The sequence below is a fragment of the Neobacillus sp. KR4-4 genome (genome assembly GCF_042136325.1).
Taxonomy (GTDB): domain Bacteria; phylum Bacillota; class Bacilli; order Bacillales; family Cytobacillaceae; genus Neobacillus.
Genome location: NZ_JBHHJU010000031.1, coordinates 1 through 57671 on the forward strand (window position 1 = coordinate 1; position 57671 = coordinate 57671).

The 57671-nt window shown below is 38.0% G+C and carries 57 protein-coding genes, 1 rRNA gene and 1 pseudogene; 5 read left to right on the top strand and 54 right to left on the bottom strand.

Features of this window, described 5'->3' with window-relative positions; genetic code table 11:
* The 12 genes from ACE198_RS23470 to ACE198_RS23525 all read right to left on the bottom strand — a co-directional run.
* Positions 1-130: ribosomal RNA gene (locus ACE198_RS23470) — 16S ribosomal RNA — on the bottom strand; the annotation flags it as partial.
* Positions 131-580: 450 nt separating this feature from the next.
* Positions 581-1153 (bottom strand): kinase, encoded by a 573-nt coding sequence (locus tag ACE198_RS23475; protein WP_251463143.1) that lies wholly within the window; start codon positions 1151-1153, stop codon positions 581-583.
* An 18-nt stretch (positions 1154-1171) separates the two neighbouring features.
* A complete protein-coding gene (locus tag ACE198_RS23480) occupies positions 1172-2098 on the bottom strand; it encodes an NAD-dependent epimerase/dehydratase family protein (RefSeq protein WP_375377243.1) in 927 nt (308 codons plus the stop codon).
* Positions 2099-2205: 107 nt separating this feature from the next.
* Entirely contained in the window at positions 2206-3276 is a 1071-nt protein-coding gene (locus tag ACE198_RS23485) for a phosphotransferase (RefSeq protein WP_375377244.1), read from the bottom strand.
* Between the two features lie 28 nt (positions 3277-3304).
* Complete coding sequence (locus ACE198_RS23490) at positions 3305-4486, bottom strand: carboxylate--amine ligase (RefSeq protein WP_251463146.1); 1182 nt, start codon at positions 4484-4486, stop codon at positions 3305-3307.
* A gap of 15 nt (positions 4487-4501) precedes the next feature.
* On the bottom strand, positions 4502-5794 hold the full coding sequence (locus ACE198_RS23495) for a glycosyltransferase family 4 protein (protein ID WP_251463147.1): 1293 nt from the start codon (positions 5792-5794) through the stop codon (positions 4502-4504).
* Positions 5791-6447, bottom strand: a complete 657-nt coding sequence (locus tag ACE198_RS23500) for a PIG-L deacetylase family protein (RefSeq protein WP_251463148.1) — start codon at positions 6445-6447, stop codon at positions 5791-5793. Before ACE198_RS23500 ends, ACE198_RS23495 begins: the two co-directional genes overlap by 4 nt.
* Before the next feature lie 225 nt (positions 6448-6672).
* Entirely contained in the window at positions 6673-6840 is a 168-nt protein-coding gene (locus tag ACE198_RS23505) for a hypothetical protein (protein WP_180230099.1), read from the bottom strand.
* A gap of 257 nt (positions 6841-7097) precedes the next feature.
* Complete coding sequence (locus ACE198_RS23510; RefSeq protein WP_251463149.1) at positions 7098-7220, bottom strand: GapA-binding peptide SR1P; 123 nt, start codon at positions 7218-7220, stop codon at positions 7098-7100.
* 479 nt (positions 7221-7699) lie between these two features.
* Positions 7700-8155, bottom strand: coding sequence for an N-acetyltransferase (locus tag ACE198_RS23515; protein ID WP_098573775.1), 456 nt, complete (start codon positions 8153-8155; stop codon positions 7700-7702).
* A gap of 201 nt (positions 8156-8356) precedes the next feature.
* On the bottom strand, positions 8357-9313 hold the full coding sequence (locus tag ACE198_RS23520; RefSeq protein ID WP_375377245.1) for an N-acetylmuramoyl-L-alanine amidase family protein: 957 nt from the start codon (positions 9311-9313) through the stop codon (positions 8357-8359).
* Between the two features lie 244 nt (positions 9314-9557).
* Positions 9558-10649: a CotH kinase family protein gene (locus tag ACE198_RS23525; RefSeq protein WP_375377246.1), complete on the bottom strand. Its 1092-nt coding sequence runs from the start codon at positions 10647-10649 to the stop codon at positions 9558-9560.
* A gap of 206 nt (positions 10650-10855) precedes the next feature.
* Between ACE198_RS23525 and ACE198_RS23530 the strand changes: the two genes are divergently transcribed.
* Positions 10856-11302: a CotG/ExsB N-terminal domain-containing protein gene (locus ACE198_RS23530; protein WP_375377247.1), complete on the top strand. Its 447-nt coding sequence runs from the start codon at positions 10856-10858 to the stop codon at positions 11300-11302.
* Between the two features lie 72 nt (positions 11303-11374).
* Here the strand turns inward: ACE198_RS23530 and ACE198_RS23535 are convergent, their stop codons facing one another.
* Positions 11375-12097, bottom strand: a complete 723-nt coding sequence (locus ACE198_RS23535) for a DsbA family oxidoreductase (RefSeq protein ID WP_098573781.1) — start codon at positions 12095-12097, stop codon at positions 11375-11377.
* A gap of 317 nt (positions 12098-12414) precedes the next feature.
* On the opposite strand from ACE198_RS23535, the gene ACE198_RS23540 reads away from it, so the two are divergent.
* The gene (locus tag ACE198_RS23540; RefSeq protein WP_098573783.1) at positions 12415-13143 is read left to right on the top strand and encodes a hypothetical protein; all 729 of its coding nucleotides are present in this window, start codon (positions 12415-12417) and stop codon (positions 13141-13143) included.
* Positions 13144-13285: 142 nt separating this feature from the next.
* On the opposite strand, the gene ACE198_RS23545 is transcribed toward ACE198_RS23540, so the two are convergent.
* The 28 genes and pseudogenes from ACE198_RS23545 to ACE198_RS23680 all read right to left on the bottom strand — a co-directional run bounded on the left by ACE198_RS23545 (position 13286) and on the right by ACE198_RS23680 (position 45532).
* Positions 13286-13507, bottom strand: a complete 222-nt coding sequence (locus tag ACE198_RS23545) for a hypothetical protein (RefSeq protein WP_098573785.1) — start codon at positions 13505-13507, stop codon at positions 13286-13288.
* 86 nt (positions 13508-13593) lie between these two features.
* Positions 13594-14316, bottom strand: a complete 723-nt coding sequence (locus ACE198_RS23550; RefSeq protein WP_098573786.1) for a CBS domain-containing protein — start codon at positions 14314-14316, stop codon at positions 13594-13596.
* Positions 14317-14395: 79 nt separating this feature from the next.
* Positions 14396-14764 carry a TIM barrel protein gene (locus ACE198_RS23555; protein ID WP_375377281.1) on the bottom strand — a complete coding sequence of 123 codons (369 nt, stop codon included), beginning with the start codon at positions 14762-14764 and terminating at the stop codon, positions 14396-14398.
* Positions 14765-14901: 137 nt separating this feature from the next.
* A pseudogene (locus ACE198_RS23560) lies at positions 14902-15222 on the bottom strand (TIM barrel protein); the annotation flags it as partial.
* 69 nt (positions 15223-15291) lie between these two features.
* Positions 15292-16752, bottom strand: coding sequence for a D-alanyl-D-alanine carboxypeptidase/D-alanyl-D-alanine endopeptidase (gene dacB / locus ACE198_RS23565; protein WP_375377248.1), 1461 nt, complete (start codon positions 16750-16752; stop codon positions 15292-15294).
* A gap of 256 nt (positions 16753-17008) precedes the next feature.
* Positions 17009-18283 carry a LysM peptidoglycan-binding domain-containing protein gene (locus ACE198_RS23570; protein WP_251463155.1) on the bottom strand — a complete coding sequence of 425 codons (1275 nt, stop codon included), beginning with the start codon at positions 18281-18283 and terminating at the stop codon, positions 17009-17011.
* Positions 18284-18380: 97 nt separating this feature from the next.
* Positions 18381-20975, bottom strand: coding sequence for a polynucleotide kinase-phosphatase (locus tag ACE198_RS23575; protein ID WP_375377249.1), 2595 nt, complete (start codon positions 20973-20975; stop codon positions 18381-18383).
* The gene (locus ACE198_RS23580) at positions 20975-22321 is read right to left on the bottom strand and encodes a 3' terminal RNA ribose 2'-O-methyltransferase Hen1 (protein ID WP_375377250.1); all 1347 of its coding nucleotides are present in this window, start codon (positions 22319-22321) and stop codon (positions 20975-20977) included. The genes ACE198_RS23575 and ACE198_RS23580 overlap by 1 nt, the downstream gene beginning before the upstream one ends.
* 115 nt (positions 22322-22436) lie before the next feature.
* Positions 22437-25013 (bottom strand): DEAD/DEAH box helicase, encoded by a 2577-nt coding sequence (locus ACE198_RS23585; protein ID WP_375377251.1) that lies wholly within the window; start codon positions 25011-25013, stop codon positions 22437-22439.
* 78 nt (positions 25014-25091) lie between these two features.
* On the bottom strand, positions 25092-25283 hold the full coding sequence (locus ACE198_RS23590) for a YbxH family protein (protein WP_098573799.1): 192 nt from the start codon (positions 25281-25283) through the stop codon (positions 25092-25094).
* Positions 25284-25420: 137 nt separating this feature from the next.
* Positions 25421-28090 carry a pyruvate, phosphate dikinase gene (gene ppdK, locus ACE198_RS23595; RefSeq protein ID WP_375377252.1) on the bottom strand — a complete coding sequence of 890 codons (2670 nt, stop codon included), beginning with the start codon at positions 28088-28090 and terminating at the stop codon, positions 25421-25423.
* Between the two features lies 1 nt (position 28091).
* On the bottom strand, positions 28092-28907 hold the full coding sequence (locus ACE198_RS23600; protein ID WP_375377253.1) for a pyruvate, water dikinase regulatory protein: 816 nt from the start codon (positions 28905-28907) through the stop codon (positions 28092-28094).
* Positions 28908-28929: 22 nt separating this feature from the next.
* A complete protein-coding gene (ccpN, locus tag ACE198_RS23605) occupies positions 28930-29565 on the bottom strand; it encodes a transcriptional regulator CcpN (RefSeq protein ID WP_375377254.1) in 636 nt (211 codons plus the stop codon).
* A 187-nt stretch (positions 29566-29752) separates the two neighbouring features.
* Complete coding sequence (locus ACE198_RS23610; protein ID WP_375377255.1) at positions 29753-30562, bottom strand: Fpg/Nei family DNA glycosylase; 810 nt, start codon at positions 30560-30562, stop codon at positions 29753-29755.
* A 136-nt stretch (positions 30563-30698) separates the two neighbouring features.
* Positions 30699-30833 (bottom strand): FbpB family small basic protein, encoded by a 135-nt coding sequence (locus ACE198_RS23615; protein WP_375377256.1) that lies wholly within the window; start codon positions 30831-30833, stop codon positions 30699-30701.
* 226 nt (positions 30834-31059) lie between these two features.
* Positions 31060-31863 (bottom strand): ATP-dependent sacrificial sulfur transferase LarE, encoded by an 804-nt coding sequence (larE, locus tag ACE198_RS23620; RefSeq protein ID WP_375377257.1) that lies wholly within the window; start codon positions 31861-31863, stop codon positions 31060-31062.
* A gap of 91 nt (positions 31864-31954) precedes the next feature.
* Positions 31955-33421 carry an alpha-ketoglutaric semialdehyde dehydrogenase GucD gene (gucD, locus tag ACE198_RS23625; RefSeq protein WP_375377258.1) on the bottom strand — a complete coding sequence of 489 codons (1467 nt, stop codon included), beginning with the start codon at positions 33419-33421 and terminating at the stop codon, positions 31955-31957.
* A gap of 27 nt (positions 33422-33448) precedes the next feature.
* Positions 33449-34597, bottom strand: a complete 1149-nt coding sequence (locus tag ACE198_RS23630; RefSeq protein WP_375377282.1) for a UxaA family hydrolase — start codon at positions 34595-34597, stop codon at positions 33449-33451.
* Positions 34598-34613: 16 nt separating this feature from the next.
* Positions 34614-34916 carry a UxaA family hydrolase gene (locus ACE198_RS23635; protein WP_098573820.1) on the bottom strand — a complete coding sequence of 101 codons (303 nt, stop codon included), beginning with the start codon at positions 34914-34916 and terminating at the stop codon, positions 34614-34616.
* 75 nt (positions 34917-34991) lie between these two features.
* Positions 34992-35894, bottom strand: coding sequence for a fumarylacetoacetate hydrolase family protein (locus ACE198_RS23640; RefSeq protein ID WP_375377259.1), 903 nt, complete (start codon positions 35892-35894; stop codon positions 34992-34994).
* A 96-nt stretch (positions 35895-35990) separates the two neighbouring features.
* The gene (locus tag ACE198_RS23645; RefSeq protein WP_375377260.1) at positions 35991-36938 is read right to left on the bottom strand and encodes a U32 family peptidase; all 948 of its coding nucleotides are present in this window, start codon (positions 36936-36938) and stop codon (positions 35991-35993) included.
* 29 nt (positions 36939-36967) lie between these two features.
* A complete protein-coding gene (locus ACE198_RS23650; RefSeq protein ID WP_375377261.1) occupies positions 36968-39166 on the bottom strand; it encodes a dihydroxy-acid dehydratase domain-containing protein in 2199 nt (732 codons plus the stop codon).
* A gap of 36 nt (positions 39167-39202) precedes the next feature.
* On the bottom strand, positions 39203-40477 hold the full coding sequence (locus ACE198_RS23655) for a nickel pincer cofactor-dependent isomerase, group 22 (RefSeq protein ID WP_375377262.1): 1275 nt from the start codon (positions 40475-40477) through the stop codon (positions 39203-39205).
* A 28-nt stretch (positions 40478-40505) separates the two neighbouring features.
* On the bottom strand, positions 40506-41558 hold the full coding sequence (locus tag ACE198_RS23660; RefSeq protein ID WP_251463172.1) for a TRAP transporter substrate-binding protein: 1053 nt from the start codon (positions 41556-41558) through the stop codon (positions 40506-40508).
* A 14-nt stretch (positions 41559-41572) separates the two neighbouring features.
* A complete protein-coding gene (locus tag ACE198_RS23665; protein ID WP_375377263.1) occupies positions 41573-42604 on the bottom strand; it encodes a C-terminal binding protein in 1032 nt (343 codons plus the stop codon).
* Between the two features lie 18 nt (positions 42605-42622).
* Positions 42623-43897, bottom strand: coding sequence for a TRAP transporter large permease subunit (locus ACE198_RS23670; protein ID WP_375377264.1), 1275 nt, complete (start codon positions 43895-43897; stop codon positions 42623-42625).
* The gene (locus tag ACE198_RS23675; protein ID WP_375377265.1) at positions 43894-44448 is read right to left on the bottom strand and encodes a TRAP transporter small permease; all 555 of its coding nucleotides are present in this window, start codon (positions 44446-44448) and stop codon (positions 43894-43896) included. Before ACE198_RS23675 ends, ACE198_RS23670 begins: the two co-directional genes overlap by 4 nt.
* Before the next feature lie 52 nt (positions 44449-44500).
* Positions 44501-45532, bottom strand: coding sequence for a TRAP transporter substrate-binding protein (locus ACE198_RS23680; protein ID WP_251463176.1), 1032 nt, complete (start codon positions 45530-45532; stop codon positions 44501-44503).
* A gap of 605 nt (positions 45533-46137) precedes the next feature.
* On the opposite strand from ACE198_RS23680, the gene ACE198_RS23685 reads away from it, so the two are divergent.
* Entirely contained in the window at positions 46138-46818 is a 681-nt protein-coding gene (locus tag ACE198_RS23685; protein WP_375377266.1) for a GntR family transcriptional regulator, read from the top strand.
* A 175-nt stretch (positions 46819-46993) separates the two neighbouring features.
* Here the strand turns inward: ACE198_RS23685 and ACE198_RS23690 are convergent, their stop codons facing one another.
* The 3 genes from ACE198_RS23690 to ACE198_RS23700 all read right to left on the bottom strand — a co-directional run bounded on the left by ACE198_RS23690 (position 46994) and on the right by ACE198_RS23700 (position 48442).
* The gene (locus tag ACE198_RS23690) at positions 46994-47386 is read right to left on the bottom strand and encodes a DUF2178 domain-containing protein (protein ID WP_251463177.1); all 393 of its coding nucleotides are present in this window, start codon (positions 47384-47386) and stop codon (positions 46994-46996) included.
* The gene (locus ACE198_RS23695) at positions 47379-47591 is read right to left on the bottom strand and encodes a helix-turn-helix transcriptional regulator (protein WP_251463178.1); all 213 of its coding nucleotides are present in this window, start codon (positions 47589-47591) and stop codon (positions 47379-47381) included. Before ACE198_RS23695 ends, ACE198_RS23690 begins: the two co-directional genes overlap by 8 nt.
* Positions 47592-48043: 452 nt before the next feature.
* Positions 48044-48442, bottom strand: coding sequence for a hypothetical protein (locus ACE198_RS23700; RefSeq protein WP_375377267.1), 399 nt, complete (start codon positions 48440-48442; stop codon positions 48044-48046).
* Between the two features lie 84 nt (positions 48443-48526).
* Here ACE198_RS23700 and ACE198_RS23705 point away from each other — a divergent pair, with 84 nt between their 5' ends.
* Together ACE198_RS23705 and ACE198_RS23710 are read left to right on the top strand one after the other, a co-directional pair.
* Entirely contained in the window at positions 48527-48664 is a 138-nt protein-coding gene (locus ACE198_RS23705) for a hypothetical protein (protein WP_375377268.1), read from the top strand.
* 41 nt (positions 48665-48705) lie between these two features.
* The gene (locus tag ACE198_RS23710) at positions 48706-48954 is read left to right on the top strand and encodes a hypothetical protein (protein ID WP_375377269.1); all 249 of its coding nucleotides are present in this window, start codon (positions 48706-48708) and stop codon (positions 48952-48954) included.
* A gap of 187 nt (positions 48955-49141) precedes the next feature.
* Here the strand turns inward: ACE198_RS23710 and ACE198_RS23715 are convergent, their stop codons facing one another.
* The 10 genes from ACE198_RS23715 to ACE198_RS23760 form a co-directional block, all read right to left on the bottom strand.
* A complete protein-coding gene (locus ACE198_RS23715; RefSeq protein ID WP_375377270.1) occupies positions 49142-50881 on the bottom strand; it encodes an ATP-dependent nuclease in 1740 nt (579 codons plus the stop codon).
* Positions 50882-51078: 197 nt separating this feature from the next.
* On the bottom strand, positions 51079-51387 hold the full coding sequence (locus tag ACE198_RS23720; RefSeq protein WP_375377271.1) for a head-tail connector protein: 309 nt from the start codon (positions 51385-51387) through the stop codon (positions 51079-51081).
* Positions 51388-51502: 115 nt separating this feature from the next.
* Positions 51503-51757, bottom strand: coding sequence for a hypothetical protein (locus ACE198_RS23725; RefSeq protein WP_375377272.1), 255 nt, complete (start codon positions 51755-51757; stop codon positions 51503-51505).
* Entirely contained in the window at positions 51754-52095 is a 342-nt protein-coding gene (locus ACE198_RS23730; RefSeq protein ID WP_375377273.1) for a phage terminase small subunit P27 family, read from the bottom strand. The genes ACE198_RS23725 and ACE198_RS23730 overlap by 4 nt, the downstream gene beginning before the upstream one ends.
* A 170-nt stretch (positions 52096-52265) precedes the next feature.
* On the bottom strand, positions 52266-52520 hold the full coding sequence (locus tag ACE198_RS23735) for a hypothetical protein (protein ID WP_375377274.1): 255 nt from the start codon (positions 52518-52520) through the stop codon (positions 52266-52268).
* Positions 52521-52694: 174 nt separating this feature from the next.
* Positions 52695-53111, bottom strand: a complete 417-nt coding sequence (locus tag ACE198_RS23740) for a phage major tail protein, TP901-1 family (protein ID WP_375377275.1) — start codon at positions 53109-53111, stop codon at positions 52695-52697.
* Positions 53112-53196: 85 nt separating this feature from the next.
* A complete protein-coding gene (locus ACE198_RS23745) occupies positions 53197-54708 on the bottom strand; it encodes a phage major capsid protein (protein WP_375377276.1) in 1512 nt (503 codons plus the stop codon).
* Entirely contained in the window at positions 54662-55909 is a 1248-nt protein-coding gene (locus ACE198_RS23750) for a phage portal protein (RefSeq protein WP_375377277.1), read from the bottom strand. The genes ACE198_RS23745 and ACE198_RS23750 overlap by 47 nt, the downstream gene beginning before the upstream one ends.
* 519 nt (positions 55910-56428) lie before the next feature.
* Complete coding sequence (locus tag ACE198_RS23755; protein WP_375377278.1) at positions 56429-57031, bottom strand: HNH endonuclease signature motif containing protein; 603 nt, start codon at positions 57029-57031, stop codon at positions 56429-56431.
* A 188-nt stretch (positions 57032-57219) separates the two neighbouring features.
* A complete protein-coding gene (locus ACE198_RS23760) occupies positions 57220-57627 on the bottom strand; it encodes a helix-turn-helix domain-containing protein (protein WP_375377279.1) in 408 nt (135 codons plus the stop codon).
* Between the last annotated feature and the right edge of the window lie 44 nt (positions 57628-57671).

The window sequence follows — 57671 nt, forward strand, 5'->3', positions numbered from 1 at the left end:
AGTCTTACAGGCAGGTTGCCCACGTGTTACTCACCCGTCCGCCGCTAGACTCCGAAGAGTCTCGCTCGACTTGCATGTATTAGGCACGCCGCCAGCGTTCGTCCTGAGCCAGGATCAAACTCTCCAATAAGATGAGACTTCCATCGTGGGGTGTTTTCCCCCGCGATGGTTAGTCGAATCGATCGGGTATTTACGGGCAGTTTATCCGTTAGGATATTACTGCTCGTTAATAAGCGAGAAATTTGATTAGCTCATTTGTTACGTTGGCTCATGTTTCACTATATAATAGTAGAAACACGATTGTTATTATTTGTTTGCACGATTTTGTTTGTTTAGTTTTCAAAGAACAAGCTCACTTCAGTAAAAAGCGACAAAAAATATTATACTATAAATCTCACAAACAAGTCAACTTCTATTTTTAAAATTAAATAGTTAATTGTTCGAAGGTGTTTACCTGCTCGAAGAGAACTTTTATATAATACCATGTTAGTTACTCAAAGTTCAATGATAAATTTTTCCAATTAACTAAAAAGGGCTGTGATTCGCAAACCACAACAGCCCTTTTGTTCCCCTTTTATTATTATTTTAAGTCTATCTTTTTCCATTCCTCATATAAAGATGGGTTTAACTCCTTCACATGTCTTAAAAACTCATCTAAATAGCCAAGTTTTTTTAATCCAGTGAATAATTTGGTCGGGACAGACCTTTCGGTAGTCATTGCCCTCTTGTGATCAATCACTTTTATTTCTCCCAGCTCATTAAAAAAAATGTGCCGAACCTCGGTGTCAAGTCTAGCAAAACCAACTTTTTTTAATTCTGTTAGCATGAATAATATCTTCATTGCGATTAGCTTGGGTAGTTGCTTCTCCTTTTTTAAGTAGGCTTTTAGATTACCTCCATTCACCAATTCCATTACAATATAATTGGATCCATATTCATAGAGACGCGGGATAACGGAACTTGATTGTCCTATTTGTAGTGCATTTAACTCCTTTTTTTGATTGTCTTCATTAACATATACTTTGACACATTTCTCAGGTGACAATTGAAAAACGGATCCATCTGCACCTTTCCCAAGCATTGGAAAGCCGTTCAAATCTTGTAACGTTATTTTGCCATTATTTTTGGCTGCTATTTTATTAAAATCATTCATCTATTATCTCCTTTAATTTCATTCGTATTTCAATTTCCCTTTATAATAGTTTAATGTTTCAATTAATCCTGTTTGCAAATCAAAGTTAGGTTTCCACGACAAAAGATTCACCGCTTCGGTATTGTCCAATTGACTATAACGAATATCCCCTTCGCGTTCAGGCATAGGGATAGGTAATAAATTACTATTAGTTAGGGAAGTGATTATATTAAATAGTTGATTAATGCTTGTTTTAGAATTAGTACCGATATTGAAAATACCATTTGTCCCCTTTTCAATGGATAATACATTGGCACGCGCGACATCTTTCACATACACAAAATCTCTTGTTTGTTCTCCGTCTCCTGATATACATGGGGCTTCACCATTGAGCACTTTCTTCAAAAAGATGGAGATGACCCCGCCTTCTCCATTAGAAGATTGGCGCGGTCCATAAACATTCGCATATCTAAGAATCGTGTAAGGAAGTTGAAAAAGTTGATGAAAGGCCTGAATGTATTGTTCTGAAGTATATTTGCTAATTCCATAAAAGGATAGAGGTTGAACGGGGAATGTTTCCTTTATACTACAGTCATCTTTTTCCCCGTATACAGCACAAGACGAAGAAAATATGAATTTTTTTACGTTAAACTTGTAGGAGCAGGCCAATAATCGAATCGTTCCAAGAATATTTTGGTTAGCATCCTCGACTGGATTTTTTACCGAGTAGGCAACATCTACTTGAGCCGCCAAGTGGATCACCACATCCGGTTTTTCTCTGGCAAAAACAGACTCTATTCGGGGCGAAGCGATGTCCATTTTAATGAATTGAACGTTGGGAGGGACAAATTCTCTTTTACCTGTACGTAAATTATCTACTACGATTGGTTCATAGCCAGATTGAATTAATAAATCGACAACATGCGAACCAATGAATCCAGCTCCCCCTGTTACGAGCACCTTCATCCAGACTCACTACTCTCTTTTATTAAGCTAAAAGATGATCGTCTAATCTTATCCATTCAACAATCTCCTTTCATATCTAAATACTTTTTTAATTCTTGAGCTGTTCACTAATATAACCCCAGTTCTTTGCCCCAAACCTCTATTTTCTCGAGATATCTCTTGAGGAGAGTGCTCTTACCTCCATCCAACACCTTTTGCAAATGACTAGAGAGCTTTTTTTCAAGCGTTCTTTGTAAATAGGCTTTTTTAAGAAGATTTAATGGATCTTCATTAAAGGTTATTCCATATTTTAACATCTCTTCACAATAAACTTGCACGCAATTTCTTCGAATCTCTTCTTCACTCTGCTGCCAATCTGAGCGAAAATCTATTAATAATTCAACTAAAACGACTAAATCATACCAGCATGGATAATGTTTCGCAGACTCCCAATCAATTAAAGTAATTTTCCAATTCTCTACATCATTGGCATTTTCACAGCAAATATTATGGACATGGAGGTCGCCATGGATGAGACATTGTCCGGATTCAGTAATTTCAGGAAAAAAAACGGGACCTTTTTTTAATATTTTTTTGATTATTTTATACCTTGGTGCTATCAATTCTGTTAAATTAGGATCTTTCATTGCCCGTTCTAGGTTTTCCTTTGCCTTTTTGATTCCTTTCGTCCTTTCCTTAACCTTTTCCTCGGAATCAAAGAAGGGAAGTGAGGAGTCAAATATGTCCGCATGCTGTAAAAATCGTTTATCATATGTTATGGCATGAAATTTTGCCACCGTGGGGATAATTTGTTCCAAATGCTTGGGGGCTAATTTTATTTGTCCACGTAACGGCTGTAAGCATTCAGTAAACATCCATGTTTCATCGCCATTAACGTTCGGTTCCAACCAATACAATTTCGGCATAAACTCTTGATAAATGTTATAGGCTTTTTGATACATATTGATTTCCAACCGATGATTTTCTTTCAGCGGCTGTTTGTATATCTTTAGTACGATGGGAATGAACTCCCGTCCATCTGTTAGAATCAACTTCCAAATACTAGTCTTTTCACGAGTATTTTTAAGGCATTCTATTTTTTCATTTACTAATTTTACTTTTTTATTCAGGACTTTTTTTAGCTTTACTTCCCAATCATATTGTTTCCAACAGCTTAAAACTTCTTCTAAACTATTCAAAAAGAATGTTCCCTCCTTCATTTATTATTTATAACTGTCTTCCCCATAAATTTCGCAAATGGGAAACAAAACTTCGAACAAATGGAAGTGGGTCATTCCAAGCAAAAAGAGCCTCAACTTTTTTACCAGATAAGCTCTTTATCCACTCAAAGAATTTCATTTCCCCTTTTTTGTGTTTTTGGCGAAAGGATAGAAAATCCCGAACAAAGTAAACCCATTTGACCCCTTCTTTCTGCTGTGTCACTGGTGTGGGATTTTGCCCGGTAAGGGATAAATAATACAAGTGAGCCAAATTAACCCCACAAGCAATTGATAAGGCTTGAGTTAAACCGATTCTTGAATTGATTTCAATAAATTTCAGTTTTCCATCTCTTGGGTCCCGTTTAAATTCGGCAATAGCTAAGCCTTTGAATTCAATATCTTTCAGAAATGTCGTAGCGAGTTGAATGACTTCTTCGTCCCTAATACTAAGGGCAAGGGCTGTTGATCCAAAATGTGGAGGAAATTGATGTAATTTTTGATTCATCCACAAGCCAACTAAATTCATTTTCTCATCAAAAAATGTTTTGACAGAATAAATGCAATCCTCATTACCAGGGATGACTTCCTGAATCATGAGTTCCCCGAATGGGCGATAAAAAAGGTACTCTTCTCTCAATTTAGAAGGCTCTTCAACAACGATTGCTTTCTTATAGAGTCTATGATCGATATTTGTGCGAAAATGGGAGGAATAAACTGGTTTTAAAATGCATGGGAAGGTAACTTGATCAATAATTTCTTCGAACTGCTCTTCGTTATTAATAGCAAATGTTTTTGGGCATGGCACATTTGATTTAAGCGCCAATTCGTATGTTAGTCTTTTATCCAATACCGCTTCTACCAGGGTGTGTTTTGGTAATAGAAACCTATAATAGTGGGAAAGGACAAATCTGTTTTTTGAAATAAACTGAACAAAGTCATCGGAACCTGCGTACAGGACTGCCTTTTGTCCTACTTTTTGTGCCAGCCTGGTAAGAAATAAAATTAATGCAGGTCCTTCACTAACTGGATTCGGACAAATTCCACTAGTGGCTAATCGAGTTTTACCAATTTCATATTTTCCTTTTGTATCAAAGGCATATACCTTTATTCCGGTTTGCGCTAAACTTCTTACAATTCCTATACCTGTTGCACTAAGATCAAGTACAACAGCAGGAACATCGTGTCGCATGTTGTTCTCCTCCTTTCATAATAATGATTGATAAACTTCTTCAATTTTCCGAACCATTTTATTAACGGTTAAATGTCGTTGTGCATATGCATAGGCATTTTGTGCTAATTCTTCCCTTAATGATTTTTTTTGTAAGAGGAGAAATAACTTGTCTGCAAGTTGCTTGTAGTTAGCAGGTTCAACGATAATTCCTGAATAGTTATCTTCAATAATCTCTGGAATCCCCCCGCAATTGGTTGTAAGGATTGCCTGATTGCTAAACATTGCTTCGATAATGGAGAGCGGCAGTGTATCACTAGTTGTTGGGAGTACAAAAATGTCTGATTCGCTTAACAACTTGGGTATGTCATTTCTGCTCCCTAAAAAAGTAATATTTTTTAATCTCAACTGTTTTACCTGCTTCTCAAGATCCTTTCTCATTTCGCCATCGCCGACAATCCTCACTTCTACATTTTTCAGTTTGTTTTTTATTAGAGCTAACGCTTCAAATAAATACTTATGTCCTTTACGAGGACGAAGCCGTGCGATACAAGTTATGACCGTTTTATTCCTGCTTTTCTTCTGAAAATTCCCTACACCAAAATCAATCCCTGTATGAACAGTAGTTATTTTATTATCAGCTGCACCTAAATTTCCTAGAATTGGACGGAAGATATCGCAAAGGACGATTACTTGATTGGCATTTTTTATGGCATGGCTATCAATCGCCCAAAAATAGTTTTGCTCAACCGAACCTTCCTCTATCAAGTTAAACTTTAATCTGTTTTGGGTCATAAATCCGTGAGGTGTAAAAAGAAGAGGTTTTTGAAAGGATTGGTTAAGCATTCCCAGTACATTAGCTGTATATCGATCTTGTGCGTGGATAATATCGTATTGAGACAGATCAAAATTTTTTAACATCATATAATAACTGGATAATTTGCTGATATTGTGTAGAATTTTTTCATTAAAACTGCCATAACGATTAAGAAAAAATTGTTTAAATTCCTCAGAAAAGTGATTGCGTAATTTCTTCATTTCCTCTGGCGAAAAAGAGTTTAATGCTATTACATCGACACTATGTCCTAAATTTTCCAAGCCAATTTTAAGGGTATTGATATATTTCTGCAAGCCGCCTATCAATGGATATTCCCAAAATGTTGTGATTAAAATTTTTAATTTTTTGTTTTGAATTTTTGTTGTATGGAAGTGCTCCCTTTTTGTTGCTAGTTCATGTTCAATAGGTTGATCGATTCCATAATATTGATCCAATGTAGAGATTAAATATGGAAAAATGGCCGGCATAAAAGGTTGGGCATTTTCGATCATTTCCATACCCTCCTAATGATTTCAAATGCTTCCCCGTATTCGACCCCAACCGTCATACCTCTGATACGTGCCAAATATCTCACACCATCATAGGAACGTGGATGTGGGAATGGTCTCATTTCTACATCATAATATTGAAGAGATTTGATTTTATCTTCTATGGTATCTGTAATATCCACAAAATAATTAGGTTTGAATTCTTTGTCATTTGTATGCTGACTCCATTCACTCGACGAAACCGTTTCAAAACAAAGAATTTCAACCGGATCTTTTCCAGGCAACGGCCGTGCTGCTGTTAACACTGCCTGAAATAATATTTGGTGGTCACGGTTGGTATCACCATAATGATGGGTGAAAATCATGTCAGGAGTATATTTGTACAGCAGGTTCTCAATCGATTTGTTAATTTCAACCAACGGGATTGTTTCCAGTAATAAATTTGGGAATTCCAGAAATAGAACCTCATCTACACCTAAGTGTTTATTTGCCTTCAGCATAAATTCTGGTATATGATGCTCCTCTTCCTTCCGCCCCTTAGCAGCAATCACAGTAATGACTTTATAGCCATGATTAATTAATTTCTTAATGGTACCTCCACTTCCAAGAATCTCATCATCTGGATGAGCGGCAATCACAAGCACATTCTTACTCATTAGAAAACCTCAACTCCTGTTAAAATAGTTTTCTTGTAATTATATGTTAATAAGAAGAAGGCGATATGGACAAATATGGTAATAAATAAAAATAGGCATTTTTAGGAATTATTGGCTATTTCCTTCTACACTCGATTTTCAATAAAAAAACATATGCATTCCGCATATGTTCTCTAGAGCAGTATAATTTTTCAATTATATTTTCTAAAAAGCAATCCCTTCTTATTAGAACCTCGTTAACCTTTTCATGATGTCTGTTTTCCGTTCCCTATCTTTAATTCTGGTTAAATCTAGCGCATACTCATGTCCTTTATTTTTCGATTTTAAGATTTCTCTTATTGCATTTTTTACACTTTCTTCATCATCTATAACCATAATCACCTTACGCAGCATTCTTCCCCACCTCTACATTTCATTTATTTTTCTATAAAAGTTTCAAAGCATGCCCTTTTCCAAAAAAGGGTATGAAAACCATCTAGCGGCATCCATAAAACACTGCACAAGATAAAGTATGCAATAATCGTTTCCGGTACAACCGAAAACGGTTCAAATAAAGTTTTTATGTTGTTGTAAATACGATTGTTCCCAGGAACAATAAAAACCGTTCTCATCATTTGAGAACGGTTTTTATTGTATTAATTTATCTTGAATTATTTAGAAGCCTTCTTTTGTTGTTTATCACAGCAAGTGCATTGTCCGTACAAAGTTGATACTTTCTCATTCTCAAATTGCTCAATTGTGTTATTGCAATTTTGGCATATGATAGTTCCCATTAGAAAAACCCCTTTGTTTGAATTTTATTAGATAGACAATTTTAACCTCTTAAAATGTAAGCGGTTTTTACTTGTTGATATTATAATAGTATATCACATTTAGATTGTCAATCGTAAATTGTATAACACAATTAAAGGAATAATCTCGATTGTTAGGAAACTATAAATTTAAGGTTCTGGTGCACAAATTTCAGATAACTTGAAAAGTATATAACCACAAAGAATAATTTACATCTGTCCCTAGTATCGGCCCCACCTACGCCAGATACCTTGACGGCCACGCATGCCATCCAACCCATTATCTATTATAATAGAAAACGCTTACATTTTCAAACTTTAATTGAATTTTCAGAAAAAATCAAATCTAGAATTTATCATTTCCTACACAACGAAGAAAATGGCACCACATAATGGCACCATTCCTATTTCTCTTGTAAACTGCCAAGTTTAATATCACTTTATTCAACCTATCTGACACCTTACCCCACATACTTAATCATTGCGACTTCATCACAACAATCCAACTTAGGACAATTCATACAATCCACCCACACTTTTTCAGGCAAAGTCTCCCTTGCTACGATCTTAAAGCCACATTTTTTGAAAAACTCTGTTTCGTATGTGAAAGACATTACACGGCTAATTCCAAGTTTCGGTGCATCACTTATAATACGATTAACTAATTTGCGACCAATACCTTTTCCAGCATAATCGGGAGAAACAACCAAAGATCGGATCTCTGCCAGGTCTTGTCCTAAAACATGTAATCCTGCAACCCCTAGTATATTATTATCCTCTTTCATAACATACAAACACTGTATATGTTGATACAGTGATAAATACGTACGAGGCAATACGGTTCCTTTTTCAGCAAAAATTTGGATTAAATCATAAATATCTTTAACATCACTTGTCACTGCATGGTAAATATCCATTCTGTATCTCCTTTTATAATATTTATTTATAAATATACAACAATATGTATTTTTATTCAATCATTTTAAGGAATATTGCCCTTCAATGATCTTAAGAAAGTGAATGCAACTGCAGCTGACTTTATCTTACAAAGAGATTGAACCGAATAGCAAAAAAAGGGTGTCAGGCACCGTTAGGTGCCTGACACCCTTTTCTAACACCTATTTATTCCTATTGGAGTAGTTTATAATCCCATCTGAAATGTTGGTGACTAAGTTGGTAAGATAGCCGGTGTCGGACAGGTTCTTGTCTTCGCTAGGATTGCTCATAAAGCCCATTTCAATTAACGTACTAGGCACTTTCGACCAATTAAAGCCTGATAGGTCACTGCGAAACGATATCCCATTTACTTTTACAGCTGGATTTTTTTTAGTTTCATCAAGTATAAGCTGGGAAGCCTTTAGACTATCTTCATAAATAGCCTTTGTATATGGATCATCATCTGAGGGAGTTAAGACAGAAAGCCCTTTAACACTCCGATTGGTTGATCCATCCGCATGAATCCGCACAAATAAGTCGGCGTGATTTTGATTAGCGATTTCGGCTCTTTCTTTGTTACTCATATTCACATCATGGCTTGTTCGGGTATAAATGACTTTTACTCCTCTTTTTTCAAGCAATTTTCCTAAAATTAGCGAGGCCTCTAACGTTAATTTGTACTCTGGCTTCCCTGTAGCAACTCCAGCCGTTCCACCCGTTACTTTAATTTTATTTTCTAACGCACCCGGTCCTACAGGCTCCTGTCCCAGGTTAGCCAAACGTTGGTGTCCAGGATCAATGACGACTAAAAAGTCCTTTTGCCCTTCCTCTTTTTCTTTTTCTTCTTTATCTGAAGTTTTGATTGTTTCTTGATTTTCTTTACTAAATTCCTGTTTTACAGGTTCTTCGTTCATTTCTGCTGCTGGGTTAACTTGACTTTCTGAAGTCAGTTCATTCGAATCAGTTGTTTCTTCCTTAGTTTTTATCGCTGCGATTTTAGCAACTTCTTGTTCCAACTTCACATTCTTCGTTGTTGGGTCATTTCCTCCCTCTTCGAGTGGTTGATTGAAGAGAAAGTACACAGGAATCACTGCTAGAAGGATTATGATTGTGATTCCTATTTTTACTGTCTTTGACATTACAACAGAAACTCCTTTCGGCTATTGATCAAAATCATATTGTCTATTCCAACTTTATTTAATGGGCCACAATCATATTATGGGGCCGAGCCATCTTTAATAACATATTATTGAGTAAAATTCCGAATAATTACAGATAGTATTATATTTCGACAAACTCTTTATGAAATCCTACATTTCTAACTTTGAACCACGATAAAAATAACCACCTAGCAAGTAGATGGCTCCTTTTCCTCTGAACATTTCAATTTAGCGCTGCTAATTTCCTGGATAAGTATTTTCTTCTTTCCTCGATATATTTCGTGATGACCGATAATTCCTGGTCGAATTTATCCATATCTTGTTTTTTATATGGGTCCTCTAAGACATAAGGACGAATCAATTGTGAGAGTTTTTCCGCCTTCGGAATCATATGTCCTACTGTAAATTGCTGCTCCATTATCTCCTTTAGGAGCTGTTGATATTGCTTTCTAAAGGTATCCACATATAATAATCGTGCAGTTAATGTATTAAAACCATCAATCGGAACATAATCAGACTCCAACGTTTTCCCATTGACATCCCGGCCCCATGTTGCATCATAGTCCCACGGAATAATCTCAAAAAGGCGTGTTTCACCATTCCTATAAAGGGCATAGTTATGAACAAACCCATCATAGTTTGATGTAAAAATAACACCAGCCACCCAACGGAGATATTTATCAATATCTACAAATTTATGAATTTCTTTTTCAAATTCACTTTTTGAAAATGTATTGATATTAAAGATAAATTCCTGTAAGTAAAAATCATCTTCTGGCGCACCAAATTTTCTTTCATAGCCTAATCGGAGGGATTTTTTTGTTTCTTTGTCCAAATCGCTCATTAGTGAGAAGTTGGCGTCCCCATCAACGGCATAAAAGATACTCCCTTTCGGTAAGTCCCTTCTTGTTAAAAAATTCTCATCCACACTCTCAATTTCCAAATAGACCCCTTCAGCTTTCCCATTCAGATTCAAAAAGATATGATGCGATTGAGGTGATAAAACACCTAGCTCCGCAAAGAAATCAAATGATAGTTTGTTTCTAATAAATGAAGGATCCTTAAATTCCGCATTCAAATGAATATGTTTGGAACCTCTGTAGGTTTTTGGTTTGTAGAAGGAAACCTGGTATGACTTTTTTGAAAAATCACGGATATGAGATCCTCGATAGGCAATATCAATGTCGAGCCGTTTCCCTTCAATTGTTAACTGGGCTGGTATTGGGTCATCAATCCAAATGTCTCTTCTTAGTTCCCGCAGGTCGATGGGTCTAATAAATAGTTTGTATTGCGGTAGTAGTGCTGTCTCGTCCATTATTATATTCCTCCCTCCTATATTCGTATGAGAATTGTAGGAAGGAGGTCCCCGGTTGGACAGCTTTTTTTTCATTGATAGGCCTTTTTCTCACTCAAATGTACCTGTACACACGTAATTTATTAGAAGAAGAGAGAGTTTCTTGGACAAATTTGTCAATCAGATATGTACTCCCTTTTCAAGCTTAAAGGAGGTGCTAAGTTACTATGAGCGATTTTTCAGCTGAAGATATTGAAAGAGCGGCAGATGAAGTAAGACGAGGCGAATTTTGGGACTTTATGTTCCGTGACCCTAGTCAAGACCGTCGCACTACACGAAGAAGGACATCTAGACGTAAAACATCCAGACAGCAAATGACATCACGGATGAACACATCTAGACGTAATACATCAAGAAACCGTAACACTTCAAGAAACCGAAATACTTCTAGAAATCGTAATACTTCTAGAAATCGTAATACTTCTAGAAATCGTAATACTTCAAGAAACCGAAATACATCACGCCGAAATACTTCCAGAAGGTGTACCTCAAGACGAAGAACTTCTAGATGCTGCAGATGGACAGGATGGCGTCGAGGTTATAGATGCAATTCTATCATCAATCGTTGTTGGAAGGATGGCAACATGTGGAATTTAAGAGTCCGCAACCGCTAATAAGGTCTTTATAAAATAAAATGGGAAAGGAAACTTGTCTTCCTTTCCCATCCTTAATTTATGAAACAATCTCTACTTTTTCTCTGGAATAACACAATTGCCATCCGCACAACTAACATCTTCCTCGGTTGAAAGATCTTGCAGAACTGGAACCGGTGACTCTTCTTCCCAAACTTTTTGCAACGCTCCGATAAAGGTTTCTGTAGGTTGGGCACCTGAAATTGCATATTTTTGATTAATGACAAAGTACGGTACCCCGCGAACACCATACTGCTGGGCAAGGGATTCATCATTGCGGACATCAACCGCAAACGCATTTTTATCATTTAAGACATTCAATACTTCTTGTCGATTTAAACCTGCTGCTTCAGCAATATCTGCAAGTGTTTCAATTTCCCCAATATGCTTCGACTCTGTAAAATAGGCACGGAGAAGTTTTTCTGAGACGAGCGCTTCTTTTCCTTGTGTTTCTGCAAATTTGGCCAAACGGTGGGCATCAAATGTATTCGTTGGCTTCATTTCATCAAAATTAAACGTCAAGCCAACAGTGGCTGCCTGCTGACCGACCCCCTGATTCGCTTGTTTCGCTTGCTCCAAACTCATCCCGTATTTATGTGCCAACACCTCATGAATACTTTGATCAATCTTTTTAGGCGAATTGGGGTCAAGCTCAAAACTTTTGAATTCTACTTCTACTTGATCCTTGTGAGGAAATTGATCCAAAGCTAATTCTAATCGGCGTTTTCCTATATAACAAAACGGACATACATAATCAGACCAAACTTCAATTTTCATTTCGGCACCTCCATTTCTTCTGATAAGTTATATAGTACCACAAGGAGAGTGAAATCCAATTCATGATGCTCACTGAAATAGTTTGGGGATTGTTAAATGGGTCACTTTAGGATATGCAAAAAATAATGCCTCAAGTAGTTGATCATCAACCGGTTAAAGGGACAATGTAGCAAGCGATAAAATCGTCGTTCCATTTTGTGAAAGAGAGTAAAAGCAGTGGTTGAAGAAGAATATACATTCAAATTATAAGAAAAGAATAAATCGTTCAAATTTGGTAATAATAACCTCGGGTTAACATAGAAAGGATGGGATGTTTGATGTCGTTAGAATGGTTTGACAGAGTATGTGGAGAACTGCAAGAACACCTGGAATCTATTTGTGAAGAATATGATCAGGTTGGTCAAATGACCGTTGAAAGAGCTGCCAAACATCCGAGGATTGAGTTTTATGTCGATACCGCAGATGTTGATACGGAAGAGTTGGAGCGTGATTATTTCTGCTCATTGTTCTTTGATCCTCAAAACGAGGAATTTTACATCGATACCTTTGATGTGGACACCGGACATACGGCGAAGGTCATCCTTTCAGATATAGAGGACATTATCGAGGAAGTTCACGCCAGTCTGCATGATTATATGAACGGCGATGACCATTATACAGATGATGGGGTCTATCTTCAGACTTCCGAGGTCTATGATGAGGATGATGGTGAGATTGAAACCGTTTATGTGGATGATGACGACGAAGAAGAGTATTACGAAGCGGAACAAGTCAACAGTGACGACATCTTTGAGGAAATTGATGTAGATTGGTCTACACCGGAGGTAACAGCCTTTAAACATGAAGATGAAGTCGAAGTCACCTATCAATTCGGATTGGTTCAAGCCACTGGTGACGGTGTCCTCAAACGTGTTAATCGAATCTGGACAACTGATGATGAATTAATTAAAGATGAATCCCATTTTATTTTTAGCAAAGAAGAAGCAACCACCATCATCGCCATGATTGCCTCGCATATGGATCAATTAAGTGAGTTTGAATTTTAAGCTAAGTTGCACGAGCATACCTGCCGGTGTGCTCGTTATTGCTCATTTCTAGTTGATTGATTGTAACCTTTTCGATCCAATCATTGAAGGGGTAACACAGCCGATAAATAAAAGCTCTCCCTTTTAAGGAGAACCTTAACTGTTATTCCATAATGATCCCTTTTTGATAATCCTGCATAAACGTCTCAACCGTTTCTTTAGCTGCCTCGTTTAATTCAAACACTTGGACAAGGATTTCATTTCGATTGTCGACAGACAAAATATTAACATCATTGAACCGATTGACTTCCATTTGCACTCTTAAATCTTCCGCTATACTGTTCGCTTGAAATTGCTCATTGATGAGAAATCGGTAATTTCGCATAAATTCACCCTTCCTTTTTGAAAGAATACCATCTACACTAGTTTTTCCGATATTAATTGAATTTATTGATTTCAAGCGAGAGAAGATTACTCTACTGTGTAATCTATTTGTATTAAATCCCATGGGGTAATCATACCCAATGGTGCCTCATCCATTTTCCCATTCTCAGTGATGATTACACCTTCGATCTTTCGCTTTTTCTTATGTGCTTTTTCAAAAATATTTTCAATCTCAAAGATATTAATCTCTTTGGAAACTATTTCTAATGGATATTCTTTCTCAAAATTCATGATTTCTGCCACTTGGATATCGGCAAAATTAACTAGACCACTCTCCAGATTTTGTGCCATCCATTTCACAATTGAACTTGAGGTAAGTAAGCCCATACATTTTTTGTTTTTATAGACGGGAAACTTCGAATAACCGTACTGCTTAATTGCGGCGGTTACTTTTAAGATACTGTCGTGATAATCAAAGAACACCACTTTCTTCGTAGCAATCGATAGTGCATAATTAGGTCGGTTAAACACATTAGCGATTTTTTCAATATGAGAAACGACCTTTGCATTAGGCTCCGCAATATAAAAGCCAATTTCCATTTTCTCGTGAACAATGGCGTTCCGAAGCCGAGCATATTGCTCTAAGTCTTTTTTATACGTTTCAATCATTTGATATTTTTTTGCGCCAACCTTCACGAGGACGACGAATCTATCATCATTTATTTGAACGATATCCCGCAACGCATCGTGTACTTGGTTAAAAGCTACTTCAAAACGTTCAGAAAGAAGCTGTCCTTGTTTTTTATTCATATTTTTTTGCTCTCCCACGGAATAACTATTTATCATTATATTTATAGTAAAATTAATACTTCAAATTTTCAAGAAATTATTACCCCCACTTTTGCTTGAGCATTTCAATTTCTTCTCTATGAGTCATACCTTCATCATCAGGAGTTTCTAGGACTAAGGGGATTCCCTTAAAAACAGGTGATGTAATTAGTTCCATTAATTGCTGGGCTTTGATTAGGCCATTCGTGTGGAAAATGTTTGCGTGCCGATCTTTCTTTGAGCCTGTTGGGTATTTCGAGTTATTTAAATGAATGGCCTTTAACTCGGCATAGTATCCTAAACTTTCCCCTTTTTCGAGCAGATCACCTGAATTTTCCCCTGTCCAAAGGCCGCTCGCAAAGGCATGGCAGGTATCGAGGCAAAAACCAATCTTTTCCGGATAATCACATAGATTTCTAATTTGGACCAGTTCCTCAAAGGTTGTTCCAAAGCTCCTTTTGTACCAGCATTATTCTCTAACAGTCCATCCCACTGACTGAGTACTCCATTTAACATCGCAAGCATTAAATGATAACTTGCTAGTGGATCAGTTTGGCTAATTTGGCTTCCATAATGGACCACGACCCCAATGGACCCACAGGCATTGGCAATTTCTAAATCATTTAAAAGGGAAGCGATTGTTAATTTCCGCTTGTCCTCAGAAGGTGTTAAACTTGTGGAATATAGTGTATGAGCAATCGATTGAAGTTGATGCTGTTTGCAAAATTGTTTACAGTTTTTCGCATCTTCTCGGTCGAAATCCTTGATGAAAAGGCTTCTCGGGTTTTTCGGAAAATATTGAAAAGCGGATGCACAGTTTGCAACCGCTTGTTTTGCTGCTCCTAAATATCCGTTTCTAATGCTAACATGACTGCCATAGATCATCATTGAGTCTCCATCCGTACTTTTTACAAATAGGGTTTGTTGAGCATGACTATTCTATTCGAATTAGGTTAATTATTGATTGGCTATTATAGTTAGCATACGATCCTCTACCTTTTTCCCTTTAGTATCTTCAAGTAAATTATTTAATAGAATCGAAAAGATTAAGGTTTGTCCACTTTTCGTTTTTATGTATCCTGATATAGAACTCACCGTAGAGATGGTTCCTGTTTTTGCCTTTACCCTTCCTCGGACAAGAGGATCTTTTAAGCGATTTCTTAAGGTCCCGCCTTCCATCTTTCCAGGTGCCCCAGCGACTGGTAATGACTGAAGATAGCTCGAAAACCACTTTTCTTTCTGCACGGCAAACAACAGTTGCGTTAGTTGGTTTGCTGGTATCAGATTGACATGCGAAACACCGGACCCATCTCGCAGCACCAATGTTTTGGGGTTAACCCCAAATTTGACTAATTCGGAATTTAATACTTCCAATCCGTTTTCCCAACTCCCTTTTCCCTTCACAACCTTGCCCATTTCCTTCATTAATATTTCCGCATGGACGTTGTTGCTCAGTTTCATAAAAGGAACCATTAGTTCAGATAATGGTATCGAATGATAGGTTGTAAACATTTTTGCGGTGTCAGGCACCATTCCTGTTTTTAGTTTTCCAGTCACTTGAATTCCGTGTTCTGTTAACGATTGTTTTAATAGGGACATGGCATATTTTGTTGGATCCCAGACACCAATCCAGTCCTGTTCCGGTTTTGCCTTGATTGGGATTGTTCCTTTGATGGTGATGGCATTTTTTGCGTGTACCCGCTCGACCGTGATATTCTTTTTACCTTCCTCTGCACCGGTGACGGCGTGATTGACGATTTTTAGATAATTGGTTTTCGGGGTCAGTTTTATGATTGGCTTGTCACCTTTTTTCGTTGCAGGTTGGACGACAACTTTGACCGATCCAGCATCAAAGTCTTGGGTTGGTGATGCTGTTAGTGCCGAAATCTGTGCCCCATAATGGGTGGTTTCATCGCTCCAGGGCAGGTCGAGTGAATAGCGGACACCATCATACCAGGTATCATCGCCGACGATATTTCCGTTTATTTTTTTGATGCCATGTTTTTTGATTTCAACAGCTATTTGATCAAAATCGGATTTCAATAATGTTGGGTCGCCCTTCCCTTTTAAATAGAGATTTCCGTTGAGAGTTTTCTTTTTCAAGGCGCCATCTGTATATATCTCCGTCGTGAACGTGTAATCTTCGCCAAGGATATGTAGGGCGGCAGCGGCAGTTAATAGCTTCATGTTCGAAGCGGGTCTTAAGCGGACATCGCCTTGATGGGAATAGATGATTTTTCCATCTTCAGCAGAACGGATACTAACCCCAGCAATAGCCCCCTTTAATGCTGGCTCGTTATTGATTAGTTGATCCATCTGTTGGACCATTTTTTCGTGACCATACATAGCATTTACTTTTATTGAAGATGGAATCATCAATATTAAAATAAGAATGTAATATTTAAATCTTTTGCTCAAGCTTTGCTTCCAGCCTTTCCTTTTTCCTAAAAGTTTGTCCGAAAAAAACAAATAATATCATCAATGCCCTTTTTAATAGGACAACCGTTAGATTTCCAGAATATGTCTAATTGCACTAAACCCTTTGAAAATGGTACAAAACACCCAATATTTTGTACAAAAGGCAGTAAAATTTCCACTAAACTATCCCAAAATTGTACAAAACCACCTTAAAATTGTACAAAAGCAAAATTCCCTCACCAATCGTAGTGTAATTTTACACCATTCTCCTCACCACATTAAAATTTTTTCTAAGATATGCCCAATTCTGAGGTGCCGGTAAGCTAATTTGCCAAAAAGTCGTGCCCGCTAATCGATAAATACCCATTAAGTTATACTTTTCTATATAACTGCGAATATCTTCAAACCAAACGATATGTTCCTTCCCACCAGGCCAATAGCGATACCATGGTGCTTTCGCTGTAGCATCAAATTCAATCGGTTCGCCAACAGCAATCGCTTGATTTTGTGCAGCATTTACAGATAGGGCACGTGTTTGATTCGTCCCAACAACCTTGTCATACCCATACAACGCCAACGCGATTTGTAACTTACGAGGATTAATCTGCGTAAGTGAGTATTGAATGACTTGCTCCAGCCACGGAATCGGGGCAATTGGATCAGGAGGTCCTCCAGGGTAACCATAATCCATTGTCATCACGGCAATTAAATCAACTACATTACCAATCCCAGCATAATCGTATGCACCGATAATTCGATTTGTCGGTATATCAGCTGTTTTCGCATGAACATTTACATGTAATATCAATTGTCCTAAACTCCTTTTTAATGCCGTAAGAAACAATATAAAGTCATTCCGTCGTGCAGGAGGAATAAATTCAAAGTCAATACTAACGCCCCCAAACCCACGTTGTTTCGTTAAATTCACAATACTTGCCACTAGATTGGCACGATATGTTGGATTTTCGAGCACCCTTCCAGCCAACTCCGCACTAAAATCAGTTCCCACCAAATTTCTAATCATCATCAATGGGACGACCTTCAATTGATTGCTTCTAGCAACTATGGCTGAATCCTCGACCATATTAAAGGCATATCCCTCCTTTGTAAAAGAATAAGCGACCACTGCCAAATAAGTAAGTTGCCCCGCAATAGAATTCAAGGTTGCCAGATTTGCAGCTACGGAGGAAGGTACTAAAAATCCAAGTGTCGTAAGATCCGATTTCATCGGAGATGGCACATTGATGATTTGACCTATTAACAATTGAGTTGGATTCAAACCGGGATTTGCGGCCAGAATGTCTGCCGGATGACTGTTAAATTGCTTAGCTATTTTCCAGATATGATCGCCGGCTTTAATTCGATACGCGTGAAGTGGAGGCAGATGATCCGGGAGATATAATGCAAGTCCTGGAGTGAGTGCATTAGATGATGGCAATCCATTCAGTGCGACAATCGTTTGGGTCGCAACACCATACTTTGTGGAAATCTTCCATAAATTTTCACCAGCAGCCACAATATGAACAGCCATGTTCTCACACTCCTTTTTTACTATCATATGGGCATGAGATGTTAAGTTATTACATAGAAAAAGCGAACTTGCAATAGACAAGTTCGCCCTTTTGTACCTATAATCGTGGATCAATTGGATCCGATTCCAACGCGAGAACCCCAAACACACATTCATGGTAACGCTCCAATGACTCCCTCCCAACAAAGCGCTTGACTGCTTCCACACCTAAGGAAAATTCCTTTAAGGCATTGCGTTGTTTCTTACCAGCATTTCGCTGCTTTAGCCGGGACAGATTCTCTGGTTGTAAGTAATCGATGCCGTAGATAATATGCAAATACTTGCGGCCTCTGACTTTAATAGCCGGTTGTACCAGCTTACCTTTATGACGGGCCACAAAGACTTTCGGTTTAACAACAAAGCCTTCATGACCCGCTTCCGTCATTTCTTCCCACCAAGCAATCGCAGCTTTCAAGGAGTCCTCATCATTCACCAGCCGATATTCCGTTTCCATAAACAAATCAGAAAGGACACTGAATTCTTTATTTTTCTCCATATGCCAGGTGTGTGGTTTATCGAAAAATGTTTCATTGCTATGGGCTAGTGTGTGAAAAGGAGCAATTTGAATGCCTGCTAACCCTTCTGTGTCCCAGCAATACTTTGGATACACATCGTTAAACACTTTTGCATTGTGAATCTTTTCATCCGTTTCCGAGAGCCAACTGGCCACATCCTTGCCGTTAACAGCGGCTTTCTCCAGTTGTTCCTTTAATTTATTGCGATCGAGCAACGCCATTTCGCCCACATGTGCATATTGATTCACGATTAGTTCTTTTGCTTTTAGATTCCAAGGCAGAATCTCAGCATCCATCAGGACAAAATCTGTGTTGTACGTTTCAAAATAACTTTTTAAATCGGCATGCAGAGTTTGTAAAATTTGTGCCTCTAGCTCTTTTTTGAAAAAGGCCCGGCCAGTCCGCGTATAAATCGAACCTAATGTTTCTCTGCCGATATACTCTTTGGCTGCTTCCTTATGTTTAAAAAGAAGCAAAATGCCGCGGCTGCCCATATGTTTTTTCTCCACAATCATCGTATCAATGCCATTTGCCTGATAGTAGTCAAACGCTTCTTGCGGGTGCTCTAAGTATCCCGCTAAATTCGAAGGTTTCGGAGTTGGGCTCATTGTCGGCGGTAAATAGACAATCTCCTCAAGCGGCAGGGTGTAATGAGAAAAGTCGTCCAAGGCGGATTTGGCCACATCCTTATGAATAGCGATCTCCCCATACTGTTCGGTTAACACCGAGAACCCATTAATTAACTTACCTAAATTAGGAGGGGCAAGCCGCATTTGTTCCCATTCCTTAATTGGGTTGTCAGGAACATTAGCATAATCCTGTTTAGCGGCCACAGAAACAAACTGTTTTTCTGGAAAACGATAGGCGGTTAGCCTCCCGCCAAATACCACTCCTTGGTCAATGTTAAGTGTGTTATTTACCAATAGTGGCTGCGGCTTTGGATCATGACCCCAAATAATTAATTCTTGTGATCTGTGATCAATGGTCCAGTCTTTTCGCCGCGGCTTGCCATTTTCATCAATCCCCTCTGAATCTCCGTACCGGCAAAAATCAGAAATGCGCTGCGATTGTTTGCCAATATACCCATCTCTTATGCCTGCATGTGTTGCGACCGCCACGTTTACACCATTTTTTTGGATAACCAAATGCGATTTCGAAGCAAGGAGAAGTTCCTTTAATTCTGCTCTTAATTGCTCAGTAGCTTCTTTACCTAATTCGCGCTCATACTCAATAAATTCAGCTTCGACTTTCTCATCACCATGTGCCAGGTTCACCTTTCGACCATCCAGCCAGCGGGCAATTTTCCAGCCATGGTTGCTATCTATCATGTAGGCAATGCCAGCATCTACATGTTTTTTGAAAAATTGCATAGTTTCCAGCGACCTTGGTCCACGGCTCATGACATCACCAAGTGAAAGGATTCTCCTTCCCTCAGGATGATGGAACAAGCCCTCCTCGTTTTCCTCATAGCCCAGCTTAGTTATCAATTCAATAAACTCTTCAAAACAGCCATGAATATCCCCAATAAAATCAATGCCATTACCCACATCGATGAATAAAGGATTCGCAAGTCGCCCTATATCCAAAGCCTCAAGTTCCGGTTCATCTAAAATATAGGTCCGGTGGAAGCCTTCCTTCTTAATAAACCTAAGCGTTCGCTTGAAGTGCTGGTATTGCTGTTTGAGCCGATTCTTCCCGCGTGGAAAATCCCGCTCCTTATCACGAGAAAGGATTTCTTTTTCCGTTAAATTAAACACAATCGCGATGACGGGGACATGATATTTCTTACCTAGACGAAGATAACGCTCACGATCCTCTTCTTTTAAGTGTGTCGCATCAATTATTGATAGTTTATTTAAACGGCACCGCTTCCCAATTAAATATTCCATCGCATCAAATGCTTCATTTGAAATCCGGTAGTATTCATCAAATAGGGCATCCGCTTCATCCTTTGGACGCTGATTCCAGTTGATAAATTCTACATCACTGACGAGCACCCGGAATTGATCAGAACTGACAACTTCCGAAGCTAGAATCTTCTTTTCATGGACGAGTCGGTTTAATAACGTGGTTTTGCCGCTATTCGAAGGTCCGACAAAAAGGACAATGCCTGCATAGGGTAAGTGGATTTTGGTCATTATTTCCCCTCCTCTCTTGAAAAAATAGCCATCTGGGTCGGTTGACCAAAATTTGGATGTTCTTCTCCAATCCCTTGAAAATGTACTTGATAAGGATAGGAACTTGCCCAAGTTTCACATTTCCCCGTAAACTCTGCCCTTGTCCATTCAAAGCGGTGATCATGATGTCTCATTGCCTCATCCATATCATAAACCTCATTATATTCTTGATTCGGTGTCGTCACGATCAATACTTCTGGTCGATAGTCTTTAAAAATCGTCTCAAAAATCCTTGGTAACCGATATTCATCAATATGTTCAATCACTTCACAAAGAATCATGACATCTTTGTTGAGAAGGCGTTCATCATAATAAAATAGCGAACCTGCTAATAACTGAGGCTCCACAAATCCACGTTTTTCTTTTGCTTGATCAAATCGGTCTAATGCCTTTAACCGAGCTCGATTCGATGGCTCGACTGAAAGAATTTCCTGCACCCCTTCAATAAATCCTAACTTAACTGATAACTTTCCTTCCCCAGCACCTAAGTCAACAATGGTTTGTTTTTTGGTCAAAGCTTCAACATATTTAATAATCGCTTCGTAGCGAAGATCATTTAAACGTATTTTCGGCGGCTCGTTTCCCTCCTCTTTTTTCGTTTCTTTTTCATAGAACTTTGACTGTGAAATCATTTTTTGGAACCGTAAAGAACGATTTAATATCAACAACTTTTGTGGGTGGTTCTCTAACCAGCCTTCACCGTATCGGTCAAACTTCTCTCGTTCTCGTTCATCAATAAAATAATGTTTATAGTTATCGATAACCGGAATCAGAATCGAAAGTTGTTTGAGTGCATTCTGAAGTGTTTGTTTCCCTAAAAGGGTGATAAACCTTGCTGAGCTTTTTTCACGGATAAAACTTTCTCCATATTCTATGTTGACTGCATAACCGATTGGTGCAAATAACGCTTCCAGCTCACGGTTGCTTAAATCCGTGGCCACCGGACCAAAAGATAATTCCATGTCAAAGGGATGTTCGACCCATGAGGCATATTCCTCCTTCGGTTTTCCATTTAAGGCAGTCCCCAATGCTTTTCGAATGGAGGTAACAAAGATACTGCTTGCTGCAAACTCGCGGTCATTTATGTAATGGGTAATATCAAATAAATCAGGAGAGTTCTTGACTAAGTCAATCGGGTCTGTTTTTACAAAAATGATGAACTGTACTTCTTCGCTAGAAAAAGTTGGATAAACCAGGCGGACGGTTAGCCCTTTTTCTCCGCGTTCATAGAGATTATTTGGATTCTTGGCTAGAAGATAAGAAACAGCTTCTGCTCTTGGGCCGCGAACTGTTACGGATAGCTGCATTTTTTCACTTCACTTCCAATTGGCAATAGTTTAGTTTCATTCTATCATATTTACATCATTTTTCTTTAAATGGAAAAATAACTCAATTTCCTAAAGTTAGAAAACTGGGTTACTATTAATATTCATCACCATATCGATATCTTCTGTTTTTTGCTGCAAAGCACGCTTCACAGGTTGGAAATGAATGATCCCACGGCAGTTTCTTGCCACAGTTTTTGCACTTTTTTACGAACTTTTTAATATCTGTTTTCAGGCGATCTTGTACCTTATCGCTAACCTCTTCTCTCAATCGTTCCCAATAGATGGCTGTAGTTCCCTCTCCTAATCGATATAAAAATAAAAGATGGAGACCGATTGCCTTGTAACTTAATTCCAATTCCTCCAAGCTGCGTTCCTTCACAATCGGTTCAGGGAGTTCACGTCCCTGGATAATTGCATACATGGTATCTTCCCATTGCCTGGTTAAGATCGGCTCATTTTTTGAAAACGGCAGATGTAAAAAACCATAAAGGTCCGTTAATGAGAGCCTTGCTTCAATTTCCGTCCCCGCGATTATTTGATAAAGCGACTTTTCCTCTGCCAGCGATGCCTTCTTTGTCCCTTTCGGACTTTCAAATTTCCCCCATAGTTCAAAAAAGGTACCTAAATCGTGATAATAACGTTGAAAGCGTTCAAAAACGGAATTGGTTGGTGCAATCGCAAAGGTATGAACAGGTTCATCCTCCCGTAAAAGTAAGTTCCGCATTTTTCTGATATCACTCGTAAATGCCACTTTCCCAATATTATAAATGCCCTTTCGCCCAGCGCGGCCAGCAATTTGCTTTACTTCTTGTGAGGTCAGCAATCGACGTCGTGTTCCATCAAACTTATCATTTTCTAAAAAAACAATCCTGCGGATCGGCAGGTTTAGCCCCATACCTATCGCATCTGTTGCAACAATAACTTTTGTCTTGCCAGAATTAAATTGCTGAATCTGCTTTTTCCTTGTTTCTGGAGGCATACTTCCGTAGATCATACTGACGGTATGGCCGTCATTTTGCAGTCGTGAGGCCGTTTCAAGCACCCGCCGACGTGAAAAACAAATCAACGCATCTCCTTTTTTTACGTGTTTAATATGAAATTCTTTTGTCTCAACTTCGAGTGGGGTATCACGTGTGTATTCGTGAATCTCAATATTTGATTCACCCAAAAGCTGCAACATCATCGTTTTTGAATTCCGGCTTCCTATGATATGTACCTCTTCTGCATTGGCTTTCGTAATTGCCTTATACCAGGAAAAACCACGATCTTTGTCGGTAATCATTTGCGCTTCATCTATTACCACTACTTCATAGAACTCCTTTTCATGAAACATTTCCACGGTGCAGGACGTATGATTGGCTCCAAGCGTCATTTTTTCTTCTTCACCCGTTTTTAAAGAACACGGTGTCCCCTCAGCATTTAACTTATCATAAACCTCAAGGGCCAAAAGACGAAGCGGAGCTAAATATAAGCCGCTATAGGCTTCTTTCATCCTTTCAAGCGCATGATGTGTTTTCCCTGTATTGGTCTCACCGATATGAAGGACATAGCGGATCTGCCGCTGGAGTGAAGGGTCGTATTCGGTTGCAAATATGTCCTTCATCATCCGCTCTTCTGCTTCTCTTTTTCGCTTTAGTTCTTCTTCCGCTTCCTTTTGTTTTCGCTCGCGCTCTTGAAGGTCCTTTTCAAAAATTTCCTTGTGGAGCATTTCCTCAAAGGGAATTTCAGCCAATCTAATTAAATCTGCTAGGTATTCAGCTTGAATATCCTCAATAAAATACCCTTCAACATCATAAAGCACCTGTGCAATACTGCCTTTTACAAAAGAAGTCGATAGTTTTTCATGAAAGGTTTGAAAGAAATCAGCCTTTAGTTGATCTGGTAACTGCTCTAAAACTTTTTCCGGAATAAGATCGGACAAATAATCACCAATTAAACTTTCATAAACAAAGAAATAGGTTTGATATTCATATAAACTTCTGCCCCAGTTCATCGTTTTATGAATATCACCCGTTAGTTCTTCAAAAAAGCTGGCAACCGTGGTGTAGGATGAGGGATTAAAATGACCTTCATCAATTAATTTCTCTTCTAACGCAAAGGTATCGACAGATTGGAATTTCACGTTATTTTGTAAATCCGCCACTAATTGTTTTGCCACGAAGTATCGTAACGATAAATAGAACCCTTCATATTGTTCTTCTAAAATCGCAACTGCGTGATCCTCTATCTCACTTCTAATGAATTGCTTCTGTTCTTCCAGTTGTTTTTGTTCTTCGCGTTTTATAAAATTGATTTTCGCATCCTGATACTGTTTCTGCCACTCATCTGGTTTTCCTGAAAATGTTTCCTTAATCCACGCCATCGCATCAAAAGGTCGATACACGCGCATTTCATCTCTAAACAATTTGTTGATCAACTTACGGTCGATTCCCTGTACCTCAAAGCCTTTTTCACTTAGCAATTGCTTTTTTTCATTCCGCGGGACATCATTGGTCGACTTATTCAGCCAGACATTAATCCAAATTTGTTCGACATAATCCTTGCGGTCGGCTAGGTATTGTTCAAAGGATGGAGGTGTTTCCTTCGTTTCAAAATAATGGTTAATATCTTCATAAACTTTCATTTTTGTATGTTCAATCGCTTGAGGGTATATGGTCGTTAATTTATTCATAAAATTCCCTCCTTTTCTATAAAATGGATGGTTAAGTCTATTATATCATAAAAATAAAAACCGAACGAATATTCGGTTTTATAACTGATGGTTATCACAATATTGATCCACTAAGTCTTCGATTTGGTCCATTTCAGGAAACTTTCCTGAAAATTGAAATTTAATTTCCTCAATAAAGTTTTCTTGATGGAATACGTGTATTGCTCCATTCTGTTGAATGACACTAAATTCTGGTACAAATCGATATCCGCTTCGTTCAATTGCCCCCATTGGAGTGAGTCCCCTTTTTCTGTTTTTTTATAGTATAAGCAGAATAAAGTATCCTAATCCCATATAAGTTCGTAACACCCTTGGGAAAATAAAAAAGGATGGTGCACCTTACTTTGCACACATCCCTTTTCCTTGCTTTATGCTGTTGTATATACTTCTGCTTTGTTTAATTTATGGCGAATCGTTGCCTGTGCTGCTGCCAATCGTGCAAGTGGTACACGGTATGGCGAACAGCTGACATAATCTAAGCCTGTTTTGTAACAGAAATCAATGGAGGTCTTTTCTCCGCCATGCTCACCGCAAATTCCAGTTTTTAACGAAGGCTTTGTTCCACGGCCCAACTTGACGCCTGTTTCCACGAGTTTTCCTACACCATCTTGATCGAGAACCGCAAATGGATTTTCCGGCAGCACTTTATTTTCGATATAAGCTTGCAAGAACTTTCCTTCGGCATCATCACGACTGTAGCCGAATGTGGTTTGAGTTAAATCATTGGTACCAAAGGAGAAGAAATCTGCTTCTTCGGCAATTTTGTCAGCAGTTAAAGCAGCACGTGGAATTTCAATCATGGTTCCAATTGTGTACTCGAAGTTCTTCCCTGTTTCTTCTTGAACCACTACTGCCGCATCAATTACCAATTTACGCATATCCTTTAACTCATTCACATGACCAACCAAAGGAATCATAATTTCTGGCTGTACTTCAATACCTTTGTCTGCAAGCGTTGCCGCTGCATAGAAAATGGCTTTCGCTTGCATTTCGTAAATCTCTGGATAAATCATTCCAAGGCGGCAGCCACGGTGGCCAAGCATCGGGTTAAACTCATCTAATTGACGAACTTTTTTCAGCAACTGTTCTTTCGCTTTTAATTCTGGTGATTGAGGATCTAAGATTTGAAGTTTCGTCACTTCCACCAACAAATCCTCTTTATTTGGTAAAAATTCATGCAACGGCGGATCAAGTAACCGAATAGTGACAGGTAATCCTTTCATTTCTTCAAAGATTCCTTCAAAATCTCCTTGCTGCATTGGTAAAAGCTGATTCAACGCTACCATTCTCTCATTATAATTTTCAGCAAGAATCATTTTTTGGACAATTGGAATCCGTTTCAAGTCCATAAACATATGTTCCGTACGACATAATCCAATTCCGCCTGCACCGAATTCGAATGCCTTTCTTGCATCTTCAGGATTATCTGCATTGGCACGGACCCCTAGTTTTCGTTCTTGGTCTGCCCATGCAAGCAACAACTGGAATTCATCCGATAGTTCTGGGTCAATCATTGGAATTTCTCCCAGCATTACTTCACCAGTGGAGCCATCAATCGTAATGATATCTCCATAACTAACCACTTGATCGCCTACCGTAAACTGTTTAGCCTTTAAGTCAATCTTTAAGGCTTCGCATCCGCAGATACAGGCTTTCCCCATTCCACGTGCAACAACGGCAGCATGGCTGGTCATTCCTCCTCGGCTTGTCAATATAGCTTGGGATGCAACGATTCCGTGGATATCATCCGGTGTTGTTTCCGGACGAACAAGGATTACTTTTTTCCCATCAATGCTTAATTGTTCCGCTTCATCTGCATCAAAAACAACCTGGCCTGTCGCTGCTCCTGGTGAAGCCGGTAAGCCTTTCGCTACTACTGTTTTCTGAAATTTATCGTCTATCCGGCGATGCAGGAGTTGATTAAGTTGGTCAGGGTCGACACGAAGCAAGGCGGTCTTTTTATCGATAATTCCTTCCTCGACCATTTCCACCGCAATGCGGATAGCCGCTTGTGCGGTCCTTTTACCGTGACGAGTTTGCAGGATAAAAAGCTTGCCGCGTTCAACCGTGAACTCGATGTCCTGCATTTCTTCATAATGGGACTCGAGTTTCTTACAAGTTTCAGTGAATTGCTTATATACTCCAGGCATCTCGTCTTTTAATGTGGCGATCGGCTGTGGAGTACGAATCCCTGCAACCACATCTTCTCCCTGGGCATTAATTAAGTATTCACCATAAAGGACATGCTCACCAGTCGAAGGGTTTCTAGTAAAGGCCACACCAGTGCCTGAATCATTACCCATATTTCCGAACACCATACTTTGAATGTTTACGGCTGTTCCTAAATGGTCCGCAATTTTATTCAGGCGGCGGTAGACAATCGCCCGCTGATTATTCCAAGAATTAAACACAGCATGAATAGCAAGGAATAATTGCTCTTTTGGATCTTGTGGGAAATTCTTTCTAGTATGTTTTTTGACGATTTCTTTATAGCCAATAATGACTTCTTTCCAGTCTTCCGCACTCATTTCCGGGTCAGAAGAATAGCCCTTTTCTTCACGAATCTCTTCTAATAATTGTTCGAAAAAGTAGGTATCAATATTAAGGACGACATTACTAAACATTTGAATGAAGCGGCGGTAAGAATCATAGGCAAAACGCGGATTATTCGTTAAGTTTGCCATTCCTACCACGGTTTCATCATTCATCCCTAGGTTCAAAATGGTATCCATCATACCAGGCATGGAGAAAACAGAACCAGATCGTACAGAAACTAGTAAAGGATTCTCCGGATCGCCGAGCTTTTTCCCCATTTTCTCCTCAAGACGCGCGAGGGCTTCTAACGTTTGAACTTCAACAATGGTAGGAATCGTTTTGCTAGCTTCATAGAATGCATTGCATGCCTGTGTAGAGATCGTAAAACCATAAGGCACCGGCAGTCCAATTCGCGTCATTTCCGCTAGGTTCGCACCTTTCCCCCCGAGCAAACCTTTCATATTGCCATTTCCTTCATGAAATAAATAAACGAATTTCTCCATATTATAAACCCCTCTCCTTTTTTAACACGTCTAAGATTAAACCTGCTGTTTCTTCTACGGCCTTATTTGAGACATCAATGACTGGACAGCCCACGCGTTTCATCACTTTTTCCGCGTGATCTAGTTCATCAAGGATACGCTTAAAGCTAGCGTAATTCGCCTGTGAGGCTAACCCCATTGCTTTTAGACGTTCTTTGCGAATTTCATTCAACTTATCTGGTGAAATAATTAATCCAATACAATTTTTGCGCGGTATATTGAACAATTCTTCTGGAGGTGCCACCTCTGGTACTAGCGGTACATTAGCCACTTTAAAGCGTTTGTGAGCTAAGTACATAGACAAGGGAGTTTTCGATGTACGTGACACACCAATTAGTACAATATCAGCCTTTGTAATCCCTCTTGGATCACGGCCGTCATCATATTTGACAGCAAATTCGATGGCTTCAATTTTCCGGAAATATTCCTCATCCAATTTTCTCATTAAACCTGGACGATGGTGCGGCTGTTTATGGAAGCTCGTTTCAAACGCATTCATTAATGGACTTAATAGATCAACTGCCAAAATTCCTTCTTCTTCGGCACGGTGATCTAAATAATTTTTTAATGCCGGTACAACGATTGTATAGGCTATAATAGCAGGGCCTTTTTTCGCCAATAAAATCATATCCTCAATATCTTCGAAGTCATCCACATAGGAATTCCGCCGAATTTCAACCTGCCCGCCATTAAACTGTGTTGCTACTGCTTTGACAACAAACTCAGCGGTTTCTCCTACTGAATCGGATACAACATAGACTACTTCTTTATGTACCAAAAGACAGCCACTCTCCTTCGCTTCATTTATTTTCCATCATTTCTAAATATGCTCGTGTAATCGTTGTTTTAGTAATGCGGCCAAGAAGTAAATATGTATTTTTTTGGCCATCTACTTCTTTTACAACTGGTAAGGAGTCAATGTGATTATGAATCATCTTTTTAGCTGCCTCGAGCAAGGTTTCTTCGGGATTAATCGTCATAATATTTGGCATTCTCGTCATGATCACACTAACAGGCAATTCATGTAGATTATGATTTCCTAGTGATGCTCTGAGCAAATCCTTTCGAGATACAACCCCAGCTAAATGGCCTTTAGAATCAACAATATAGAGTGTTCCAACATCCTCTAGGAATAGTTGAACAATTGCATCATAGACGGAAGTAGATTTTTCAACCACGACTGGAAGGGCCTTATAATCTTTTACCTTTTGAAGGATGAATTTCTTCGCTTGCTGCTTTGATTCATAGCTTTCATTAAAATAATAACCCACCCGAGGCCTTGCTTCTAAGTTTCCAGACATCGTTAATATAGCGAGGTCGGGTCTTAAAGCAGCTCTTGTTAATGAAAGTTTCTCTGCGATGTCTTTCCCTGTGATTGGTCCATTTTGTTTAACAATCTCAAGGATTTCGTCCTGGCGTTTAGATAATTTAATCATTACCCCCCCCTTAATCACATTAAATACGTTATATTCATTAGGTTTATTATAAATGTGTTATACTTATTTGTATATAGTATATTACATTGGGACGAAAATCGAAACAATAAGTTTTATTTTTTTTGACAAAATAACAAAGTTTAATTTTTCAAAAAAAATCTCGCCGCATTCGACGAGATTCTGTAAACTATGTTTGACAAATAGGGCAATAAAAGGTTTTCCTTGATGATATTGTTTCCATTTTGATAATAGACTCGCATCTATTACATTTTTCACCCTCACGATCATACACCTGACACAAATCATTAAACCCGCCTGTTAATTTATCATCCTTAAAGAGCGGATTATCCATGTAACCGCCATGTTGTATGCCTTTTTGGAGGATTGTTCTGATTGATTGATACAGTTTCTCTCGCTCTGACTCGCCAATATCATCAATGTCCTTTGTAGGAATGATACCGGCATCGTAACAGATTTCAGCAGAATAACAATTTCCGATTCCTGCGATAAACTCTTGATCAATCATTGTCGTTTTTAACCGGCCATGCTTTTGGCCAATTCTTTTTAAAAAATTTTCTAATGAGAAATCAGTGGATAACGGTTCTGGACCTAAATGTGCTAGGTGCTGATCTATTTCTCTTTGATTATATAGATTGAAATATCCGAGGCGGAGGCCAATAAAGTACAGGTGTTGTTCACCAAAGGATAAACGTATCTGAACCGTTCGTTTTGGCTTATCTGCTTCAGTCCCATAATATATCCAACCTCCAAGCATTAAATGGAGTAAAAGAATTTGACCATTTTGCAAGTGAAAAAGTAAATGCTTTCCCCTTCTGTTGATATCAATTATTTTTTGATGGTGACACGTTTTAATAAATAGGGCAGGGTTTAAATTGATTGATTTTTCTCGATTTATTTGTACTTCTGTTATCGTTTGACCTGCAATTTTTTGATTTAATAGGATTTTATAGTTTTCCATCTCAGGAAGCTCTGGCATCAAATGACTCCTTCCATATTAAGTATGTGTTTAATACAATTCCCTATTTAGTAAAAAAGAAGCCTCTTAGTTATAAAGAAAATCCTGCCCTAGTAAAAAAAAGAGCAACCCCGCGGGTTGCTCTACTAATTAGTACTCATGCATATTTCAAATTTTTCGAATGTTTATCATCAATTTTCGTCTCAATTCTTTCTATTGCTTTAAAATCACTTTCTATTTCCTGTTTATTATCATTCACTAATTCCTTAAAGCTAAGATTACGTTTTCTCATTCATTCCTCCACCTTTCTTTGTTTCTATTATACCCAAATTAGAAACCTCAGAATCATCATAAATATTACAATTATTTGAACATTAGTAACCTTTTTAATATTTATTATGATAAAAACAAAAAAGATCAATACTTTAAACTTTACAAAGCATTGACCTATAAGGACTATAACTTTTATTGATACCGATAATCGAGGGACCAGTTGGCCTTTCTCTATCAGTTTCTACCTAACTGTGCAAAACCTTATTCATACTTCCACTCTTATAGCCAATGAGATCCATCGTAACATAGGTGTATCCAAATTCTTGAAGTTTTACTGTAATTTCATGATGATGTTCCAATAAACGTTGCATCTCATGTGGTTCTACTTCAATTCTAGCAATCTCACCATGGGTACGTACCCTTAATTGCCGAATTCCAATAGCTCGAATAGCTTGTTCTGATTTATCTATTTTTTTCAGTTTTTCTATGGTGATATGCTCTCCATAAGCTATCCTTGACGATAGGCAAGCAAAGGAAGGCTTATCCCATGTTGGGAGACCCATTTGTTGTGATAGCTCACGAATTTCACTTTTATATAGATCAGCTTCCTGGAGCGGGCCCCTTACATTATATTCTCTCGCTGCCTTTGTACCTGGCCTATGCTCCCCAAGATCATCTGCGATAAGGCCGAAAGCAACATTATTGTAATTATGTTCTTTCATAATCGGTACAAGATGCTCGAACAAGCTTTTTTTACAAAAATAGCATCGGTTTGATGTGTTCTCAGAATAACCTGGAATATTTAATTCCGATGTCTGAATCACTTCATATCTTGCTCCAAGCAGTTCGGCGAGTTTAATTGCTTCTTGCAATTCCTCAAACGGATATGTTTCACTATCAGCTGTAACAGCCAATACATTTTCCCGTCCCAGAGTGTCGAGTGCAGCCTTCAATAAAAACGTACTGTCTACACCGCCCGAAAAGGCGATGACTACTGTTTTCATTTCCCTTAAAATTTCTTGAAGTTTGTTATATTTCAATTCTAGCATCCTATCACCCTCTTCACATGTTTTGGGAACATTTCAACGCCTCCAAATTTAAATAAGGTTCTCCCCAATCGTTGAGGAGAACCAATCATGCTTAAGCTTTTACGAAAACAGTTTTTATAGAAGTAAAGAACTCTATAGCTGCCTGCCCCTGTTCACGTGAGTGTGAGCTTGATTGCTTCATTCCTCCAAATGGAGCCTGAAGCTCAACACCGGCAGTTTCAGCATTTACCCTAACAAGGCCGGCTTCAATATCATTGATGAATGCAAGGATCTTTGAAATATCTTTTGTATAAATAGAAGCACTTAAGCCGTATTCTGTATCATTAGCCAATTCAATCGCTTCTTCTAAAGAATCGAATCGGATTAAGGCTAGTACAGGACCGAAAATTTCTTCCCTGGCAATGGCCATATTATTGTTAACATTATCAAAAACAGTTGGCTCAACATAAAAACCATTTTCAAGGCCATTACCTGTTACTCTGTTTCCTCCAAATAAAAGTTCCGCACCTTCTGCCTTTCCTTTTTCAATATATGAAAGAACTGTATTTAACTGGCTTTCACTGGCACAAGGACCCATCCAGGATTCACTTTCGAGTCCATGGCCAACTTTAATCTCTTTCACTTTGGAAAGTAGTTTTTCCCTAAAAGTTTCATAGACATCATTGTCTACAAAAACCCTGCTAGTTGCCGTACATTTCTGCCCAGTAGATCTTAGACCGCCGCTAATGGTTCCTTCGACAGCCAAATCCAAATCTGCATCCTTAGCAATGATTACAGGGTTCTTTCCACCCATTTCAAGCTGATATTTTGCACCTCTTGCAAAAGCAGCAGCACCGACTCTTTTTCCAGTATAGTCTGAACCTGTAAATGTAATCCCGTTTACATCTGGATGTTCAACAAGGCCTTGGCCAATCACGGAGCCTGAACCAGTTACAAAATTAACAACACCAGCCGGGAACCCTGCTTCATGGAAACATTCAATTACTTTAGCAGCTGTAACTGCAGTTTCTGTAGCCGGTTTAATAACAATAGTGTTTCCATATATCAAGGCCGGCGCCATTTTCCAAATTGGAATGGCAACAGGGAAATTCCATGGGGAAATGACCCCAACGACACCAAGCGGCGTCCTTGTTGTAAACATGAGAGCTTCATTATCAGAAGAAGGGATGACATCCCCGATTTTTCTCATTCCTTCGCCAGCATAGTAACGGAGAATAGCAATACCTCTCGCTGTTTCCCCTTTGGCCTCGGGTAATGTTTTTCCCATTTCGCGTGTCATTGTTTCTGCAATTTCGTCTAAACGGCTTTCAAGTACATTGGCTGCTTTGTAAAGGAAATCTCCTCTTGCAGCACCAGAAAGCCTGCGCCAGTTGGTTTTGGCACTCTTTGCTGCAGCAACAGCCTGATCAAGGTCTTCTTTTCCAGAAAGGTATACATAACCCACAATTTCATTCCTGTCTGCTGGATTGACGCTTTTTACTGTATTATTTTCTATGGAAGAAACCCATTCTCCATTAATATAGTTTTTAAATGTTTTGGCTTGTGTTTGTGTAGTCATTTTGTTCTCCTTCTTATTTGAAATAGATTAAAAAGTAGGGCCAATTCGCCAAATTCCAAAATCATGCTGTTTTAAAATTTCAGCTTTGGTCAGTTTTCCTGAGCTCACTTGGCCAATTTCTTGAAAGATTCTTTTGCCGACTTCATCGACGGATTCTTCGCCATCAATGATGGTTCCAGCATTCATATCAATGTTTTCACTCATCTTATTAAAAATAGGTGTATTCGTAGAAATCTTAATAACTGGAACAATAGGAGATCCGGTTGGTGTCCCTCTTCCGCTTGTAAAAAGAACAACCTGCGCTCCACCAGCAGCCATCCCTGTCAATTGTTCAATATCGTGGCCCGGGGTATCCATCCAAACAAGCCCCTTTTGAGTAGGCGTCTGGGCATAATCAACGATTTCGGTTAATGGGCTGGTGCCGGATTTCGCTGAAGCACCAAGGGACTTTTCCTCCAGGGAACTTAATCCGCCCTCTATATTACCCGGGCTTGGATTTCCTGTTCGAATGTCGACGCCCATTAAAATTGCTCTTTTTTCCATCATGTCAATGATTTCATAAGCTCGTTTTGCTACTCTGTCATTCGTAGCCCGTTTGGCCAACAGATGCTCGGCACCGATAAGTTCAGTTGTTTCAGCAAGAATTGCAGTCCCTCCAACCTCGACAATCATATCGCTTACAACGCCAACTGCAGGGTTTGCTGAAATTCCTGAACAAGCATCCGAACCCCCGCATTCCGTACCAATAGTCAGTTCGCTGAAATAGCAAACCTCCCGCATTTGTGCAGAAGCTTCCTGGACCATTTTAGCCGCCGCTTTGGATCCTTCTGCAATGGCCATCAATGTTCCACCGCTATCTTGAATGGAAATAACTTCTACAGGCTTGCCGCTTTTGGCTATTTCTCCTGCAACACTTCTTGCCTGGTGTGTTTCACACCCTAAGCCAAGCACTACTACCCCATAGACATTTGGGTTAAGCCCCATACCAACATATGTCCTGAAAGTTTGTTCATAATCAACTCCCACCTGTGCACAACCATGCTGGTGAATAAAACTGACTGTTCCATGGACAAGCTGGGTAATCTGGTGTGCAGCCTGAGTCGCACAAGTAATCGTTGGCAAAATTAATACATGATTCCTGACCCCTACTTTACCATCAGGCCTTCTGTACCCCATGAAGGTTAAGTTTTGATCAAGTTGCAACCTTATCTCCCCTTCCCCTTATCCCTTCCAGGTTATGAACATGAACATGTTCACCCGCAAGGATTTTTTTAGTGGCGAGACCGATAACTTCGCCGTATTTTAATATTTCTTCTCCCTGCTCCATATCAACCACTGCAAACTTGTGGCCAAACTTTATTTCTTCTGAAATCATTACTTTAAAAGTTTTGTCCTGGCACGTTACTTCCACTTCCGAATCGGGTGGGATGGCCATTAAAGCAATGGCCACCTTATCGATTGGTTTCATCATTACCGTTTTTAAATTGCTTGCCATGAATACACCACCAAACACAGAATAAGTAGAATTGTAAGATTACTTCGCTTCACTCGTAAAATACCACTTATTCTATTATTTTACAGCCTCTTTACTTCGCTGCTGTTCTTTTACTGGATTGGACAGTACACCAATAGTTGATACTTCAATTTCAATTTGGTCATTGTCTTGAAGAGTGAACTCATTTGGAGGAACAATGCATGTTCCTGTCATAAGAACCGTTCCATCAAAAATTTCATTATCTTTTTCCAGGAAAGAAACGAGTTCGTCGAATCTTCTCTTTAACTGTGATGTATTGGCGGTTCCTTCAACAACCAATTTATTATTTCTATAAATACGGCAAGTTATTTGGAAATTATATGGATCCTCCACTGTTTCAGCCAGGCGGATAGCAGGCCCAACCGAACAGGAATGTTTCCAGATTTTCGCCTGAGGCAAATAAAGAGGATTTTCCCCTTCAATATCGCGGCTGCTCATATCATTGCCAGCAGTATAACCGACAATTTTGCCTGACTTTGAAATGACCAAAGCTACTTCAGGTTCTGGAATTTGCCAATTGGAATCACTTCTTAAGTACACAGGCGTGTTTGGCCCGACTGTCCTTGCAGCCGTAGATTTAAAAAAGATTTCTGGCCTTTCTGCATCATAGACTTTGTCATAACAAGTTTCGACATCGACTTTTCCGCCAGTAGCTTCATAGTTTCTTGCATCCCTGCTTTTCTCATATGTTACGCCGGAGGCCCAAACTTCAGGAGCTTCAATAGGTACGATAAGTTGAAGATCTTCGACCCTTTCTTTAAGCGCAGTAACGCCGGAAATGGAAGTTTCAACAAGTTTTAGAGTTGAAATTCCAGATTTTTCAGCTAAATTAACCAACTCCATAAAATCATTAAAAGGAATTGGGTAAACCTCTTCCTGATCGGTTAAGGCAGCAAGTACAATTTGTGAATTATTATCAAGGAAACGAATGATTCTCATTTTAAAACCCTCCTGTTTTATATTGTAAAACCATGTTTTACCTTCATGTCATACTCTGCCCTTTTGAGCAGTATTATTTAAACGGGTAGAAAGATTTTATCTCCTCACTTCTACTCCCTGTTTTGGAACTCCCAGGCCAATGGCTCCTTTTTTAGAGGTCTTCAAATGCGGTGCATATCGTTTGATCATATCTAACCCGATCTTCGCTCTTCTTAACCGTTCTCTTGAAAGAGCAACTGCAGTCTTTTCAAGATGTGTGCCTGAAGGGTAAATATTTGGTGCATTCTTCAGACCGAATTTAATATAAACAGGAGCTGCAACACGGATGATTTCAGGAATTTCATAATGCCTGATAAAACCGCCGATATCATCCGGAACTTCTACATAAATATCAATAGGGATATCAATTGCCTGCCTGATTGCAGCGAGACGGGCAAGAGTTAAATCAGTAGGAACATTGAAAGTAGAAGCTCCAATATCTTCCATCAACTTAATGGATACAGGGTTCGCCTGCCCCATTTGTACGGAAATTTTAACAACAAGGTCCTCAGGAAGCTCTCCTTTTTTCTTAAACTCATTTACCAGCCAAAGCAATCCTTCATCAGCAACTAGTATGCTTCTGATTCCAAAATCACAGGCCCTCTTAATATCCTCAATAGAATATACGAGCTGGTCCATACTTTCGACCCTGAGCCCGATCACCTTACCAGCGCTTGCCCAGGACATCGGTGTAACATCCCAAGTCCCTCTTGGACCGACAAATAAACTAACTTCAAGGTTGTTATCCTGTCCTAGTTCAGCCATTTCTTTCAGCTCGTCATCTGTTAAGAGCATGATTCCGCTTCCCTGTGAAATTCTGTGAATTTCTACATCATAATCCTGGGATGCTTGAATGACTTCCCTGAAGGCAGCAGGTCCCTCGACACTTGGAATTTCGATTCTGTATTGAGCCCCATCTGGAAAAGTTTTCTGTGAATCTGGCAGGCTGTTAAGATCTCCACTTGGGAATCCAAGACTTTCAATGAACTTTCGTGTTTTTTCCATAGTTACTCTCTCCCATCGATATACTTTTCTTATGCCAATTCTTCCTTTACAGGGAATAGGACGTCATTTTTATAATCAAAAACAGCATCTTCCGCTACAGCATATGGTACTACACCGTTTGCTGCATCTGTATGCCCTGCCATCCTATTGCTTGCTGCTACAAGTCTCTGACGCTCGCGAATATTAAGAAGCCTCTGCTCTCCAAGCGCCTGTCTTGCATTCTTTGTATCTTCAAAATTGAAAGATAATCTTCCATTCTGGAATTCTGTTTCATCCAAAAACTCTATTTTCTTGCTTCGGAGTTCAAGATAAAGAACATCGCCAGTTTGCAAATAAAGGATGCCTCCGCCATTCTTGGCTTCTGGCGTCATATGCCCGATAGCTGCGCCATATGTAACACCAGAATATCTTCCATCACTTATAAGAGTTGCAATTCGTTTAAGTTTTCTGTTGGCATTAATATGTTGCATAGGTGTAAACATTTCAGGCATACCAAACGCTTCCGGCCCTTGCCCGGACACAACAATCGATATTTTCAAAGTGCCCTCCTCAACCATCTTTTCAAATAGCTGATCATATTCCAGCGCCTTATATTGATCGTACTTTTCAAGGGCATTTTGCTTTAGCATTGCAAGCATAGAATCATAGTTAAATTGTTTGTTTTTCTTAATCTTATCCAAAAGATTTTCATCCAACAGGCTTTCATTGGCAGTTTCTTCATTATCATAGAAAAGAACGAAGGATGCTTTTTTGTCGAAAGTATCGAGTTGATCTGTTGTCATCCCGCTAATTTTTACCACCGCACTCTCAAAAAAATTGCCTTTAATGACATCAACTCCACTAAACAGCCTTCTTGGCTTTGATAAAATGATTGGATTCTCTTTTACTCCTAAAGCGTACAATTTATGCTTTTCTGATAGCCTTTCTGCCCAGGTTGAGCCTGTAACAGTTGGCGCATCCAAATTCATGGGAACGCCATTTTGAATAAGTTCATAGAACAAAGTCTCCATCCCTTTGATTTGGCCGCTGCAGCATTGCATCGCAAGGGCAAAAATGTCCCGCCCTTCGGTAAGGCTGTAATTGAACAAATCTGGAATTGGAATTTCGTGGTGTATCTGGTCGTAATCCCATAAATCAAATTTATAGCCGCCATAAAGCATCCCGGCAACTATATGCATCATTAAGTTCGTGGAACCTCCTGAAGCACTGTGAATTCTAATCGCATTCTTTATATTGGCTGCCATGATGTTGGCAACACCGAATACAGGATTATTTATCATAGGCGCAAGTGAGTCAACCGCTTGGTTTACTTCAAACTGCGTAGGCGGAGCAGTCAAAAGCTCCAATGCCGGGTGGACAAGACCCATTCCAGCAACAAGATGTCTTGAACTGTTTCCGGTACCGTTGAATGCACACACACCGCCTTGGCCATCGCAAGTTGCAACTGCAAGCCTTTTCTCATAATCTTCATGCTGCTCTTTGGAAATAATGCCTCTTTCCCTGGCCCTCTCTAATACTCCCTGAAATGCCGTGTTAGAAGAACATTGGAGTATGTACGCTAATGCATCCCTTAAATCATAGGCAATATCCTCTGCACCGGAAGCTTCTGCTTTTACCGCCACTTCTTCAAGTTCTGCAAAAAGATAATCAGGTATAGTGCCTCCTTTTAGAACATGGGCAGGTGCAAAAGTCGCAATAAATGGCGCTTCATTTCGATGTCTTCTAATTCGGTCCAGATGTGCAAGTGCAGAAACAACACCCAGAGGCTGTTTATCGCATCCCTGAATAACAAATGCTCCATGGTAGCTGTGCGCTTCCATCTGGTTTACGACCATTTGGGCAACAGCATTTCTGCTCTGAAGGGAATAACTCATCCCCTGGTTGCTTTGTGCAGTTCCATCACACATAACAGGGGTCGAAAACTGGAATGGAACACCGCCGTTTTGCCAAATACGAATGGCAGCCCTGGCAATCGTCTGAAAATCCATGATATGCGCAGGATGGTCAGGAGACCCGCCAATTATGGCAATACGCGGAGCATTGTTATGAAGCCTGTCATAAATTTCTTCAAGTGTCCAGTCCGGCTTGACCCCTTTCATTTCTGTACTAAGGATTTGTTTGGAACGGTCCAATAAGCCCGCAACACAAATAGGTTCATTTGCCTTGCCCTGGACGTTATCCCGATAAGGATTTACCTTATTTTCGATATTGGGGTACTTTACTGTCATGATTGATCCTCCATTTACCTAAAGCAAAACTGCTTTTTAATATACTTGCTCCGCAGTCTTTGACGATAAGTCCATTTCTATAGGCTCAGATAATATCTCAATAAATTCATTCTGTCGTGCTTCTTCAAGCAGGGATTCTGAGATCCATATTTCATGAATATCAAGTGTATTTTTTATTCTTACGACCCGGGCTTTGCTTAAGTCAAAGGCGTTGCACGTTTTGATGGCTGCCTTTACAGCCAGTTCCTCGTTCTCTAAAATCATTGGAAGCTTCACCACATCAATCACGGTACTTGTTAAGGCATTCGCATATCCTTTATCCAAATCAGTTTCATCAAGTACTTTTTTAGTGGACATGTCAGCCATTCCAATTCCATTTGCATTCCCGTGTGTCTTTTTTGTTAAGCCCAAAACAGCGATCCTTGTTACCTTCGGGCCGCCGCTTGCATAAGGCGTTGCATACCTTCCAGTAATATTTGGATCCATGCCATCGCCGGAAATATCTTTTCCAATTTCATTAACAACTAAAACATCAATCGGATCAAACATAATTCTTGGCATCAGCGATTTGGCTTCCAGCAATAATGAAGGTTCTTTTGTAAAAATTTCTTCAGAAGGAATGGCGACTATTTTCGCCGGTCGATCATAGGCATTCTCCAACGTCCCAAGCCCAAAAATAATAGGGACCCTGGCAATTGCAATTTTAGCCATTTTTACAACATGCTCGGCCATATATTTAAAGCTGTACGCATGGGCCGCCTCCGCACCTTTTTGTTTTCCCAGGCCAATCGTAATCATCTTCATCAAGCCGCTTTCAACAGGCCCGCGAAAGGCAGTATGTGGTTTAATCCTGTTAATAACAATTACCTTATCAGCCTCATAAGCATGTTTATCGATATAGATTGGAAGGCCATTTTCAAGCCTTCCAATCTCTACGACCTCCATACTGGATTTGACAGGGGCCCCTGTTGTTCCTTCCGTTACTCCCAGCTGCTCAAGCACATCCTTCTGGCCTTCAGCTGTGGCTCCGCCATGGCTGCCCATTGCAGGTACGATAAAAGGATTTCCTCCGGCATTTTTTACCGCATTTGCCGTTTCCCTTACCAAAATTGGCAGGTCTGCTACGCCCCTTGATCCTACTGCAATCGCTACAAGATCTCCAGGTTTGATCCGGGCCATTACCTTTGCCTCGGCAATTGCTTCTCGGACTGCTTCTTCCACATTTTCTATTTCAGGAGCATGAAATTTTTGCCTGACTTTTACCATCTTAGGAATCGGAATTCCCCGCAAGAGCTCATTAATAATTTCCATTTCCCATCATCTCCCGGGATCATTTAAACTATTTTCGTACCTTATCAATTTCTGCATTTAGCTCATCAACCAAGTCTTTTCCGAACTTTTCTGCAAACTTTTCTGTTACTGGTGCAATGATTTCTTTCATTTTCGCTTTTTCTTCATCAGAAACCTCATTAACCTTCATGCCATCAGCTTTAAGATCTTCAACTGCCTTCTTATCTTCTTCGCGGCTTAATTGGCGCTGATATTTTCCAGCTTCAATAGCTGAATCCTTCAGGATTTTTTGCTCTTCTTTAGAAAGACCATCCCAGAACTTCTTGCTAACAAGGAAAACAAACGGAGTGTAAACATGCTTTGTAAGGCTTAAATAATCCTGAACTTCATTGAATTTATTTGACTTAATAGTTGCAAGCGGATTTTCCTGTCCATCAACAGTTTTGCTCTCCAAGGCTGTAAATACTTCGGAGAACGCCATTGGAGTAGGGTTCGCACCAAGATCCTTGAAAGCGGCAAGGTGGACTTCGTTTTGCATCGTTCTAACTTTCAAGCCTTTAAAATCTTCCGCTGTTTTAACGGGGTGTTTACTGTTTGTCAACTGGCGGAAGCCATTTTCCCAGTATCCCAGTCCAATAAGCCCATGCTCCGGAAGTTTATCAAGAAGCTTTTGGCCGACAGGGCCATCTAGAACCGCATCTGCCTCTTCACCATTATTAAATAGGAATGGGAAGTCAAAAATTCCATATTCCTTGATCATTCCTACAAGAGGAGAAGTGGATGGAATGGTAATTTCCTGCAGTCCTCCTTGAAGTGCTTCAGTCATTTTTTGGTCATCACCCAGAGTTGCAGCGTAGAAAGGCTTAACTTTTAATTTTCCTCCGCTCTTCTCTGATACAATTTCAGCAAATTTTTTCAATCCAAGCCCTTCTGGATGATCTTCATTTAATCCAATACCTGCTTTGATGGTTCTTTCCTGGATACTGCTTGATTTTCCTTCACCATTAGTACTGCTGCTAGTTGAGCTTGAACCACATGCACTTAACAGGAGCAAACTTGGCAGGATTAGTCCTACACCGATTTTCTTAATCAAAGATTTCATTTTTTATCCCCCTTTTATTTAACCAGTTGGCCATATCTTTCTAATGAAACGCCTTCTTCCAGTCTTGATTGCTTTTTTACCTCTTTGTTTACCAGATATTTCGGATACTCGCCGTGAATAAGGACATCAACAACACCCATTGCTGCCTTCAATCGCATTTCTTTTTCTGCTTCTTCTGAATACCATGCTACATGTGGTGTAACGATAACATTTTCCATCGATAGAAAGGGATGGTCATGGGTAATTGGTTCTTCTTCAAGAACATCCAATGCTGCACCAGAAACTTTTCCGTTTTGCAATGCCTCAATAAGTGCCTGCTCGTCAATGACCGGACCTCTTGCTGTATTGACAATCAATGGGGCTTTTTTCATCCTTGCAAAAAGCTCCTTGCCTATCATACCCTTAGTACTTGGTGTAAGCGGGGCATGTACCGAAATAACATCTGATTGTTCAGCAAGAGTTTCCAGAGATACCAGAGTAACACCTTTTTTCTTTGCTTCTTCGGCAGGAAAGTATGGATCCGCTGCTATAACATTAAAGCCTAGGGGTATTACTTTTTCAGCCAGTGCTTGTGGAATCTTGCCAAACCCAACCAGTCCAAGAGTTTGGCCTCTAAATCGTTGAATAGGCTTTGTCACTTTAAAATCCCAATTTCCATTTTTCACTTGGTTGTTTGCCAACACAATTTTCCTCGTCCAGGAAAGGATAAGGGCTAATGCATGATCTGAAACTTCATCCATACAATAATCGGGGACATTTGCTACACAAACCCCCTTTTTCGTAACCGCTTCCAAATCTATTGTATTTACACCCACTCCATACCTGGTAATAACCTGACATTTTTCAAGAGATTCTATTACTCTTTTACTTAAAGGTGCATATTGATTAATGATTCCGTCAGCATCTTTGCAAGCACTTATTACTTCTTCCTCAGTACGGCACTGGGCACCGACCAATTCAATTTCACTATGCCCTTCAAAAACCTGCTCTTCATAGCAAAGGTCATCATATTCCCAATCGGTAATGACTACTTTAAATTTACCCATATCCACATCCCCTTTACGTTATATAAACCATTCGAGCGGAACTAGTACAAGATCAGGGAATAAAATTAGTAGAATCAAAACGACCACTTCTACTAGAAGGAAAGGCCAAATCCCTTTCATGATATCTTCCATGCTTATCTTACTAACTCCACAGACAACATTTAACACTGTACCGACAGGCGGCGTTAACAAACCAATAGCATTATTAAGGATAAATAGGACTCCAAAATAAACTGGATCAATCCCAGCCTTCTCAATTAAAGGCATTAAAACAGGTGTAAGGATAAGAATCGTAGGTGTCATATCCATCGCAGTTCCAATAATAATTACTAAAAGATTAATCATCAAAAGAAGTAATAATGGATGATCCAATAACGGTTCCAAAAGAGTAATAACTTGTTCAGGGAGGTTGGCAACGGTAATTAACCAAGATGAAACCAATGCAGCAGCTACTAGAAACATAACAACACTCGTCATTTTTGCTGCTCTCACAAGAACGTGAAATAGCTCTGAGAGTTTCAATTCACGGTACACCACCATCCCAACGAATAGCGCATAAGCAGCAGCAACAACAGCCGCCTCAGTTGGAGTGAAAATTCCTCCTCTTAGCCCTCCAATAATGATCAAAGGCAATAACAGGGCCCAAAAACCATTTCTAACTGAAATCAAAATTTCTTTCATAGATTTTCGAGGCTGTACAGTCACTTGATCTTTATGGGCTACAATCGCCCAGGTAACGCAAAGCCCTACCCCAAGCAGGACTCCTGGTACGATTCCTGCCATAAAAAGTTTGGTAATCGACACTCCGCTGGTTACTCCAAAAATTATAAATCCAATACTCGGAGGAATTATTGGTGCAATGATTCCTCCTGACGCAATCAACCCGCTTGACCGATTAACATCGTAACCGCTTTTTACCATCATCGGAATTAATATCGCACCTAGTGCAGCAGTATCTGCTACAGCCGACCCAGATAAGCTGGCAAACAATACACTTGCAATGATAGCAACGTAACCAAGGCCGCCTCTGATATGCCCCACCATAGACATCGCCATTTTAACGATTCTTTGGGAAAGCCCGCCAGCGTTCATTAATTCCCCAGCAAGCATAAAAAAGGGAATAGCCATCAAAGGAAAGTTGTCTGCTCCACTTATTAAGTTTTGGGCAATAATCTGACTATCAAATATCCCAAGAAAGTACATTAATGCAACGCCACTCAATAAAAGTGCAAAAGCAATTGGCATCCCAAGAGCCATCGTCCCAAGCAGAGAACCTAAAAACACACCAATCATGCTTGTTTTCCCTCCTTTATCAAGTCTTTTTCGTGGAAATCAATCATTTCTTCAGAATCATTAATTAGCACTAATTCTTCATCCGTCAGTTTATTAGTTAAGAGTTTAATAAGATTATTGATTAATATTAACCCCATTGAAATACTGACTAAAATCCCTGTCCCGTAAACAGCAGCAAGCGGAAGACCTGTTGCAGGAGCTTTGCTATGTAAATTGATCAAGGTCATTTTCCAGCTTCCATCAAGGACCAAATAAAGAACATATAGCATTAATAAATCACTGATAACCAGTGCTACCTTTTTCAATCCGGTTGGCAAACGTTTTACAAGCATATCAACTCCAAGATGCTCTTTATCCTTAAAAGCACCTATCGCTCCTAAAAAGGTTAACCAGACAAATAAATAGCGGGATATTTCCTCTGACCATGTTATGCCTGAATTAAAGAAGTAACGTAAAACAACATTTCCAAAAACAAGAATGACCATTAAGGAAAGAGCAAACGCCATAAAAATGTTCAACATCGTTTCCAAGTAATTTGATAACTTTTCCATCTTCCTCCCGCCTTTCTCTATAAAGAAGAGCTTTAAGAAAGGGCATGCCTTTCTATTGCTCATCCTTAATTCGTTTTACCAAATCTTCTGCCCAGTCATATTCCTTATAGATATCTTTATATAAAGGCTCGGCAGCTTTCTCCATTTCTTTTACAAATTCATCAGATGGAGTATTAAACTTTACATTTTTTTCTTCAAGGAATTTTTTATCATCTTCATAGCTTTTTTCCATTAGTTCAAATTCATAATCTGCATATTCCTTGGAAGCATCTTCGATAATTTTTTGCTGTTCTTTTGTTAAGCTGTTATAAAACTTGCTGTTAATAATGAAAATATTAGGGCTAAACATATGTTTTGACTCTAAAACATCCGACTGCACTTCATACCATCCAGAAGCCCTCAAAGTTGCAATTGGATTATCCTGGCCATCAACAACCTTTTGTTCAAGCGCTGTAAATACTTCTGAAATAGGAAGCGGACTGACATTTGCGCCAAGAAGTTTTCCGAGAGTAATATAGTTAGGGATGTTTGGCATCCTTAATCGTAGTCCATCAAAATCATCCTGACTCTTAATTGGCTTGTTTGAAGAAAACATACGGAAACCATTTGCACTCCAGGCGAGCGGTTTCACACCATGTTGTTTTTCAAGATCTGCTGTTAGTTCTTTACCAATTTCTCCATTTAGAACTTTTTTGACATGCTCATAATCTTTAAAGAGGAATGGCCATTCTGGAACACCCATTTTTGGGATGTCAGCTTGCATAATTAAGCCCGGAATGCCCATTTCAATTGTCCCGTTACGAACCCCATCATAAAATTCCTTTTCCGCTCCAAGCGTACTATTTGGGTATATTTGAACCTTTAGGCTTCCTTTTGATTCTTCTTCAACAATCTTTTTGAACTTTTCTCTTAAAGCAACGTTTTGCGGATGGTTTTCAGCAAAATAATTTGCCACTTTTATTGTTTTAGCCGGTCCGGCTGAAGCTTCATTGGAAGACGATTTTTCTGTTGCTCCCCCGCAAGCCGAAAGAAGTAAAGAAGCACTAAGAATTACACCAGTCGCTACTGAAAATAACTTTTTCATTTAATCGCTCATCCCCCAATTAAAATGGTTTTTGTTTTTTGAAAGCGGTATCATTTATACTTAAAAAAATTTATCACCACCTTTAGTTTTATATTATAAAACTTAGTTTTCATAATAGGACTTAAAACAAGAGACAAAATTAGTCTCGGAGTTTTATATTATAAAACTAGATATAACTATTTAAAACTCTAACATCATCTTAATCTTTAACTTTCCGAATTGTCAATATTTTAATTTTCTTTATTTTTAGAAATTTTATAAAACAATTGTAAAGCGCCATATAATTCCCATAAAAAGGAAAATATTCCCTTAGATTATACCCCCAATTTTAAAAGTATAAACAAATTTTCTAACCCGAATATAATTTAAAAATTGTAAATGAATAGTTTGTGACATGTAACATTTCACATTTCATATTTCACAAGGTAATGTTAGAATAAAATAAATAATCAGTCAATTCTTTTTTATTGTCTTTTTTGTAATTTACTTTCACACAAGAAATTGACTACAAGTATATAATTCCCCTATAATTTATTAATAGTGTGACATGTTACATGTTAGGTATTGCAAATTACCTATGAATTTTGGGAGGTTAATTTACTATAATGATTGATACTTCTGCTCTTGCAACACAAGTATATAAAGAACTTCGAAATGAAATTATTTGCGGGATTTTTTCACCTGGAGAAAAATTGGATATCATTGAATTAGCAAATAAATATGGAGTAAGTCGATCACCCGTAAAAGAAGCGGTAAATCAATTGGTACATGATGGGTTAGTCGAAATATTTCCAAGAAAAGGAACATACATCACCCAATTACGTTTCAAAGATTGTATGGAGGCTCTCGATGCTCGATTTATGGTTGAAACATGGGCGGCAGCACAAGCTATTGAGCATTTATCAGATGAACAGATAGAAGATATGAAACAAATAATTGAAAAAATGGATTCACTATTGAGAGTACAGCCCTTTTCTTATGAGTCTTACAGTAAACTAGATAAGGAGTTCCATCAATTATTGGTGCAATATGCTAGGAATCATAAGGTTCAAAACATTTATGACAGTATTAACCCTATAATTTCACTAGCACGAGTTGGGTACAGTGAAGTTTTTGAAAATAGCTTAAAAAGACACAAAGATCATCATAATATGTTTGAAGCATTAAAAAATCGTGACCTCTCCTCCTTAATTGAAGCATTGCAACAACATAAGCGTTCCTTAGAAGAGGACATAATTTTACATTGGAATGAACAATTATTTGGACCTATTGAAGAATCAAATTAGAAGCTGCAAAGTTTGTTTTCTATGGTGACCGACAAAACCGAAGAAAGCTCAGAAACATTGATATATCAACATTTCTGAGCTTTCTTTTCATTTAAAATGAACTTGAACTTAAAAAGTTCTATTGTGCTATTTAAATAATGTTATTCGTTTGTTAATTAGATAGGTACTAGTATACTTACCTGTATTTCTTAGAATATATAAATTCTGTAATCGGAACTGTAACAAAAGTAATACCCACTACTATAACCAATGGATAATTATCAATTTCATTGAAACTGCCTGTTCCTTCAGAAATAAACAATATTAAACCAGATAAAATCATGAGAACATAATAACCTATTTTGGCACTTTGGGTTTCAATATGCCTGTCTAATTCATCTTTCTCGCCACCACCTTCATGATGGCCCCAATTAAGCAAATTAAAAAAATAGCTTAACGCTAGAAAACTAAAGAAAATACCAGCTGCATCTATAGTTCCATAACTAACCCATTTGTATAAGGTAAATCCTACAATGGATAGAAAAACAATAAAGACTAAAATAACGATAATACTTTTGGTTTTATTCATTCCTTTTTCCCCCAATCTCAGAGATAAATAAATCTTCCATGGCGACTCCCAATGTCCTTGCGATATCAAATGCTAACTGCAAACTTGGGTCATATTTATTGTTCTCGATAGCGTTAATCGTTTGCCTGCTTACATTGCATAATTCTGCTAACTTCCCTTGAGATAGACTACTTTTTTCTCTGTACTCCTTAATTCTATTTTCCATTCACTAAGCCACCTTTAGATTTTATAAGGTGTAAAAGGTTTTTTACATCTTGATTATAAAATATGATAAATGGGGTGTCAAAGATATTTTACACTTCAAAATGCCATATCGATATTTACCCTCACCATTGAACACGATTTGAAGTAATTTTGTCATGAAGGAAACAGCAAAGAATAACTTAAAGACAAACAAAAAACGCCTATTTACATTACTGTAAATAGACGTTCAAAACGTTGATATAACTCAATTCTACTGCTAATTGACGATAAGAAAAAGTAATAAAATAAAGATACCGGTGATCGGGGTCGAACCGATACTCCTCACGGAACACGATTTTGAGTCGTATAGAACTCAGTAAGTGCCTTTAAGCCAACCTCACCAACGGTTTTACAATATCAAAATTAAATGATGCACAAGACTACTTTTAATTATGCCTTAGGTAACACTGGTCGTCAATCTCGTTTCTTATTGAATTTTGCCTGACCCTCATTTTTGTATTTTTTAATAAGTTGGGATTCTATTTTTCTTGCTTCCCCTTGGGTATCAAACTCAGCAACAATTTTGTACATTACCTTTCCTTGTTCCATCAGATTTCTATGTTCCAAGTTCCTTCTGTTAGTATATCTTCTGCATCGATACCATACTCCACTTCCGACATAAATAACTCCATCATTAAACCAATGCTCATAAACAATGAATTTATCAATCTTTCTTAACTTATTCTGATCCAGTTCATACTTCTTTATAAGTTGAATAATTTTCCGAAAAGTTGTTCCATAGATATTTGCAATATCTTGATTCGTCATTTTTTCCGTTAGATGCTGCTTAAGTTCTTCTTTTGTTGGTAGCATTCTGATCACCTCATAATACTTCTATCTTGAGAATTTAATTTGTAAACGAGAGGTGTTATAATTTTTTTAGAAAGGAGGATTAAAATGAAAACTGCTGATGAAGTTTTGAAAGCAATTGAGGAAATGGCGAATGATGAACGATGGAAGTTACTCTTAGAGCTATATTACAGACACTACAACAACAGCAATTTACCTCGAATGGAAATTGATATGGAAGAATAAAAGCTTTTTATTTTATTAAATGACATTGGGAGGAATTATTAATGGAAACGTATGAACAAGTTAAGAAGGTAGTTAGAAATATGAGCTCTGAAGATCGGTATAATCTTGTAATAGAAATATTAAAAATTACAGATGAAGATAACGATAGTGAATTTTTAATTGAAGCTGTTTTTGAAATTATGAATATGAAAAAAGATATTGAATATCTTTCAAGAAAGATTGGTGTACATGAGTTGTACTTGAATCGAATTAATAAAGAAATAGAGGAAATTAGTACGCCTAATAAATAAAAAAAATCCTGCACAAATCGGAGAAAGTGCAGGACAAGAGTATGTTAACTTAACTCAACTACTTTTTTTTCATTTTAAATACATAAATAAAATTGATATTTTATTTTTAAATTCTGATAATATTGAAAAAAACCAAACAACATATCATTGTTTGGTCAGCGTTGTATGATTTATATTTTAAGAATGTTTAGGAGTTTGCCTCTTTAATTTTAGCTGTTAGAACCTTTTTAATTCTCTTATATGAATTAGGCAAGTTCATATTCCCCAACTTTTGTAAAACCTCTAAAATATTTTCTAATTTTTTTATTTGTTTTTTTCTGGTAATTAATAGGTTTTTTTGTGTTTTCTCAGATTCCTCCACTTTTGGACCTGGTAAAACTTGATAAAATACTTTGGTTGCTGTTTTAGATGCAACTAAGTCCATTTCGAGACAATAAGTCATTGATAACATGTTGTACTTTTCTAGTAAATCCATAGCTTTACTGTGGTTACTCCCAAATAAGCGCAATAGCCTATCTCTATCTGCTTGTTTTGGAATTAAATCTTTTAACAATTGCGTATCCTTATACTCCAACTTATATTTTGGGAAACCAGAATCATTTCTACTATTATCTAAGCTAGCGTTTAAGTAGGGAATGAAGAAATCTTTATCAACAATAATAAAGTTTGGAATTTTTAAGGATTGTAGTAAATAAACAGGATAGCTCAAATTATTTATCCCGTCTAAATTCAATATACTTACCCCACATAAGTCCAAATCAACATTATTTTGTCCCAATAAGAATTTTACAACTTCTGCATCATTTTTACTTTCAACAATAATAATAAATTTTGCAAAAAAGAATTCACTATTTCTATAACGATAAAATTGGTAATACTTAAATTCTTGGAGATTATGTTTATCCCAAAAGTTTTTTGGAACTTGATAGCCAGATGTTTTAAATCCTCTAGTACTGTCTGGTTCTTTACGGAAAAGAATAATTTCATCATGATCTAATTGGTCAACGATAACAGCAGAATGCGTGGTAAATATTATTTGTATTTCATTTTGACTGCCGCTATTATTATCTTTAATTGATTTAATAAATTCTCGCTGAGCCTGTGGATGTAAATTTATTTCTGGCTCTTCGATGCCTAAAATTATATTGTTATGTCTTAGTTCAGCTAAATACCTATATAAAGCGATAATGGTTAAACTCTGAATTCCGCTACCACTTTCAGTTATATTGTATCTATGACCTTTTTCTTCAATATCGAGAGTAATATCATTTAAGAGAAGAGAGTAATCTATCTGTCTATCATAATTCAATTTGAAATTAAAATTTTTGTTTAATGAATAGTATTTTTCGATTGCAGCTTCAACTTTTGAAAAAGCTACGTTTTCTAAATTTTGAGCTGCAGCCTTCACTTTTGGTGTAAAATTGTCTCTTTTGGCAGTAGTTCTTTTTAAGTACTCTTCAAGAACAATTCTAATTAGTGCGTTTTCAGCCCAAATTACTTGTCGCTGATCTCTATTGGGCGGTATTAGTACATAATTAATATCTTCTTTTATTAAATTTATAAAATCATTAGGGAGAGTCTGATATTCGCCATTTTTCTTAAAATCAATTTTCCTCTTTTTCGTTGCAAAAGAATAAGTCATCCTTATGACAAGTTCATCGTTATTAATCTTATCTCGAAAATTTGGTTTATCAGGAATATCCTCAAAAGCTAATTCAATCCTTACCAAGCTTTTATTTGAATATTGATGTAAACCGTTCAAGAAATTAATTTCTTCTTCTTCATAGTTAAAAAAAGCATTTAATGCCCTCAAAATAGCCGACTTACCAGAATTATTCTCACCAACTAATGATGAAATTTTACCATTTTGTACAATACAACTATTTATTGACCTAAAATTTCTTATGTTAGTACGGACCAACTTCATTACTTTATCCCTAACTTTCTATTTCCGTCTATGTCTAATTTATCAATTAATTTTTAATATAACAATAAAAAATTAAGAAAGTAGACAAATCCAAGTCTTGTGATTATACATCATAATTATTATAAACTCCTTCGAATTCTGTTCTGTTTTCGGCTAAAAAAAATAGTCGGCCACATCAATTTAATGACATGACCGAATCATTGAGTACTAACGGCATTCCAGTTTCTATGCATATCCAACAGTCCAGAGAACACGTACGAAAGTTCCTTAGCTGTATCTTTGTCAGATTGAATTCCACGTTTCTCATACCAATGAGCAACTAAAGCTAAAGCAGCAATTGTGAATTCTTCTGGAATCTCTTCGAAATCAGTGAACTTTCTATTCAGATAACTTTGGATGAAGCTCTTTGATGCAACCAACATTGTAGAGATCATATTGTCATCATCTTCAAAGTCGATCCTTAAGTAGTCTTTAACATAAGCTAAGTCGATTTCAGTTACTTTCATTTTTCTTCCTCCAGTTGTTTCGAAATAAGTTCAGCAAGCTTTTCTGCTTGTTCTACGTTTTCGGCTGTTACATAAATCAATTTTCCGTTCAACAAGAAATTGTACTGTTTCATATTCACCAATCTTTCTTTCCATCTCGATCGTTACGAAGCAGGTATTCGTATTCACGAGCAACCTTGAATAGCTTGTCATTACTTTCTTCTTCGTACTTTTTCATTAGAATTTTGTAGTAATCATTGGCGTTGACTCCGACCATTTGTTCAACTTTCAGCACATAAATCAATGGATCGCATGGAGTTCTTTTCAGCAGCTCAACGAATTTTTCTTCATTTTTCGGTTTAAGTTCTTTGACCATTTTCATCCAAATCATAAGAAGTCACTCCAGTCGTTCTTACCTTCTTCGTTCTTTTCAATCTTCAATCTCATACCTGAATCTAAGCCAAGAATTTTGTATGCTTCATTGACTTTAGCTTGAGAACGATTTAGTAGATCGACAGCTGGATGCAGTTTCTTTCCATGAAGGCCATCCATAATTGAACCTTCTTTCAGAATCGTTTTCTGAGCATCTTCTACCATTGCCAAGTTGAAAGCAAGTCCTTCAATGATTGGCTTGTCTGTCTGTTGGAGACGATTGATTTTCTGCAGCTCATCTATAATGAAGCCATGGAATCGTCTTGCGGTGTCATTAAAATATGATGGTGCTTCCATTCTATCTCTCCTTCCATAATTTACATATTTTTACAATAAAATAGAATTTATAAAAATAGCAGGCTCTGTGCGCGCCCCTGACCTCGTTATTTTGGTGGTTTTGATCGTTTTTGCCAAAAAAGTAGGCGAGTCTGTTTTGGTCCGATCGTGTGTGAACGAACTAGCGAATCTTACTTCAATACTCCAACCAAATCGAATTGTCTAAAGAAGTAGTATGATAATGGTTTTACATTGTGCTCTTGTAACATACAATTCACACGAAACACAAGATCTTCCCTACTAATCTTTAATTCGTTTGATTCAAGCACTGTGATGTAGTGTTGAGTATAGACTCTTGCTAAGCATCTACGGAAGTTGTTATCACCGATCTCATGTCTAATCTCTTGTAAGAAGCGTACCTTCTTATTCATCTCAAGTGTATGCATTATTGATACTCCTTTCCATCTCATATAATAGTAGTAAAGAAAGACTAAGAGATAAGCTCTCTCAGTCTCCTATACTTATCAGATATATCTGCTATATGCTTATCTGATATATCAGCTTTATGCCTATTAGACATATCTGCTATACTGCTCATACTGTTATCTGCCTTATACAGATTAAGCAGTTACGATATTTAACGCTCCACTGCCTTGCAGACTAATGCTGTATGTGACTAAATCGTCATATGGCATTTCTAAGCTAAAGTCAGTAATCGTACAACTGCCTTCGTACTTAGTACCTGATGGCAATTGAAGATAAACTACTACATTAGTAGAGTCGATAAATGCTTGCTCTAGTAATCCATAAGCTTCATCAGATTCAACAAATGCTCCATCAGCATCTACTGACCATTCTTTAAAACCTTGTAAAGACTCTTTCCAGAATCCAGCTGTGTCTTTTGATGTTGCATCAATAGATTCAGCCGATCTATTTAAAGTTGCGTTACGTTGTCCAGCTAATAGCTTTCCAGTTGTTGCATCTTTGATGTACAATTTGCAGTTCATACCAGTGATTTTTGCCATTCTGTATATCATCCTTTTCAGTAGTTTTAGAAATAGAAAAGAAGTCAAAATCCGAAGATTCTGACTTCTTAATTTGTGAATAATTTCACATAAAAGATTAAGCTGTTACTTTACCACGAACGATTGCTTGAGCATTCACAACAGTACCGTCAAGGTATAAGTCTCCAACGATCAACACTGTACCAGCTAATGCTTGAGTAGTGTCACCAGCAATACGTTGGATAGATTTTTCTCCACGAATACCGATTGCATATGCTTCACCGATATTACCGAAGAATACTGGGTGTTGACCTAAAGTATCTCCTGCTTCCATAGCATCAGAAACTCGAACTGGAGCACCAAGTAACGTATAAGTTACTTTGCCGTTTACGATACCATTTTGTAGGTAGTATTGTTCATTAGCATCTTTCAACTTAGCAACCTTGTTGAAGAATGGACGAGACATGATGAACTCTGCTCCATCTAAGAAGTCAGGGTGAAGTGAATTGTACATATCAACTAGAAGGTCCATGTCAATTGCAGCATCAATACCTGCTCCTAAATCGATTTCTGTAATACCAGCAGCATGCTTGATTGAACCAGAGAAGTTTTCCGCATCAGCTCCGCCACCGTTTACAAGGATAGCTTTCTCTACTTCTTTAGCAAGACCACGAGCTAAACGATCAGAAACATAAGCTTCAGCGTCAATAGCCATTTCGTTGATTAATTGCTTAGTTAGGCGAGTTGCAGCACCGACACGTTTTTGCTTAAGAGTTACATGATTCAATCCTAAAGATTGTTCTTCTAAAGTATCAGTTTCACCAACGAATGTTGCTACTGCGTTAGTAGTTTCGTAAGGAACTTTTAAAGAACCGTTATTCATTGGGAACTTACGTGCTTGTGCAAATACGGGAGAAGTCTCTTGCATTTTCTTAACAATAAGATCAGCAACGTTTTCAGGAATTACTGAAGTACCATTAGCTGTTGTTTGTAAATCACGAACTTCGCCATCTTTCAAGAATTCAGCAAAATCAGTGCTTGTACGTTTTTCGATTTTTTTCATATTATCCATTCCTCTTTCTTCTTCTAAATTTTGTTGTTCCAATTCAGGAACGTCTATTTCTTCAACTAAATTGATTCCACGAGCAGAAATCATTGATTGAAGGTAAGCAGGTTCTTTAACTGCTGACACTTCAAAGAGTTCCAACTCATGAACAGTAAGGATATGAACTCCGTTTTCTCTTGTCCAAGAATCTTTCAAGGCTCTGAATCCGAAGCTCATTGATTGAATCAATCCTTCAGAAATCAAAGTGAAGTAATCTTGGCCATAACTTGTTGGTGAAATCTTTGCAGACATAAAAAGACCTTGCTCATCTTCTCGTAGCTCAAGTGAACTGTTTCGAGTAGAAGCAAGGACTAACTTGTTATCATGTTCAGCTAGGAAATCAATTTCTCGAGATCGATTTTCAATGGCTCTTTTGAAGGCTCCTGGTGCAATCTTTTCTTTGAACTTTTTAGCTGTTCCAAGAAGTTGACTTAAGCTGCCAGGCTTGTTTACATAACCTTCAACAACTAAATCACCATCAGACTTCGATAGCTCGAGGTTCGTCGTTCTTAGTTCCATCTTCATTAGATGTTGTACCTCCTTCTTTACTTTGTTCACCAAAGTTCAGGTAAACCATGGTGCCATCTTCATGTCTCATGACATTTCCAATTGAAAGTAAATGATAGTCTTTTTCAACTTTTGGTAGATCGAGTTTATGTGCTGCTTGATTGAATGAGAAAATACCAGATTTCAATCCTTCAGATACTGCTTTAATCTTCTCTGCTTCAGTAGAACGAAGAATTTCAGAAGTATCGAATCTAAAGAAGTAACCTTGCTGCTTCTCTTCTTGATTTAGCAACTTTTTATCAAAAGCGCTTTCAATTGAAGTCAAGATTGGTTGCAGTGTAATTTGCAAGAACTGAATCGAGTTCGCTTCATTACTTGCGTACTTGTTAGCAGCACTGTTCAACATGCTTTCAGGAATGTTGAAAACCCTAGCAATCTCTGAAACTAGATGTTTGTTACTTTCGTTCAACATCAGTTCTTGAGGATTCATTGAGAGTTTCTCAAAGCTCATTCCTTCTTCCAGAATTACTGTTCGACCAGCATTTCTAGTTCCAGAATATAAGCTTTGCCATGCATCTCTTAATCGGTTGATCGCCGGTTCAGTTAATCGTGAAGCAGCTTTCAAAATACCAACTGGAGTAGCAGAATTTTGCATCAATGAATTTTGATAGTTCAGCTGTTCAATAGCTGTCGAAAACAATGTTCCTGAATCAACTAGCAATCCATTAGTTCCGGAATCGATTAAGATTACTTCATTTTCTTCTAAAATTACAGTTTCAGTTAGGCCATTGTAGGTATACTCTTTCTTAACAATTTTGACCCCGTTTTCTTCCCAAGCCTCTTCTTGAACATGTCTTGACTTAAGATGATGAAGTTTACCAGACTCATCTTTAAATAAGTAAGCTTTTCCATGAAGCAAGTAATCAGTAACAATCTTCTTCTTCAGAACCTGAGCAGTATCGTAATCATTTGCTTCACAGTTCAAAGTATGAATACGTTCATCTGACAGTTTTTCAATCGAATTGTCAGTTTCATTTTCTTCATATAGATAGATCGGCAATGGAGATATTGCTCCACTGATTAATTCGATTGCTGACTTAACAGTTGGAATTTTTAATGCATCTTCTTCTTTGACAGTAGGAAGAGGTCTACTTACAAAAACAGAAGTTGCTGTAAATCTATCTTCATTTGAAGGTTTTCCGAACCAAAATTTAGCCATCGTATCTTCCTTTCTATTAATTGATTAAAAAATCAAGCAAACACAAAATAAAAAAGACGTACCCGAAGGTACGCCTTATTCCCAAACTAACTGTGTAGCCTGGCTTTCATCTTCCGATGGTGGTCTTTAGATGACGTAGATATTTGGTGCAGCTTGAGCAAGGGCTGCATCTCTTTACGATCCGATCTAATTTATTTCAAAACAAGAAGTATCGGAGGAAACTCATGGAACCAAAATAGTTAGATCGGATCGTAAAAGGATGCAGCAAGTCAGAGAAATGAGGTAAACTCTGACTCACTATAAAAGAAATTCACAAATCAAAGAACTCAAAGCTCGTCAAACCGACGAGGTAAAACAAGGAGGCGACATGCATTGTGATAAGGGAAGTTGTTTCCGCAACTTACCTCTCTATAATTTAATATATACGAAAGCCCTTTTTGTAACAGTGTTTTTGATATAAAAATCAACTTTTATCTCTCTATAAATAATATATTTAAGTTGTACTTTCTGGACAAAATTCTACAACTTATTTAATTTTTCTTTAAGCTTCTCAATTTGACTCGGCATGCAGATATAGAAGTTTCTGAAGATCGGCCTACCTAATCGGAAAGAATTATTAGCTGTTTGTCGACTGACTCCAAGAGCTTGAGCTGCTTCAAATTGAGTCTCATATGAACGAATATGATTTAGGTCTTTATCGTAGATCGCCCAGTAATTATTCATTGTTTTCATTTCATGTCTAATGACTCTTCGTTCTTTTTCTGAGTCTGATAGAATCCAGCTGTCATGGGCTCCGGTTTCGAAAGCATGACGAATATTTTCTGCATGAGTAACAATCTCTAGATTATTTAAATTATTATTATGCTTATTACTATCAATATGATTGACGACATATCCTCTAGGGATTAGTCCGTAAAATGCTTCAGCTACTAATCTATGAGCATAATGACCATGAGTTGAAAGATATCGATTATTCTCATGACCGCCATTTTTAGAAAAATCTTCTTCATCAGTTAGAACTGAAGGTAATTCTGCTGTTGTTGTATTCCAAACTTTAATACTTCCGTCTTCATAACATTGAAATAATAAGTGATCTTTTTCTATCCATTTACATTTTTCCATTTTGAGTTCCTCCAAGTTTTTTCCTTACGTAATAAACGTAGTTTATTACGTAATAAAATAAATTTTATTAATTAAGTATTATTATTAAATATTAATAGTGTGTACTTTTTACACTACTGAAGTGTAAAAATTACACTAGGTAAGTGTACTTTTTACACTACTAAATGATTGCAAAAAAAAGAGATAGATTAAAGCTCTATCTCTCCAATAAATTCTTCTGGTGCAAGTTCTTCTTCTTCTTTAGTAAGAGCATTAATAACAACCGGGATGTATACAACATATTTATTAACTTCGTTTTTATTAGCTGATTCTTTCTTTCTAAGAACTTTAACTAAATTCTTTTCTTCAAGTTGATCAATAGCTGTAACAACTGTTTTATTACTTCCAATTCCTAAGTCTTGTTGAATTGTCTTAATGGAAGGGAATGCACAATTTTTTGTTGCGTTGTATCTATGACATAAATAGCTGTAGACCATATAAGCTGTTGCTTTTCCTTTAAGTAATTCGAAAACTCCATTTGAAACTTGAGTAAAGTCTGCTTTCAATTTGTCATATCTTTCGAATCTAACATTTGCTTTCATTTTAAGTTCCTCCATTTTTCCATTCTCCTCTTGTATTGTTATTATTACTGTCTTTTGAA

Coding starts and splice junctions, on each gene's coding strand:
- ACE198_RS23475 (WP_251463143.1), bottom strand. CDS start 1,153: ATGAATGATTTTAATAAAATAGCAGCCAAAAATAATGGCAAAATAACG.
- ACE198_RS23480 (WP_375377243.1), bottom strand. CDS start 2,098: ATGAAGGTGCTCGTAACAGGGGGAGCTGGATTCATTGGTTCGCATGTT.
- ACE198_RS23490 (WP_251463146.1), bottom strand. CDS start 4,486: ATGCGACACGATGTTCCTGCTGTTGTACTTGATCTTAGTGCAACAGGT.
- ACE198_RS23495 (WP_251463147.1), bottom strand. CDS start 5,794: ATGATCGAAAATGCCCAACCTTTTATGCCGGCCATTTTTCCATATTTA.
- ACE198_RS23500 (WP_251463148.1), bottom strand. CDS start 6,447: ATGAGTAAGAATGTGCTTGTGATTGCCGCTCATCCAGATGATGAGATT.
- ACE198_RS23505 (WP_180230099.1), bottom strand. CDS start 6,840: ATGCTGCGTAAGGTGATTATGGTTATAGATGATGAAGAAAGTGTAAAA.
- ACE198_RS23510 (WP_251463149.1), bottom strand. CDS start 7,220: ATGGGAACTATCATATGCCAAAATTGCAATAACACAATTGAGCAATTT.
- ACE198_RS23515 (WP_098573775.1), bottom strand. CDS start 8,155: ATGGATATTTACCATGCAGTGACAAGTGATGTTAAAGATATTTATGAT.
- ACE198_RS23520 (WP_375377245.1), bottom strand. CDS start 9,313: ATGTCAAAGACAGTAAAAATAGGAATCACAATCATAATCCTTCTAGCA.
- ACE198_RS23525 (WP_375377246.1), bottom strand. CDS start 10,649: ATGGACGAGACAGCACTACTACCGCAATACAAACTATTTATTAGACCC.
- ACE198_RS23530 (WP_375377247.1), top strand. CDS start 10,856: ATGAGCGATTTTTCAGCTGAAGATATTGAAAGAGCGGCAGATGAAGTA.
- ACE198_RS23535 (WP_098573781.1), bottom strand. CDS start 12,097: ATGAAAATTGAAGTTTGGTCTGATTATGTATGTCCGTTTTGTTATATA.
- ACE198_RS23540 (WP_098573783.1), top strand. CDS start 12,415: ATGTCGTTAGAATGGTTTGACAGAGTATGTGGAGAACTGCAAGAACAC.
- ACE198_RS23545 (WP_098573785.1), bottom strand. CDS start 13,507: ATGCGAAATTACCGATTTCTCATCAATGAGCAATTTCAAGCGAACAGT.
- ACE198_RS23550 (WP_098573786.1), bottom strand. CDS start 14,316: ATGAATAAAAAACAAGGACAGCTTCTTTCTGAACGTTTTGAAGTAGCT.
- ACE198_RS23570 (WP_251463155.1), bottom strand. CDS start 18,283: ATGGCTGTTCATATTGTGGCTGCTGGTGAAAATTTATGGAAGATTTCC.
- ACE198_RS23575 (WP_375377249.1), bottom strand. CDS start 20,975: ATGACCAAAATCCACTTACCCTATGCAGGCATTGTCCTTTTTGTCGGA.
- ACE198_RS23580 (WP_375377250.1), bottom strand. CDS start 22,321: ATGCAGCTATCCGTAACAGTTCGCGGCCCAAGAGCAGAAGCTGTTTCT.
- ACE198_RS23585 (WP_375377251.1), bottom strand. CDS start 25,013: ATGAATAAATTAACGACCATATACCCTCAAGCGATTGAACATACAAAA.
- ACE198_RS23590 (WP_098573799.1), bottom strand. CDS start 25,283: ATGGGGGCAATTGAACGAAGCGGATATCGATTTGTACCAGAATTTAGT.
- ppdK (WP_375377252.1), bottom strand. CDS start 28,090: ATGGAGAAATTCGTTTATTTATTTCATGAAGGAAATGGCAATATGAAA.
- ccpN (WP_375377254.1), bottom strand. CDS start 29,565: ATGATTAAATTATCTAAACGCCAGGACGAAATCCTTGAGATTGTTAAA.
- ACE198_RS23610 (WP_375377255.1), bottom strand. CDS start 30,562: ATGCCAGAGCTTCCTGAGATGGAAAACTATAAAATCCTATTAAATCAA.
- ACE198_RS23615 (WP_375377256.1), bottom strand. CDS start 30,833: ATGAGAAAACGTAATCTTAGCTTTAAGGAATTAGTGAATGATAATAAA.
- larE (WP_375377257.1), bottom strand. CDS start 31,863: ATGCTAGAATTGAAATATAACAAACTTCAAGAAATTTTAAGGGAAATG.
- gucD (WP_375377258.1), bottom strand. CDS start 33,421: ATGACTACACAAACACAAGCCAAAACATTTAAAAACTATATTAATGGA.
- ACE198_RS23630 (WP_375377282.1), bottom strand. CDS start 34,597: ATGGGGTACAGAAGGCCTGATGGTAAAGTAGGGGTCAGGAATCATGTA.
- ACE198_RS23635 (WP_098573820.1), bottom strand. CDS start 34,916: ATGGCAAGCAATTTAAAAACGGTAATGATGAAACCAATCGATAAGGTG.
- ACE198_RS23640 (WP_375377259.1), bottom strand. CDS start 35,894: ATGAGAATCATTCGTTTCCTTGATAATAATTCACAAATTGTACTTGCT.
- ACE198_RS23645 (WP_375377260.1), bottom strand. CDS start 36,938: ATGGAAAAAACACGAAAGTTCATTGAAAGTCTTGGATTCCCAAGTGGA.
- ACE198_RS23650 (WP_375377261.1), bottom strand. CDS start 39,166: ATGACAGTAAAGTACCCCAATATCGAAAATAAGGTAAATCCTTATCGG.
- ACE198_RS23655 (WP_375377262.1), bottom strand. CDS start 40,477: ATGGAAATTATTAATGAGCTCTTGCGGGGAATTCCGATTCCTAAGATG.
- ACE198_RS23660 (WP_251463172.1), bottom strand. CDS start 41,558: ATGAAATCTTTGATTAAGAAAATCGGTGTAGGACTAATCCTGCCAAGT.
- ACE198_RS23665 (WP_375377263.1), bottom strand. CDS start 42,604: ATGGGTAAATTTAAAGTAGTCATTACCGATTGGGAATATGATGACCTT.
- ACE198_RS23670 (WP_375377264.1), bottom strand. CDS start 43,897: ATGATTGGTGTGTTTTTAGGTTCTCTGCTTGGGACGATGGCTCTTGGG.
- ACE198_RS23675 (WP_375377265.1), bottom strand. CDS start 44,448: ATGGAAAAGTTATCAAATTACTTGGAAACGATGTTGAACATTTTTATG.
- ACE198_RS23680 (WP_251463176.1), bottom strand. CDS start 45,532: ATGAAAAAGTTATTTTCAGTAGCGACTGGTGTAATTCTTAGTGCTTCT.
- ACE198_RS23685 (WP_375377266.1), top strand. CDS start 46,138: ATGATTGATACTTCTGCTCTTGCAACACAAGTATATAAAGAACTTCGA.
- ACE198_RS23690 (WP_251463177.1), bottom strand. CDS start 47,386: ATGAATAAAACCAAAAGTATTATCGTTATTTTAGTCTTTATTGTTTTT.
- ACE198_RS23695 (WP_251463178.1), bottom strand. CDS start 47,591: ATGGAAAATAGAATTAAGGAGTACAGAGAAAAAAGTAGTCTATCTCAA.
- ACE198_RS23700 (WP_375377267.1), bottom strand. CDS start 48,442: ATGCTACCAACAAAAGAAGAACTTAAGCAGCATCTAACGGAAAAAATG.
- ACE198_RS23705 (WP_375377268.1), top strand. CDS start 48,527: ATGAAAACTGCTGATGAAGTTTTGAAAGCAATTGAGGAAATGGCGAAT.
- ACE198_RS23710 (WP_375377269.1), top strand. CDS start 48,706: ATGGAAACGTATGAACAAGTTAAGAAGGTAGTTAGAAATATGAGCTCT.
- ACE198_RS23715 (WP_375377270.1), bottom strand. CDS start 50,881: ATGAAGTTGGTCCGTACTAACATAAGAAATTTTAGGTCAATAAATAGT.
- ACE198_RS23720 (WP_375377271.1), bottom strand. CDS start 51,387: ATGAAAGTAACTGAAATCGACTTAGCTTATGTTAAAGACTACTTAAGG.
- ACE198_RS23725 (WP_375377272.1), bottom strand. CDS start 51,757: ATGATTTGGATGAAAATGGTCAAAGAACTTAAACCGAAAAATGAAGAA.
- ACE198_RS23730 (WP_375377273.1), bottom strand. CDS start 52,095: ATGGAAGCACCATCATATTTTAATGACACCGCAAGACGATTCCATGGC.
- ACE198_RS23735 (WP_375377274.1), bottom strand. CDS start 52,520: ATGCATACACTTGAGATGAATAAGAAGGTACGCTTCTTACAAGAGATT.
- ACE198_RS23740 (WP_375377275.1), bottom strand. CDS start 53,111: ATGATATACAGAATGGCAAAAATCACTGGTATGAACTGCAAATTGTAC.
- ACE198_RS23745 (WP_375377276.1), bottom strand. CDS start 54,708: ATGAAGATGGAACTAAGAACGACGAACCTCGAGCTATCGAAGTCTGAT.
- ACE198_RS23750 (WP_375377277.1), bottom strand. CDS start 55,909: ATGGCTAAATTTTGGTTCGGAAAACCTTCAAATGAAGATAGATTTACA.
- ACE198_RS23755 (WP_375377278.1), bottom strand. CDS start 57,031: ATGGAAAAATGTAAATGGATAGAAAAAGATCACTTATTATTTCAATGT.
- ACE198_RS23760 (WP_375377279.1), bottom strand. CDS start 57,627: ATGGAGGAACTTAAAATGAAAGCAAATGTTAGATTCGAAAGATATGAC.